The sequence below is a fragment of the Frankia sp. Cppng1_Ct_nod genome (assembly GCF_920656135.1).
Lineage (GTDB): Bacteria > Actinomycetota > Actinomycetes > Frankiales > Frankiaceae > Protofrankia > Protofrankia meridionalis.
The window spans coordinates 1-51,676 of record NZ_CAKKTK010000029.1 but is presented as its reverse complement, the minus strand read 5'-3'; the positions used below and the strand labels follow the sequence as shown (position 1 = coordinate 51,676).

Below are 51,676 nucleotides of genomic sequence, written 5' to 3'. Positions count from 1 at the left end.
GTCGCAGGCGTACAGCAGCCGTCCACCCTCCGGTGTGGTCACGTCGTAGAGCACCGCCGGCCCGATATGCGTGCCCCCGTGGTTGGCCTCCACCGGCCGGATCTCGAAGCCGCCCACCTCCAGGACGTCGCCGGCACGCGCCAGGTGGAACCGCAGCGGCCCGGCACCGGACCCGGCGCCGGACCCGGTGCCGACAGGGCCGCCGGACGGGTCGGCACCCTTGCCGTTCCAGGGGCCGACGAAGGCACGGCAGGCGTCCAGCGAGGCCGGTGGCCCGATGACGTCCAGCGGTTCCTGGGCGACGGTCGCCCACTCCCGCCACATCAGAGTGGCGGGTCCGGTGTGATCGGGGTGGGCGTGCCCGAACAACAGGTGGCGTACGCCCGCGAGCCGTACCCCGAACCGGGTGGCGGCTCGCGGCACGTCAGGCCCGCAGTCGATGAGCATGACCTCGTCGAGGAGAACCGCGGTCTGGGTGCGCACCTCGTGCTCGCGGGCCCACCCGCAGGACGCGCATTCGCACCACGGGTTGGGCCAGCCGTCGGCCGATCCCGTCCCGAGCAGTCTCAACCGCATGGTTGTCTCAGCCGCACGCGGCGGATGCTCTCACGCCGGAGGTTCCTGCAGGTGCGGGTGGCGCTTGCGGTCGAGCAACGTCATGAGTGTCAGTACGAGTCCGAGTAGCACGATCGCGCCGATCGTGACCAGTCCGACCGCCCACCACTCCATCGGTGCCTTGTGCGGTTCGGCAACCTCGGCGAGCAGTGTCGTGACGGGGTGTGAAGCTGTGGCCACGGTTTCCTTCCTCTGTTCGACTGGTCCGAAAGCTCAGGTGGCGCCGGCCCCGGATCCTGACCGGCGGTTCACGACTCTCGCATGCCGGCGGTGTCCCGCGAAACGGGTAGGCGCGTGCGTGACAGAGGTTCTCGGTGCCGCCGGGTTCCCGGTGTTGTAACGGCTGACCTGGCGTCCGTGTTGGATGGTGCTCGCGGGACGGCCCGGGACGCCGGGATCGGGCCAGGACTCCCAGCCCTGACGAGCCCTGGCAGGCGACAACCCTGACAGGTGACAAGGAGGTCGCACGGTGAGCTGGACATGGCGTTTCGAGGCCGAGGACGGCGGCGCCGTCGCCGTCGCAGGTTCGTCGTCGTCGGAGTCGTTCCCGACCCAGAGCGACGCCGAGACCTGGCTGGGGGAGACCTGGCGGGAGCTGCTCGATGCCGGCATCCAGCAGGTGGTGCTTCAGGACGCCGGCCGCAAGGTCTACGGCCCGATGAGCCTGCGTTCGGTCGATTAGCGTTCGGTCGATTAGCGTTCGGGCGTCCGCTACGCGGTGGCGGGGTCGGTGACGACGACGTCGCCGAGCGCGGTGTCGATCCGGGCCAGGATCTCGGCGTCCAGCTTCACCCCGGACGCCCTGACGTTCTCGCGGACCTGCTCCGGCCGGGACGCTCCGATGATCGCCGATGCCACGTTGTCGTTCTGCAGCACCCAGGCGACGGCGAGCTGAGCCGGGGACAGACCGACGTCGGCCGCGATCGGGAGCAGGTCCTGGACCCGGGTGAGGACCTCGTCCTGCAGAAACCGCCCGATGAAGCCCGCACCGCCGCCGCTGGCGGCACGGGTGTCCCCGGGAACCGGCTGACCTGGCAGGTACTTGCCGGTAAGCACACCCTGGGCGACCGGCGACCAGACGATCTGGGAGATCCCGGCCGCGCGGGATGTCGGGATCACCTCTGCCTCGATCTTCCGCCACAGCATCGAGTACTGCGGCTGGTTGGAGATGATCCGGTCGAGGCCCGCCTCGGCGGCGATCCGCACCGCGTCCGCGATCTGCGTGGCGTTCCATTCCGAGACGCCTATGTAGAGCACCTTGCCGGCCCGGACGAGATCGTCGAAGGCCCGCAGGGTCTCCTCCAACGGCACGGTCGGGTCGTAGCGGTGCGCCTGGTAGAGATCGAGATGGTCGGTGCGCAGCCGCCGCAGTGACGCGTGGCAGGACTCGATGATGTGCTTGCGGCCGAGTCCCTGGTCGTTCGGGCCGGGGCCGGTCGGCCAGAAAACCTTGGTGAACAGTTCGTAGGACTCGCGGCGTACACCGTCGAGTGCCTCGCCGAGCACGACCTCGGCCCGTGTCCCCGCGTAGACGTCGGCGGTGTCGAAAGTCGTGATTCCTTCGTCCAGCGCCGCTCGTACGCAGGAGAACGCCTGGTCCTGTTCGATCTGGTCACCATGGGTGATCCAGTTGCCGTATGAAATTTCGCTGACGTTCAGCCCGCTGCGTCCCAGTCGTCGATGTTCCACCGGGCAACCCTATGATTCCCGGCACACGGGGTCGGCGCCCGCCGGGTCGTTCCCGGACGTGGCCGACCCTGTGCGCCGGGTGGCGATCAGCGTGGTCCGGCGCCTGCCGGGACGGACGTGGCGACGGTCGCGGCCGGTTCCACCGTGGAGCTGTAGGGCAGGCTCACCGTGGAGCTGCCGGCGGTGGTGCCGGCCGGTGTCGCCCCGCCGAAGTCGTTGGGATGGTCGGTCGCGAGGACGACGGTCCCGTCCTGGGGACCGTACCCCGTGGTGATCACCGGTGTGCCGACCGCGCGGAAGACGTTTGCCTGCAACAGAACAGTGGCGCCCATCCGTGAGTTGACGGCGGTGTCGGCGTTCTGGAACACGTTGTCGTAGACGTGGCCGGTGCCGAAACGCAGGCTCGGTAGCCGTGAGTTCACGTCGCGAAAGTAGTTGTGGTGCACGGTCACGTGCAATCTGCCCTTGTCCGTCGTGTCGTCATCGGACGCGCCGATCAACATCACCTTGTAGTGGTCGTGGAACCTGTTCCACGACACGGTGACGAAGTCGGAGGCCTTTGTGATGTCGAGCAGGCCGTCGTAGTAGTCCTTGCCGTGTGCCAGGTCGCTGGAGAGATCGTTCTGGGTGATCCAGACATGCTGGGACCCGTAGACGCTGATCGCGTCGGTGCCGACGGCCTTGCTGATGGTCAGGTTACGCACGATCACGTTGCCGGCGCCCCGGATGTTTAGTCCTCCACCGGTGAGGCCGGCGTTCCCGGACGTCCCGATGATCGTCTTGTTCGAGGTGACCTTGATCTGACCGCTCAGACTGATCGTGGAGGCAATTCTGATCACATAGGGGTCGGTCGCGCCGGCGTACCTGGTCAGCTCTGCCGCTGTACTGACCGTGACGGTGGCTCCGGCTGCCCCACCGGTCGTGCCGGCGGCATAGCCGTCCGCGGTCTCGGCTGGGGCGGGAGCGACCTGACCGGATGATACGGCCCCCGGCGTGGCCGTATCGACGGACCGCGACCCGGTTGCCGGCGGTGGCGTGCTGCCCGCCGTCGGCAACGAACCGGACGTCCGGGACGGGCTCGGCGCCGCGGCCGGACCGGTAGCCGAGACGGATGGCTGGCACGCGGCCAGGACTCCCGCGGCGACCACCGCCAGCAGGTGGACGCTTCTGCGCTGCGGGTGTGTACGACGTTGCATGTATGGACGACCCCTTGACGAGGAGCGTCGCCCTCCCCCCGGAGCGGTGACCGGAGCCCGGCCACCGTCCACGCCGCCAGGACGATGTGGTTCGGGCCGATGACGGTCACCACCGACATCAACCTGAGCCGCAGAACGTCACAAACAGTACTACTCGGGAATTTTTCCAGCAATCAACCTGCTTGTCGGATTCGGCGGTGAACGGCGGAGTGGGCCGCCCGGTCCGATCCGGACGTGGTCGGGTCAGCGGCGCCCGCCCGTACGGCTCACCTGGGGCCGGGGCATCCGCCAGCGTCCAGGCAGGAGAGCGCGCTGCACCGAGTAGGCACGGACCTTGACGGGTGAACCCGGGTGTTTGTCCGCGACCCTGCGGCTGACCTGCCGGGACAGCACGATCGAGTCGACGACCACCGCGAGGATGCCCAGCAGCATCAGGTAGGTGGCGACGAGGCGCACATACCCGTTCGGGACGAGCCCGCCGACGAAGTACACCGCGGCGGTGGCGAGGAAGAACGGTCCCAGGTTCCTGCGGGTGTCGACGAAGTCCCGGGCCAGCACGCGCTCGGGCGCACGTTCACGTGGGGGGAGCCTGCTCACGTCCCCCGACAGCATCGCCGCCCGGTACTCCTGGGTCTGGCGGCGGCGCTCGTCACGGGAGCGTGTCCGGGTGTCCTTGCGCGACGTCGGGGTCGTGGGCCCGGCGCCGCCGCGGGCACGTGCCGCGCGTGCCTCACTGCGCTTCGGGGTGGGGCGCCCCTTGCCGGAACTGTTCCGGGCGGGTTCCGGTGCTACGCCTTCCCCCGCCGGGTTGCCCGGCGCGTCGGTGAGCGCGTCGGTGGCTGGTGCGCGGCGCTTCAACAGGGCCATCAGGGCAGAGCCAACATCTGGTCAAGGGCCTTCCGGGCATGTGCCGCGACCTCGGGGTCAACCGCGATGCGGTTGACCGTCTCACCGCGCACGAGGGACTCGAGTGCCCACACGAGGTGGGGCAGGTCAATACGGTTCATTGTCGAGCAGTAGCACACCGTACGGTCCAGGAACGCGACGGTTTTGTCAGGATGCCGGTTCGCGAGCCTGCGTACCAGGTTGAGCTCGGTGCCTACGGCGAACCTACTGCCGGGCGGGGCCTCGTCCACCACCTTGATGATGTACTCCGTCGAGCCGACCATGTCCGCGGCGGTCACGACCTCGTACTGGCACTCCGGATGGACCAGCACGGTGACGCCGGGTACGCGGGCACGGACGTCGTCCACGCAGGCCCTGCTGAACCGGCCGTGGACCGAGCAGTGACCTCGCCAGAGGATCATCCGCGCGTCGCGCAGTCGGGCGGTCTGCACGCCGCCGCCGGGCCGGTGCGGGTTGTAGACGACGCAGTCCTCCAGCGACATCCCCATCTCAAGCACGGCGGTGTTGCGCCCGAGGTGCTGGTCCGGCAGGAACAGCACCCGTTCGCCGCGGCGGTCGGGGCCGAACGCCCAGTCCAGCGCCTTGCGGGCGTTGGACGAGGTGCAGATTGTGCCGCCGTGGCGTCCGGTGAACGCCTTGATGGCAGCCGAGGAGTTCATGTAGCTGACCGGGACCGTACCGTCGGCGAGTCCTGCGTCGGCGAGTGTCTCCCATGCCTGTTCGACCTGTTCGGCACCGGCCATGTCGGCCATGGAACAGCCTGCGGCGAGATCGGGGAGGATCACCTGTTGGTGGTCGCCGGTGAGGATGTCGGCGCTTTCGGCCATGAAATGGACGCCACAGAAAATGATGTGGCCGGCGTCGGGCCGGGCGGCGGCCTGTCGGGCGAGTCTGAACGAGTCGCCGGTGACGTCGGCGAAGGCGATGACCTCGTCCCGCTGGTAGTGATGCCCGAGGACGAAGACGGAGCCGCCGAGCGCACGGCGCGCGAGCGTGGCGCGCTCGACGAGGGTCGGGTCGGACGCCGGTGGCAGCGTGCCGGGGCAGTCGACCCCACGCTCGCTGTCCGGATCGCTGCCGCGGCCGAGCAGCAGCAGCTCCAGCGGCCCGGCCGGAGCCTGCGCAGGTGGCGTGACCGGTGGCGTGACCGGTGGCGTGACCGGTGGCGTGACCGGCGGCGTGATGCCGCGTTCGAGCGCGGGATTGATGGTCATGCTCGCTCCTCCGGTCGACCGGCTGTCTGCGCGGCCTGGCCGCCTGCCTGTGGACGAATGGTCGATAAGACTCTAACTCGCCGCGCATGCACATGCTTCCGTGAGCGCGATGAGTTCGCGATCACAGCCCGGGGGTCTTTGCTTGGTCGTCGGGAGATGTCCTGCGTACGATGGGAAGGCGATCGTGGCCCGCGGTGTTGCAGGGTAGGTGTTGCGAGTGACGGCTACTGCCACGATGGCGTGATCGGTGACAGGCTATGAATAGCGGAATATGCAGACATCTCACACGGTTGCGTACAAGGCGCACACGCAATGTGGGTAGACGAATACCGGGCACACCTGCGCAGGTGCTTACTGGCCGAAGGCGGTGCGATCGTACTTTCGCCGCTGGAGGACCCAAGGACCCAAGGGCCTAGCTGGCCAAAGGAAGACTAGTTGGCCAAAGGGCGCGCGATCATGTTCCTTTTCGTGCGTCCGGAGGCCCCAAGTATCGCTAGGGAGCAGCCTCCATGACCGTCCAGGACGCGACGACCGACACCGTGACCGACACCGTGACCGACACGGACACAGCGACTCGGCCGAGCACCGTCATCCTGACCGACGTGGCCGCGGGCAAGGTGAAAAACCTGCTTGAGCAGGAGGGGCGCGACGACCTCCAGCTCCGGATCGCCGTGCAGCCCGGCGGCTGCTCCGGCATGCGCTACCAGCTCTTCTTCGACGAGCGTCAGCTCGACGGCGACACCGTCCTGGACTTCTCCGGTGTCAAGGTCGCGGTCGACCGGATGAGTAGTCCGTACCTCGGCGGCGCCACGATCGACTTCGTCGACACGATCGAGAAGCAGGGCTTCACGATCGACAACCCGAACGCGGCGGGTTCCTGCGCCTGCGGCGACTCCTTCCACTGATCGTGATGCTCCGGCCCGGGGTCTCTCCCCCGGGCCGGAGCCGCGGTTGCGCTGCGGACGGGTGCGTGCCGGGTAGGCTCGGTCATCGTGCGTATCGCCGTGACAGGTTCCATCGCCACCGACCACCTCATGCGTTTTCCAGGGCGGTTCGCCGAGCAGCTGCTCGCGGACCAGCTGGAACGGGTATCGCTGTCGTTCCTTGTGGATGATCTTGTCATCCGGCGCGGGGGAGCGGCCGCCAACATCTGCTACGGCCTCGGACGGCTGGGCCTTCGCCCCGTCCTCGTCGGCGCTGTCGGTGAGGACTTCGTCGACTACCGCTCCTGGCTCGACCGCAACGGGGTCGACACCGGTTCGGTACATGTGAGCGAACTCGCGCACACCGCTCGTTTCGTGTGCACGACAGACAACGACCTGTGTCAGATCGCCTCCTTCTACCCCGGGGCGATGAGCGATGCCCGGCTGATCGAACTGCGTCCGATCGTCGACCGTCTGGGCGGTCTCGACCTGGTGGTCATCAGCCCGAACGATCCGCAAGCAATGCTCCGCCACACCGAGGAGTGCCGAGAACGGTCCATTCCGTTCGCCGCGGACCCCTCCCAGCAGCTCGCCCGGATGGACGGTCCGGAGATCCGAAGGCTGGTCGACGGCGCGGCCTGGCTGCTGTGCAACGCCTACGAGAAGGGCCTGCTGGAGAGCAAGACCGGATGGTCGGACGCACAGGTGCTCGAGCGGGTCGGAGTAAGAATCACCACCCATGGCGCGGACGGGGTCGCCATCGAGGCCACCGGCGCGGAGCCGATCCTCGTGCCGGTGGTGCCCGCCAGGGTGACACCGGACCCGACCGGTGTCGGCGACGCCTTCCGCGCGGGTTTCTTCGCGGGTCGGGCATGGGGTCTGACCCTGCGACGGTCCGCCCAGATCGGCTGCCTGCTCGCCACGCTCGCGCTGGAGACGATCGGCACCCAGGAGTACGAGACCGCCCCGGACGAGCTGGCCAAGCGGCTGTCGGAGACCTATGGGGCGGACGCCGCCGCGGAGATCACCCCACACCTTCCGGTCGACTGACCCACGCCGATCGGCTGAGCCCACTGCCGACGATCAGGCGCCGATCAGGTGAGGCGGCGCACGAGGTAGGCCGTACCGCCATCGGTCAGCTCCCGGGTCGACACCAGTTCCTGCGCCCGCATCCGACACCAGGCCGGGACGTCGAAGGCCGCTGCCGGGTCGTCCGCCCACAGCACAAGGACGGCTCCGATGCCGAGCTCGGGCAGGCGGCGCGCCAGTTCGATGATCGGTAGCGGACAGCGTCGTCCCCGCGCGTCCACGGTGAACCACGCGTCGTGCCACACAGTGCTCTCACCTTTGGTCACAGGCCGACCACCCCGGCCCGCTCGCGGACGCGAGCGACCGCGTCCGGCAGAACTGCCAGCAGGGCGTCGACGTCCGCCGCATCGGACTCCCGTCCGACGGAGACCCGGATGTTGCCCTGGGTCAGCGCACCCATGGCCGCCAGCACATGACTCGGGGTGAGGGTGTCGGAGGTGCAGCTGGATCCGCTGCTCACCGCGATTCCCGCCCGGTCCAACTCGCCGAGCAGCGACTCCCCGTCGACGTACAGACAGGAAAAGGTAAGCAGATGCGGCAGTCGGCCGGCCGGGTCGGGGTCGCCGAGTATCTCGACGTCCGGGACGAGGTGAGGAAGCCGGGCTCGTAGCCGGTCGACGTAGCCAGCGAGGCGCGGTGCCTCATCGGCGATCTCGCCGGCTCGGGCGTGCAGGGCCGCGGCCGTCGCGACGATGCCCGCGACGTTGGGGAAGCCGGCGACCCGGCCGCCTTCGCGTTCGTCCGCGGGCAGCGGGTTGGCCCACCGTCGCCCGGTCCGCACCACCAGGATGCCGACGCCGGCCGGCCCGCCGAACTTGTGCGCGCTCGCGCTCAGCAGATCGGCACCGATTGCCTGGACATCCACCGGGATCCGGCCGACGGACATGGCCGCGTCCACATGCAGGGGGACGCCGACGGCGTGCAGGACGTCGGCAACCGCGGCCACCGGTTGGATGGTCGCGACCTCGTGGTTGGCATGTTGCAGGCTTGCCACCGCGGTGTCCGGCGGGGGAGCGAAGGCCGCCGGGTCGACCCGGCCGAAACCATCCACCCCCACGGTGGTGACCTGGCCGCCGGCCCTCTCGTGCCACTCTGCCGCATGCAGGACGCAGGAGTGTTCCACGGCGCTGAGAAGGATCCGGGTACCTGCGCGGCGCCGTGCCCGAGCGGTGCCGAGTAGCGCGAGTTGCGCCGCCTGGGTCCCGCTGGATGTGAAGCTGACCTCGTCCGGGCGGGCACCGAGCACCGCGGCGACCGTCTCCCGGGAGGCGTCGAGCAGCATGCGGGCCCGGCGGGCGTCACGGTAGAGACGTGCGGGGTCGGCCCAGCCTTCGTCCAGAGCTGCCAACAGGGCGTCGCGGGCCGTAGGGTGCAGAACGGCCGTGGAGGCGTGGTCAAGATAGGCCGGCACGCTTCCGACGGTATTCCGCCCGGACACCCGGAGGTCCGGAGGTCCGGACGCCCCAAGGGGTTCTGTGGGGCGCTGGCGAGATGCCGGACGGGTGGCTGGGATACGCTCCTGCCGCAGCATCTACAGCTTGTCGAAGAGCCCTGCGCCGGCCCGGTTGGTTCGGTCGGACCGGCGCATTCGTGGGAGGCAGGACCTGGTGACCCGATCCTTCGGCCGAACTCGGCCGTTGCCCGCCGATGTCGAGGAAGCGACTGCCTCCGACGCTCCTCGGGTGGGAAGTACGAACCGCGTGAGCCGTGTTGCGAGCGATCTTGACCGACCGGCCGCTCGTTTCCGTCCGCGGCGCGGGCTGCGCCTCGCCATGAGCCTGGCGCTGCTCATGGTGGCGGCGACGGCATGTGACGTTCCCAACTTCGGGTTCCCCGATGGTGTGACGGATCAGTCCCTGCGCATTCTGAACCTGTGGCAGGGTTCCACGATCGCGGCGCTCGCTGTGGGTGTGTTCACCTGGGGTCTGATCTTCTACGCGATCATCGTGTTCCGGAAGAAGTCGGACGAGCTGCCCCGGCAGGTCCGGTACAACCTCCCGGTCGAGGTCCTTTACACGGTCGTGCCCCTGGTGATCGTCGCCGGCCTCTTCTACTACACCGCCCGCGACGAGGTCGACGTCGACAAGCTTCCCGCCAACCCGGACGTCACGGTCAACGTCATCGGCTTCCGCTGGAACTGGCAGTTCCGATATCTCGACACGGGCCGCAACGGCACGACTCCGGTCGAGGTCACCGGCCAGCCCGGCCAGCCTGCTGTCCTGGTACTTCCGCAGGGCCGGACCATCCGCTTCGTGGAGACCTCCCCGGATGTGATCCACTCCTTCTGGGTACCGGACTTCCTGTTCAAGCGGGACGTGATTCCCGGCCGGATCAACCAGTTCCAGGTCACGATCAACAAGACCGGCACGTTCGTCGGCCGCTGCGCGGAGCTGTGCGGCGTCGACCACGACCGCATGAACTTCTACGTCAAGGTGATCCCGGGTGACGAGTACGACCGGTACATCGCCGAACGGGAAAGACCGGCCACGGTGACCGCGGCCGGGGCGGCTGGGGCAACGGGGGCGACCGGCGCGACCACGCAGACATCCGCCGCAACGACCACTCGCGGGAGCGGACAGTGACACTGGTGCACGAGCCGCCGGCCGGCCACGTCGAGGAGCTGCACACCAAGCCGCGCACGAACCTGCTCGGCTACCTGCGGACGACCTCCCACAAGGACATCGCCGTGATGTACGGCGTCACGGCCTTCGCGTTCTTCCTGTTCGCCGGGATCATGGCCGAGCTGATGCGGGCCGAACTCGCTCGTCCCGGTCTGCAGTTCCTGTCGAACGAGCAGTTCAACCAGCTCTTCACCATGCACGGCACGTTGATGCTGCTGATGTTCGCCACGCCCATGGCATTCGCGTTCGCGAACTTCCTGGTGCCGTTGCAGATCGGCTCGCCCGACGTGGCGTTCCCGCGGCTCAACGCCCTGTCGTACTGGTTCTTCCTGTTCGGGAGCCTGACGGTCATCGGGGGTTTCCTGACCCCGAACGGCGCGGCGGACTTCGGGTGGTTCGCCTACGCGCCGCTCAACAACGCGGTCTACTCGCCGGGTGCTGGCTCGGACATGTGGATCCTGGGCCTGGTGGTGTCGGGTCTCGGTACGATCCTCGGCGCGGTCAACATGATTACGACAATTCTCTGCCTGCGTGCGCCGGGAATGACGATGTTCCGGCTGCCCATCTTCTGCTGGAACTTCCTCGTCACCTCGATCCTGGTGCTGGTGGCCTTCCCGGTCCTCACCGGAGCGCTGCTGGCTCTGGAAGCCGACCGGCGGTTCGGCGCTCATATCTTCGACGCGGGCAACGGCGGCGCGATCCTGTGGCAGCACCTGTTCTGGTTCTTCGGGCATCCCGAGGTCTACATCATCGCGTTGCCGTTCTTCGGCATCATCAGCGAGGTCCTGCCGGTCTTCTCCCGCAAGCCGCTGTTCGGCTACAAGGGTCTTGTCTTCGCCACGGTCGGTATCGGGGCGCTGTCGGTCGCGGTGTGGGCGCACCACATGTTCGTCACCGGGGCGGTTCTGCTGCCCTTTTTCGCATTCCTGTCCTTCCTGATCGCGGTACCGACCGGAATGAAGTACTTCAACTGGATCGGTACGATCTGGCGGGGCCAGATCACGTTCGAGACGCCCATGCTGTTCGCCCTGGGCTTCCTCGTGACGTTCCTGCTCGGCGGTCTGACCGGTGTGCTGCTGGCGAGCCCGCCGATCGACTTCCATGTCAGTGACAGCTACTTCGTGGTCGCACACTTCCACTACGTGGTGTTCGGCTCGGTCGTCTTCGCCGCCTATGCCGGAATCTACTTCTGGTTCCCGAAGGTCACCGGGCGCATGCTCGACGAGAAACTCGGCAAGATCCACTTCTGGACGCTGTTCTTCGGCTTCCACCTGACCTTCCTGATCCAGCACTGGCTGGGTATGCAGGGCATGCCGCGACGGGTCGCCGACTACTCGCCCACCGACGGATTCACCACCTTCAACACCGTCTCCACCGCCGGCGCCTTCCTGCTGGCCACCTCGACCCTGCCGTTCATGTACAACGTCTGGCACTCCTTCAAAAAGGGCGAGCTGGCCGTCGTGGACGACCCGTGGGGATATGGAAACTCCCTGGAGTGGGCGACGTCCTGCCCGCCGCCACGGCACAACTTCCGCTCGCTGCCGCGCATCCGGTCGGAGCGGCCTGCTTTCGACCTGCACTATCCGCAGGCGGCGGGGAGTATCGACTACCACGCCACACCTGAGATCAGATAGCCGGCCAGATGTGGCGTGCGCATCGGATGAACCGTCGGATCGCAAATCGATCCGACGGTTGCGCCCGCCGCGTCGCCGGAGACCCCAAGGAAGCTAGGGCGGAGCAGCAGCCATGAAGATCGAGGGCGTTGTCTTCCTCGTGTTCACGATTTTCTGCACGGTGGTCGACGTCATCTACTGGTTCACCTCGCAGGACCCCACGGGCACGGTCGCGCTCGCGCTGTGCGGCGGTCTCGGCCTGCTCGTCGGCGGGTACCTGCTGTTCACCGCCCGTCGTATCGGAGCACGTCCGCAGGACCTTCCCGACGCCGAGGTCGCCGATGGCGCGGGCGAGCTGGGTCACTTCACCCCGGGCAGCTACTACCCCTTCTTCATCGCGGCGAGCGCAAGCCTGGTCGTCCTCGGCATCATCTTCGGGGTATGGCTGGCTCTCATCGGCGGGATCATGACGTTCCTGTTCGTCGTCTGCCTGCTGTTCGAGAACATCTGGCACCCACCCGTCCCGGAGGACTGACGCGGGGCGCCACCTGCCAGGGGTTGTCGGCCGATCGAGAACCCGGCGAGGGGCTCCCGCCGACAGGTGCGCCCCGGGCCGGTACGGCCGTCAGACCGTGGTGGATGCCCCAGCCTGGCTGACCCGTACCCACCGGAGCAGCGCGGCCTGCGCCGCGCCGGAGTCCAGCGACCATGCGGCCCGGGCGAGCTGACGCCGTAGCTGTTCGGTGACGGGCGCGGCGGTCGGTCCGGTCGCGGCGACCAGCGCGGCCCCGGCGGCGAGCACGACGGCGTCACGCACCGGCCCCGCGCGTCCCGTCAGCAACGCACGGGTCACCTCGGCGTTGTAAACGGCGTCGGCGCCCTGCAGCTCCTTCGGATCACCGGGCGAGATACCGACATCGCGTGGGTCGAAGGTCTCCTGCCGGACCTTGCCGTCCGTGACGACCCACACGGTCGACGTCGCGTTGGGGGTGAGTTCGTCGAGGCCGTCGTCGCCGCGGAACACCAGGCCCCGGGTCCCGCGTGCGGCGAGCACTCCGGCGACGACCGGGGCGAGCCGCGGATCGGCGACGCCCACGGCCTGGGACGCCGGACGGCCCGGGTTGGTCAGCGGTCCGAGGATGTTGAAGACCGTGGGTACACCGAGTTCGCGCCGCGGTCCGGCGGCATGCCTCATCGCCGGGTGGAAGACCGGCGCGAAGCAGAACGTGGCACCGGCCTCCGCGAGGCAGGCGGCGACAGCGACGGGTGGAAGGTCGATGACGACGCCGAGTTCCTCCAGCAGGTCAGCTGTTCCACAGGTCGACGACGCGGCCCGGTTCCCATGTTTGACCACGGGAATTCCGCAGCCCGCGACGACAATCGCGGCCATGGTCGACACGTTGACCGAATGCGACTGGTCGCCACCGGTACCGCAGGTGTCCACGGCGCGTTCGCGAATATCTTCGGTGATTTCCAGTGGCGCGGCGTAGTCGATCATGACCCGGACGAGGCCACCGACCTCCTCGGGGGTCTCTCCCTTGGCTCGCAGGGCGATGGCGAAGCCGGCGATCTGGGCCGGGGACGCCTCGCCGGACATGACCTGGCTCATCGCCCACGCAGTGTCCCCGGCGCCGAGCGTCTCCCGTCGTAGGAGCGCCCCGAGCAGCTCGGGCCAGCCGCGTGCGGATCCCTCGGACCTGGCCACGGTCAGGTCCTGACGCTCGCGGGCTGCGGGGAGCGGCCTCGCGGGGCCAGCGCGTGGCGCCGGCGCAGCAACGCGACGACGACCTCGGCCAGTTCGGCGGGGTCCACGGGATGGGCGACCACCGCGTCGGCGAGCGACCAGGTGGCGAGCCACCGGTCGTCCCGGCGTGCCACCAGCAGGATGGTGGGCGGGCAGTCGGGGATCTCGTTCTTGAGCTGGCGGGACAGCCCCATCCCACCGGTCGGTGTCGCCTCGGCGTCCAGGATGCAGATGTCGGCTTCCCCGTGGTCGACCGCGTCGACGACGGACGCGCCGTCCCCGACGTCTAGGAACTCAAGGAGCCCGAGCTCGGGGTCGGGAAGCGGGCCGACTGCGAGCTTCACCCGCTCCCGGACGTCGGGCTTGTCCGCGTACACGAGGACCGTACTCATGTGACCGCAAGCCTTTCGATCAAAGTGATCGCTGGAATGATACCCAAGGGGGCATCGTTCGATCGCGTACCGCGACCGGGCGATGATGAACCCGCCGGCAGGGTATCCGATGGGCGCTCGTGGGAGTTGGTTCCGCGGCCGGCTGCTCCCTCCGGATGTGCTGGTGACCATGTCGATGGGCGTGCCGATGACCACACCGTCGTCGTATCACCGGGATGTCGCCGGTGTTCCGTTGCTGTTTCATTGTGCATCCAGTGGTTTGCCGTCCGAGCCTTCCTCGGGGATAGTGAGACTCGTTCTCATCGATACCGGCAACGAACGCGCTTCAAGCATCGGACGTGCGATGAACGATCAGCAGGATCTCCGCCTCACCCCCCAGCGCCGTGCGGTGCTGGAGGTGCTCCAGGCCGCCCACGACCATCCGACGGCGGCGGAGGTCTACGATCGTGTCCGAGTGGTTGCGCCAGGTATCGGCGCCGCGACCGTGTACCGATCCCTGGGGTTGCTCGTCAGGTCAGGGCATGCCCTCGAGCTCAGTCTCGGAACCGGTGCCGCCGCCCGGTACGACGCGAACACCACACGTCACGAGCACGTTGTCTGTGATCGCTGCGGACGAGCGGTGGATATCGATCTGCCCGTCCCCGTCGAGACGGTGGACGAGCTGTCGGAAAGCACCGGCTTCGCGATCACGGGTTACGCCCTGCAGTTCCGTGGCCTGTGCCCGTCCTGTCGGACAACCAGACCGACCCGGACAACCGGACCGACCCGGACAACCGGACCGGCATAGCCGACCCGTCCGGTGCCGGTAACCACCACCGGTGTCGATCACCCCGGCCAAGGGGTGGATCACGATCGAAGAAGGAGCTCCACATGCCGAAGCTTGACGGCACGAAGACCCACGAAAACCTCAAGGAGGCGTTCGCCGGCGAGAGCCAGGCCAACCGCCGCTACCTCTACTTCGCCCGCCGAGCCGACATCGAGGGCCTGACCGACGCCGCGTCCCTCTTCCGCGACACCGCCGAGGGTGAGACCGGCCACGCGTTCGGCCACCTGGACTTCCTCGCGGAGGTGGGCGACCCGGCGACCGGGGAGCCGCTGGGCGCCACCACGAAGAACCTCGCCAGCGCCGTGGCGGGGGAGACCTACGAGTTCACCGCCATGTACCCGGGCTTCGCCAAGACCGCCCGCGAGGAGGGTTTCGAGGAGATCGCGGACTGGTTCTCCACCCTTGCGCGGGCCGAGAAGACCCACGCCGGGCGCTTCAAGAAGGCCCTGGACGCGGTCGTCGCCGACGAGAAGGCCGAGCAGGAAGCGGTCTGACTCCTGCGACGAAGCGGGCGGGGTGGACGCCGGACGTGCGCCCACCCCGCCCGCTCGGCTCCTCCTCCGCCAACATCCACGAGACAGACCACCTGGGGGGCCCAACGATGGCGCTCACTGTCGCCGACATCATCACCGACCCTGAGGTCTACTCCGCGCGGCGGCCGGCTGCGCGTACCCGCATCCTCCCCGTCCGGGCGGAGCGCCGGGTCCGGGTCGGGGACATGATTGTTCTTGAGTTCGAGAACGAGCAGACCCTGCGCTACCAGGTGCAGGAGATGGTCTACGCCGAGCGGCTGCACAGCCCCTCGGAGGTCGCCCACGAGATCGAGATCTATTCCCGGCTCCTGCCCTCCAGCCACGCGCTCACCGCCACCGTCCTCATCGAACTGGATGTCGCGGAGGCTGTCCGGTCGGAGCTGGAACGCCTCGCCGGGGTCCAGCACAGCATCCGCCTGGAGATCGACGGAGTCCCGGCGCCGGCCGAGGAGATCCCCGGACCCGACGAGGACCCGGACGTTCCAGGCCCGACCGTGTCCGTGCACATGCTGCGGTTCCCGCTCGACGACTCCGCGCGGGATGCCTTCCGGGACCCGGCCGTGCCGGTCGAGCTCGTGGTCGACCATCCCGCCTACAACGAGGCGACACCGATCACCGGCGCCACCCGGATCAGTCTGATCGCGGACCTCGCGCTGCGCGGCTGACCGGACCGGCGGCAAGCCGGGCAAGCCAGGCGTTGTAGGCCGCCTCCCTGGCGAGCAGGTCGGCCTCCGGGTCCGCCGGATCCGTGGTTTCCGTCGCCTCGGCCGGGTCCGTCGCCTCGGCCGGAGACCGCCGCTTCGTCGGGAGCTGGGCCAGCCGGTCGAGGCGGTCCAGTCGCCGGTCCTCCCGGACGGCCTCCCGCCCGTCCGCCCGCGACCACTGGACGAACAGCGCCACGAACACCGCGGCGCCGACCAGTTCGCCCGAGGCCCACATCAGGCCGGCGCCGGTCTGCTGATCGCCCAGCAGGCTGGACCCCCAGGTCCGGCCGAGTGAGACGTACCAACTCCCGGCGAAGACGTCCTCGGTGGTGAACATCGCCAGCGCCCACAGTGCGTGCAGCGGGAAGGTCACGAACAGCAGGAGCAGCCGGCTCCAGTAGGGCAGCCGGCCCGGAATGGGGTCGAGCCCGATGATCGGCCAGTAGAACAGGCAGCCCACGGCCAGGAAGTGGACGTGCAGGAACAGGTGCAGCGTCGGATGCTCCAGCGACGCCTGGTACAGGCTCGTGAAGTAGAGCCCGTACAGGCTGACGATGAACAGGGCGAATCCGACTAGCGGAAACGTCAGCACCCTGGCCACCCGGCTGTGCAGCACCTTCACCAGGAGCCTGCGGGCGCGCCGCGGCAGGGTCCGCAACGCCAGGGTGACCGGGGCCCCGAGCGCGAGTGGGATGGGCGCGACCGTGCCCAGCAGCAGGTGCTGGACGGCGTGCGCGCTGAACAGCGAGGTGTCGTAGGCGGCGACCCCGCCGATGAGCGCGTACGCGACGACCAGCAGGCCGGTGAGCCAGGATGCCGTCCGCCACGGGTTCCAGGTGTCTGCGCGATCTGTGAGTCTGCGCACTCCGAGCAGGTAGAGCCCGGCCATGACCGCGACCAGCAGCACCGGCCCGGGTTCGGGTGTGACGTGCAGGAGAAGGCGCCCGACAGTCGGCGGTGGTGGGAGTTCTGCGTGCCGGAACGGCACGGGCACGGCTCCGGCGGCGAGGGTGCCAAGGCTGGTCACGGACTCCGTCACCTCCTGGACACTAGCGCTGGGCGGGACCATCGACAGCTCGTAGTCCTACCGAATGTCGAACCTACGGTGGCGCCTCGCGGATCGCGTGCCAGAATGACCGACGTGGCCTCCGCCCCCGTCCTTGAGAAGGCTCCGCCGCCGCACCCCACGGCCAACCGTCCCTCGATGGTTTCCGTGGGAACGATCGTGTGGCTGTCATCGGAGTTGATGTTCTTCGCGGCCCTGTTCGCGATGTATTACACGATCCGGTCGGTCAACAGTGGTAACTGGCCACCGGTCACCGGCGATCCCGCGGGATCCGAAATCGGCCCGGTGCACCTGCATGTCGGCTACGCGCTTGTCTTCACGACGATCCTGGTGCTCTCAAGCCTGACCTGCCAGCTGGGTGTGTTCGCGGCGGAACGTGGCGACGTCTACGGTCTGCGTCGCTGGTACGTCATCACGCTGATCATGGGTGCCGTGTTCGTCGGCGGCCAGGCATGGGAGTACTTCCACGAGAACGAGTTCACGCTCTCGTCCCATGCCTACGGATCCGTCTACTACCTCACGACCGGCTTTCACGGCCTGCACGTGATCGGCGGGCTCATCGCGTTCGTGATCGTACTTGCTCGGTCGAGCTACGGCAGGTTCACCCCCGAGAAGGCCACCTCCGCGATCGTGACGTCGTACTACTGGCACTTCGTCGACGTCGTCTGGATCGGCCTCTACGCGACCATCTACCTCCTCCAGTGAGCGACATGACTGCATCTGTGGGCGCTGCCCGTGCATCCGTACGTCGGCGTCGGCGTTCCTCCGCCGTTGTCCTTCTGGTGGCGCTCGCGGCCACCGGCGTCCTGTGGGCGGCGTTCGCCCCGCGTGGGACGGCCCAGGACACCGCGGACGCCAACGAGGCCGTCAGAGCGGGCCGCGCCCTCTACCTCCAGGGCTGCTCGAGCTGCCACGGCGTGAACGCCCAGGGCGGCAACCAGGCGCCGAGTCTCGTCGGGGTCGGGTCTGCCGCGGTGGACTTCCAGGTGGGCACCGGTCGGATGCCACTGGCCGCGCCCGGTGCGCAGGCCAAGCGCAAGGATCCGATCTACGACCAGACGCAGATCGACCAACTGGCCGCGTACGTCGGCAGCCTCGGCGGTGGCCCGAAGAAGCCGGTCATCACCTCCGCCGCGCTGGATGACGCAGACCTCGCCCATGGCGGTGAGCTGTACCGGGCCAACTGCGCCCAGTGCCATCAGGCCACCGGTGCGGGTGCGCCGCTGACCTACGGCAAGTACGCACCCGACCTGGGTAAGGCCACCCCGACCCAGATCGTCGAGGCCATGCGGACCGGCCCCGAGTCGATGCCCGTGTTCGGCCCCGGGCAGATCGACAACGCCGACGCCACGGCGATTGCGAAGTACGTGCGGCATCTGAGCGAGGCGCCCAGCGCCGGTGGCGACGCACTCGGCAAGTACGGGCCGGTTCCCGAGGGGCTGCTGGCCTGGCTGGTCGGCATCGGAGGCCTGCTCGCGGTGTGCCTGTGGATCGGAGCGAGGCAGAAGGTATGAGCAAGCAGGACGACGACACGCCCGGGACGGGGCATCCCGCCGACGACGGCGGGAGCATCTTCGACCGCGCGAAGCACCCGGTGAAGCCCTCCGGGGAACCGGCCGGGGGAGGAGCCGATGCCCGGACTCGCGGACCCGAGCTGAAGCAGGGACGCGACGACGGTTCCGAGCGTCTGGGGACGCCCCCGCACCAGACCGACTCGACCCGGGCTCCGGCCACGGTCCTGCTGGCCGAGGCCGGCGAGCGGGGCGTCGAGGTCCGTCCCCCGCACGCTGAAGAGATCGACCGCCGGGCCGAGCGCCGGGCCGAGCGGCTCGTGGCCTTCTGGTTCATCGTCTCGGTGGTCGGGACGGTCGGCTTCATCGTCACCAACTTCGTCGGTGACAAACAGGCCGAGTACTACACCCCGTGCATGGGCGGTGCCCTCGCCATGGCGATGGGCGGCATCGGGTTCGGGATCATCCTCTGGGCGAAGCGGCTCATGCCGCATGAGGAGGCGGTCCAGGAGCGGCACCCCTTCGCCTCCCCGGCCGAGGAGATCGCCGCCACCGAGGAGACGGTCGCGCTCGGATATGCCGACACCGGCCTCGCCCGCCGGCCACTGGTCCGCCGCACCCTGCTGGGCGCGGGGACCGTCCTCGGTGGCCTGCTGGTCGTACCGCTGCTGAACCTGACCAACAGCAAGCCGGGCAAGCAGCTCGACCACACCCGCTGGGTGTCCGGCGCCCGCCTGGTGACCGGGGAAGGCAACCTGGTCAAGCTCGGCGACATGGCCATCGGCGGCATCGAAACCGTGTTCCCGGCGGTACCCGTCACCGAGGCCAACGGCACCGTCCGCTACGAGCCCAAGGTGACCTTGCACGACAAGGCCGACAGCGCCACCGTGCTCATCCGGCTCGCTCCGGGGGAGAATCACCCGCGCCCCGGCCGGGAGGACTGGGCCTACGCCGGTCACGTCGCCTATTCGAAGATCTGTACCCACGCGGGTTGTCCGGTCAGCCTCTATGAGGCGCAGACCCACCACCTACTGTGCCCGTGCCACCAGTCCGTGTTCAACGTCCTGGACGGATGCCGCGCCATCTTCGGCCCGGCCAGCCGGTCCCTGCCGCAGCTGGCGATCGATGTGGACAAGGACGGGTACTTCATCGCACGACACGACTACACCGAGCCCGTCGGTCCCGCCTTCTGGGAGCGTTCATGACCACCGTCCCACCACCGCATCTGGTCAAAAGGCCGGGCCCGGTCCGAAAGCTCAACCGGACGGTCGACGAGCGTTTCGGTACGCAGGCGGGGCTGCGCCGGAACCTGAACAAGGTGTTCCCCGACCACTGGTCGTTCATGATCGGGGAGATCGCCCTCTACAGCTTCATCATCCTGGTGCTGACCGGCATCTATCTCACGCTGTTCTTCGACCCGAGCAACACCGAGGTCGTCTACAACGGCTCGTACGTCCCGCTCAAGGGCGTCGAGATGAGCCGGGCCTACGCCTCGACCCTGGACATCAGCTTCGACACCCGTGCGGGTTTGGTCTTCCGCCAGATCCACCACTGGGCCGCGTTGCTGTTCGTCGCATCCATCGTGGTGCACCTGATGCGGGTGTTCTTCACCGGCGCCTACCGCAAGCCCCGAGAGGTCAACTGGCTGATCGGCGTGGGACTGCTCGTGCTGGGGATCCTCGAGGGTTTCGCCGGCTACTCGCTTCCGGACGACCTGCTGTCCGGTACGGGGCTGCGGATCGCGGCGTCCATCGCCCAGTCGATCCCGGTCGTCGGGACGTGGGCGTCGTTCCTCGTCTTCGACGGCGAGTGGCCGGGTCAGAACTTCATCCCCCGGCTGTACGTCGTCCACATCCTGCTGGTGCCGGGCATCCTGCTGGCGCTGATCGGCGCCCACCTGGGCATCCTGTGGCACCAGAAGCACACCGACTTCCCAGGGCCGGGCAAGACCGAGCACAACGTCATCGGGCACCGGGTGTTCCCGGTGTTCGCGGCGAAGTCCAGCGGGTTCTTCATGCTGGTGTTCGCGATGCTCGCGCTACTCGGCGGTCTGGCGCAGATCAACCCGATCTGGAGTTTCGGCCCTTACGACCCGGGGAACGTCAGCTCCGCGTCCCAGCCGGACTGGTACATCGGCTTCCTCGACGGCTCGACGCGTCTGTTCCCGCCGTGGGAGTTCCGCGGTCTCGGGCACACCGTGCCGGCGGTGTTCTGGCCGACGCTGATCCTGCCCGGGATCCTGTTCACGCTGCTTGCGCTGTACCCGTTCCTGGAGGCCAGGTTCACCGGGGACACCGAGTCACACAACCTGCTCCAGCGTCCCCGGGACGCGGCGACCCGGACGGGTTTCGGTGCCATGGCCATCAGTTTCTACCTGGTGCTGTGGATCTCCGGTGGGAACGACGTCATCGCGAAGACGTTCGACATCTCGCTGAACGCGATGACATGGGCAGGACGGATCGGCTGCATCATCGTCCCGCCGATCGCCTACAGCATCACCAAGAAGATCTGCATCGGCCTGCAGGGCCGCGACCATGAGATCGCCGAGCACGGCATCGAGACCGGGATCATCCACCAGCTTCCCAGCGGGGAGTTCGTGGAGGCCCACCGGCCGAAGCTGCCGCCGGTGGCCGACCATCGCCGGGTCCCGACCGACCGGGTGGCCGTGGGGTCCGGCGACCAGACCGCAAACGCCAGGAGTGGTCTCGCCCGGCGTGCAGGCAAGGCGGTGACCGGCTTCTTCGTCGAGGAGGAGGAACAGGGCGGCCAGCCCAACGCTGACGACGCCCCGGACCAGCCGGCCGGCACGAAGCACTGAACGACCTGGAAGCACTGAACGACCTGAGGGCCCTGCCGTCCGTTACCGGACGGGAGGGCCCTTTTCGTTCGCGGGTGACGGGGCAAGGCGGAGGGTGGATAGTTAGTTGTAGGAAGAAAACGATATGGAGGTCGGATGTCTGTCGATCATTCCGTGTCTCTGGCCGCATCCACGGTGTCCGCGGACGGCCCGCCGGCCCTCGTCGTCCGGGGGCTGACCTACCGGTTCGGGGAGCACGCGGCGGTCGACTCGGTCGACCTCGATCTCGGAGCCGGTGAGATCGTCGGCCTGCTCGGGCCGAACGGTGCGGGCAAGACCACCGCCATCCGCGTCATCGTCACGTTGCTGCGGCCGGCCGCCGGTTCGGTGCTGGTGTTCGGGGTGGACGCGGCGCGAGCGCCGCTGCGGGCACGCCGCCTCATCGGCTACGTGCCGCAGATGCTGTCCGCCGACGCCGGGCTGACGGGCCGCGAGAACGTCGCCCTGTTCGCAGGCCTGTTCGACGTGCCACGACGCCAGCGGCGGGCGCGGGTCGACGACGCGCTCGCCGCGATGGGCCTCACCGACGTCGCAGACCGGATGGCCCGCACCTACTCGGGCGGGATGGTGCGTCGCCTTGAACTCGCCCAGGCACTGGTCAACCAGCCGCGGCTGCTGATCCTCGACGAGCCGACCGTGGGGCTCGACCCGATCGCGCGCGACAGCGTCTGGGAGCACGTCCAGCGGCTGCGGGTCGAGCACGGCATGGCGGTCCTGCTGACCACCCATTACATGGAGGAGGCGGACGTCCTGTGCGACCGGGTCGCGTTGATGCACGCCGGCCGGGTCCGGACCACCGGCGTGCCGGGCGAACTGAAAGCGACCCTGGGACCCCAGGCAAGCCTGGAGGACGTGTTCCGTCATCACACCGGTGGTGCGCTCGAGAGCGACAGGAAAGGTGATTTCCGTGACGTCCAACATACCCGTCGTGTCGCCGGCCGGGCTGGTTGAGCGGACCGGTCTGGCGCCCGCTCCTGCCGGGATCGGGTTCGATGACAGTCTTGACGCGCGCTTCGGCACGGCGCGCCTGTTGGGGCGTCGACTGGGAACCCTCTCCCTGGTGGAGCTGCAGAAGCTCCGCCACGACCGGGTCGAGCTGTACACCAGGGCCGTCCAGCCGGCCCTGTGGCTGCTGGTCTTCGGCGTGACGTTCAACCGCATCCATGCCATCCCGACCGGGTCCGTGCCCTACCTGGACTACCTGGCGCCCGGCATCCTCGCCCAGTCCGCACTGTTCATCTCGATCTTCTACGGCATTCAGATCATCTGGGACCGGGACGCGGGCGTCCTGGCGAAACTCATGGTGACACCGACGCCCCGCGCGGCTCTGGTCACCGGCAAGGCGTTCGCAGCCGGGGTGCGGGCGCTGATCCAGGTGGTCGTCGTCCTGGTGCTGGCCGCTGTGCTCGGTGTGGGTCTGACCGCGAACCCGCTGAAGATGATTGCCGCGGCTGTCGCGGTGGTGCTCGGCTCGGGGTTCTTCGCCTGCCTGTCGATCGTGATCGCGGGCCTGGTGCTCTCCCGCGACCGCCTGATGGGGATCGGCCAGGCGATCATGATGCCGATGTTCTTCGCCAGCAATGCCCTCTACCCGGTGGACATCATGCCGTCCTGGGTCCGGGTGGTCAGCTATCTCAACCCGTTGAGCTATCTGGTCGACGCGCTGCGCGGTCTGCTCATCGGTACGCCCGCGCACCTGCTGGTCGACTTCGCGGTACTCACGGGTTCCGCCGTGCTGAGCATTCTTGCCGCCAGCGCCCTGCTCGGCCGGCTCGCGCGGTAGTCATCGGGATGCCGGTCGTCGGACTCGGCCCGGGGTGACCGTTCCTGCTGATCCGCGGTGTTCGTCCTGCCCGCGAAGAAAGAAGACCTCCCGGGCCGCGCCGGTTGCCGGTGAGGCCCATTCGCCGTCGAGGCCGACCAGCCGGACACCCGGGGAGGACAGCCAGCGGTCGATGCGCTCGGTCTCCTCCGCGGACGCGCACGGGGTGTGCCCCGGCCCCGGTCGCACCGTCTCGGCGCTGGCCCGCGCCGCCCAAACCCACGGACGCGGATCGGTGCGCGCCGGGGCGGTGGTCGCGGCGACGAGCCGACCGTGGCGGATCACCGCGATATCCCAACCGCCCTCCACGGTGGGCACGGCCGCCGTCATCTCGACGACGCGGGTCAGGGCTGACAGGCGTTGGAGTCGGTGGGCGCCGTGCAGGAACGCGAGCATCCGGTCCCGATGGACGGCCGCGTCCTCGTACCGTTGTCCGGCGGCGAGCCCGGCGATGCGTTCGCGTGCGGCGGTGACGACCAGCGCCGGGTAGGTGGTGATGGCCTCACGGGCCGCTGTCACATGGCGTGCGTAGTCCTCGGGGCTTTCCCGCCCGTCGCACGGGGCACCGCAGCGGCCCAGGTCCGCGAGTGCGCACGCGGCACTCGGCCGCTGTGGTGACAGTCGTGCGGTGCACTGCCGTAGGGGGATCGCCTCGTGGATCGCGGCCGCGGCAAGATCTGCCCCGGCCGTGCTCGAGAACGGGCCGAGGTAGGTTCCCCCGTCGCGGACCGCCCGGACCCGGGCCAGCCGCGGGAACGGCTCATCGGTGATCCGCAGGTAGACCGCCCGTTCCGGGTACCTGGACCGGCGGTTGTAGGGGGGTTTGTGCTCGGCGATCAGCCGTAGCTCCCGGACCTCGGCCTCCAACGCGTGCGCGCACGCGATCGCGTCCACCCGTTGTGCCAGCGAGACCATCTCGGCCATCCGCGTCCGCGGTTCACTCGCGGTGAAGTACGACCGGACACGCGACCGCACCGACCGCGACGTTCCGACGTACAGTGCCCGGCCGGTCGCGTCGCGGAACACGTAGACGCCCGGCCCGGTCGGTAGCCCCTCCGCCAGATGGCGCTTGCGTCGCTGAGCGGGGGAGACCTTCCGCGTGAAGCCGTGGACGTCCTCCAACGTGGTCACTCCGAGGTTGCCGAGCCGTTCGAACAGCCCGTGCAGCACCGTGACCGTGGCCCGCGCGTCCGCGAGCGCCCGGTGGGTGGGCTCGGTGTCGGCGCGGAAGAGCCGGGCCAGCGAGGACAGCTTGCAGTCCGGACTTTCGTCCCTGGTAACGACCTGCCGGGCGATCCGGACCGTGTCGAGGTGTTCCCACGCCGGCACCGGATACCCGCCGCGCACGCATGCGTCCCGCAGGAAGCCGAGGTCGAACGGGGCGTTGTGGGCGACCAGCACGCTGTCGCGGGCGAACTCCAGGAATGTCGGCAGCACCGCGTCGATGGTCGGGGCGGTGGCGACCATCGCGTCGGTGATCCCGGTCAGGACCGAGATGAACGGGGGTATCGGCCCGGCCGGGCGCACCAGGGTCGCCATTTCGGCAAGGATCCGCCCGCCGCGGACCTTGACCGCACCCAACTCGGTGATCTCATTTTCGGACGAACGGGTGCCGGTGGTTTCCAGGTCCACCACGACAAAGGTGACCTCCCCCAGCGGACGGCCGAGTTCGGCGAAGCTGGCCTGCCGGGGCTGGGGCTCACGCCGGGGTCGGGGAGCCGGGGCCGGCAGTGGTTCTGGCAGTGGTTCTGGCAGTGGCCGGGGCGGCATGCCCGGGTGGCCGTCGCCTGGCGGGGGCGAGAACGGGCTCATGTCCGCGAACCGTAGCGGCTGCCTCCGACAGCCCCGCGCAGAGCGGTGGTCGCCGGCCGCCATCCGGATAGTGTCCGGACATGGCCAGCGTCTTCACTCGGATCATGAAACGTGAACTGCCTGGGAGGATCGTCTACGAGGACGACCACTGCGCGGCGTTTCTGACCATCGCCCCCATCCGGCCCGGGCACACCCTGGTGGTCCCGCGCCTCGAGATCGATCACTGGATCGACCTTCCGCCGGATGTGCTGCGGGAACTGTGGAGCGCGTCAGCGCGGGTCGGCCGGGCCGTGGACACGGCGTTTCGCCCTCGCAGGGTGGCCGCGCTGCTGGCTGGTCTGGAGGTGCCGCACGTGCATGTGCACCTCGTCCCGATCAACTCCGAGGACGAGGTCTCGTTCTCGAAGGCTGATCACGATCCCGACCCGGCCGCACTCGACGACGCGGCCGAACGCATCCGGGCCGCGCTGGGCTGACGCGCTGGGCTGCCGTACCGGGCTGACACGCTGGGCTCTGACGCGCCGGGGAGCTCCGGCCGGCGTGCTTGGCCGTGGCACTGGTCGAACCGGGCCGACACGTGCGATCCGGAGAGGTCGGGCTGGTGCCTATACGCTGGTGCGTCATCGTTGTCCCCATCGCGCCCCGGAGTCCGTCCCGTGCCCGTCGACATCCCCGGACCGCATACCCGCTGGCGGTGCGGGATCTGCGGCAATCTGACCCGTTTCGACGTTGCCAGGACGGTGCAGTCACGGGACTACGTCCATGTCGACCTCGCTGGTGTCTCACGCGTTGAGGAACGCGACGTCGTGAGCGAGAAGATCGAACGCGTGTGGTGTCGCTGGTGTGGCGGGGTGGACAGCGTGGTGTGTGAGCCCCGGCCGGCGTCCGGGTGAGCGAGCCACTCCCGCCCAACGTCCGGGCGCAGGTCGTCGCGTTCGCCGCCGACACCCTGGCCGACCTGCCTGAGCAGGACGTGCCGTCGGCGCTCATCGCCGTCCGGCGTTTCATCCCGTCCCGGCGTTCCCGGCTCGGCGCGACGCCGCTGGCGGCGGCGATCGCCAACGACGTGGTCTTCCGCGGGCGGGTCGCCGAACGGGTCCGCCTGGCCCTGCCCGACCTGGTGGCATCGCTGGAGTCCGCGCAGGGGCCACCCGAGGCCGCGCCACCCGAGGAGATCGCGGCGGTCGCCTACGTCCTGCGCCTACCCGGCTGGGAGCAGATGGTCGATGCCGCCGCGCAGGAACTGGCCGCCTCGGCGGCGTCAGCCCGCGCGGCCGAGGCGGCCGGGACGGTCGCGCGCCTGCAGGACCAGCTCGAGGCGGTGCGGCGAAGCGCCAAGGCCGAGAACGACCAACTGCGTGAACGCCTGGCACTCACCCGCAGTGACGTCGAGGACGCCCGCCGCCGGCTGAGGTCCTCCTCCGACCGGGTCCGCCGGGCCGAGATCGCCGCCGGCGAGTCGGTGGATGCCGCCGAGAGGACCCGCGACGAGGCGGTGACGGCCGCCCGGGATGCCGAGGCGGAGACCCGCCGGTTGCGGCAACGGGTCGCCGAGCTCGAAGCTGCCCTGGCCGCCTCACGCCGGGGCAGCCGGGAGGCCCGCTCGGTGGAGGAAGTGCGCCTGCGTGTCCTGCTGGATACCCTGATGGCCGCGGCCAACGGCTTCCGTAAGGAACTCGCCCTGCCCACCGCGGTCCGCCGTCCGGCGGACATCGTCGGCCGTGAGGAGAATGCCGCCGCGTCCTTCGACCCGTTCTGTGGGATCGGCGCGCGTGGCCTCGCCGAGGACGATCCCGGCGTTGTCGACGAGGTCCTCGCGGTTCCCGGGGTTCACCTCATCGTGGACGGCTACAACGTGACCAAGCGCGGGTACGGTTCGCTGACTCTGCAGGCACAGCGCGCCCGGCTGTTGTCGGGGCTCGGCGCGCTGGTGGGGCGCGCGCCCGAGAGCGAGATCACGGTTGTGTTCGACGCGACGGCGGTGACTGCCAGGCCGGTGGGGGTGACCGCACCGCGTGGCGTCCGGGTGGTGTTCAGCCGGTCCGGTCAGCTTGCCGACGAGGAGATCATCCGGCTCGTGCGGGCTGAGCCCGCGGGCCGTCCGATGGTGGTTGTGACGTCCGACCGCGAGGTGGCGGACACGAGCCGGTTGTCGGGTGCGCGCCCGATTCCGTCCGCTGCGCTGATCGCTCGTCTCGAGCGTGCCTGAGCGCTCGGCCGGGAGTTCGGCCGGGAGCTCGGCCGACGTGTGGCCGGGAGACGCGACACGTGACCGCCGAGCACAGGACCGGGAAAGCACCGGGTCGTAAAACGCAGGGTCGTAAAAGTTGTCGGACCCCCGGCTTACGTTGCGTCTTACCGACGGTCCCGGCCGGAGAGGCGGCGACGATGCTGATCGACTGTGACACCTGTGTGGTTCGGGGAGACGCCTGTGGAGACTGCGTGATGCCCGTCCTGCTTGGGCCCGTACGCCGCGATGCCGAACGGGACGATCCCGTACGCCGCGATGCCGAACGGGACGATCCCGTACGCCGCGATGCCGAACGGTATGAGATCGAATGGGACGAGACTGAATACCAGGCCCTGCAGGCACTCGCGGACGGTGGCCTGATCTCGCAACTCGTTCCACGACTGGCCCCGTACCTGAAGTCGAGCTCTGACCCCCGACCTGTGGTGATCACGCATCCTTTGGCTGGTTAACCTCGTTGTGGCCCGGAGGCGCGTGTATGGGCAGGTGAACCGGGTGGGGCGGTGGTGGCGAGAACACCCACTGGTGATGTCGCTGGTTGCCGTTGTCGTCGCAGGCCTTGTCGCGGGCGTGCCGCTGGTCATCGCCGGTGGACACGATCATCCGGATGTGGCTGGCCCGGCTCGACCGCGGCTCGACGAGGGGCTCTCCGAGCGGTTGACGGTCACGGGGTCTGGTGTGCCACCCGCGTTGTCGGACCAGGTTCGCCGTGATGCCGATGATGCCCTGGGTTACGTACGCGGGGTCTGGGACGGGCCATGGTCCGATCATGTCGTGGTGGAGATTCCCGTGGATGACGCCGGGTTCCGTGCGCGGGCGGGGCGGATGGGCGCCGGCGGCGAGGCGGCGATCGCCGTGACCCCGGTACCGGCGGAAACCGGGCCGGACGGGCCGGGCGCCGGGCGCGTGATCCTCCGCAGGGAAGTCTATGAACGCCTCAGCGCGCAGGGGCGTCAGGTGGTACTGCGCCACGAACTGACCCATTTCGCGAGTGCCGCTGTGACCGGCTCGGGCACCCCGCTGTGGCTGGTGGAGGGGCTTGCCGAGACGGTGGGCCACGCCGGGGTCCCCTTGGCGACGACTCGGGCGGCGGCCGAACTCGCCGCCGACGTGCGATCCGGTTGGCTGCCTGACGCGCTGCCATCGGACGCGCAGTTCTCCGCCGCGGACGGAACGATCCTGCGTAGCTATCAGGAGGCGTGGCTGGCCTGCCGGTTGATCGCGGACAGGTTAGGGCTTGGCGGGCTGATCAGCTTCTACCGGCAGGTGGGATCCGGCAGGGGTGATCCGCAGTCGCGGCTGGACGGTGCGTTCCGGGCGTTCCTGGGGACCACCGAGGCTGGTTTCGTCGCTCAGTGGAGGTCGTATCTGAGGGCCGGCCTGTCGCCGTCGTAGATAGTGTGGTCCGATGTCGAACGGGCCCGCACCCCGATGGTGAGTCGGCTGTTGCGGCGCATCCGGCCTGCGGGAGTATCGCCCGATGCGGGTGCTGGTGATAACCAATGACTTCCCACCTCGTCCGGGTGGGATCCAGGCATATGTACATAATTTCGCCTGCCGGTTACCGGAAGGCGAGGTGGTCGTCTACGCGCCCGAGTGGAAGGGCTCGTCGGTCTTTGACGCGACCGCGCCGTTTCCGGTGGTGCGGCATCCGACGTCGTTGATGTTGCCCACGCCGGATGTACTTCGCAGGGCTCGGGCGGTTGCCCGATCCGAGGACTGTGATGTCGTGTGGTTCGGAGCGGCCGCGCCGCTGGGCCTGCTCGGTGCCGGGCTTCGCCGTGATCCGGGGATACGCAGGATCGTCGCCAGTACCCACGGTCACGAGGTGGGCTGGGCCGCGCTTCCTGGAGCGCGTCAGGCGCTGCGTCGGGTCGGGCGGTCGGCCGATGTCGTGACCTATCTCACCGACTACACGCGGGCACGACTCGCTCCGGCGTTGGGCCGCCATCCCACCCTGGCCCGGCTGCCCAGCGGTGTGGACACCGAGTTCTTCCGGCCGGGTGCCGGGCGCGACGACATCCGTAAACGTTATGGCCTGGCTGATCGCCCGGTTGTCGTGTGCGTGAGCAGGCTAGTCGGACGCAAGGGCCAGCACATGCTCGTCAGAGCCCTGCCGGCCTGGCGCCGCCGGGTGCCCGGCACAGCTCTGCTGCTGGTCGGCGGGGGGCCGGACCGACCGTCGCTGGCGCGCCTCGCGCGCGAGGTCGACGTGGCCGAGCATGTGATCATGACAGGTTCCGTGCCGTGGGGTGAGTTACCCGCGCACTACGCTGCCGGCGACGTGTTCGCGATGCCGTGCCGGACGCGCAGGGCGGGCCTTGAGGTCGAGGGACTCGGCATCGTCTATCTGGAGGCGTCCGCCACGGGTCTGCCGGTGGTCGCCGGGCGCAGTGGCGGAGCGCCGGACGCGGTGCTGGACCGCCGGACCGGTGTGGTGGTCGACGGTGGCGACCTGGCGCAGATAACCGATGCCGTCGGCCGGTTGCTGGCCGATCCCGACCGGGCTCGGGCGATGGGTGTGGCCGGCCGTGCGTGGGTCGAGGTGGCCTGGCGGTGGGACGTCCTCGCGGCGAGCCTGCGTGACCTGATGGCACCGGCACCCGGACCGGCCTGACATGATCGCTGGGATGGGTCCCGAGCCCGTGCAGATCGATCTGATCGACGAGGTCTTTGTGGCGGCCGGCCTCGCCGAGGTCTCGAAGGCCGTGCACGACCCCGCGCTGTGGCGCGCGCTGTGGCCGGACCTCGAGCTGAGCATCTTTCAGGACAGGGACACCGCGGGGCTGCGGTTCACCGTGACCGGCGCGCTGGTCGGGACCAGCGAGATCTGGCTGGAACCGTGGGGTGACGGGGTTGTCGCGCACGTGTACCTGCGGGTCGACGCCACCCGTCGCCATCAGCCCACAGCGGCCCGCCGGTTACGGCGGTCCGCGGCGAAAAGCCTGGCCACCCGTCGTTCTCTGCATACGAAACGTCAGCTCAACACGCTCAAGGACACTCTTGAGGCGGCTCGTGAGCCGGGGGAACCGGCTGCTGGGTATGGCCTGCCGGTCGGTTCCCCTGCGGCTTCTCGACCGCCGCAACCGTAGGCTTACCCGGCATGAGGGTACACGTGGTGAGCGACGTCCATGGCCGCGCCGATGCGCTCGCCGCCGCCGGGAAAGGCGCGGATGCCTTTGTCTGTCTGGGCGACCTGATTCTCTACGTGGACTACCGTGACCACAGTCGCGGTATTATGGGTGACCTTTTCGGCGCGGCCGCGGTTGGAAGAATGATTCGGTTAAGGACCGAGCAGCGTTTCGACGAGGCCCGTGAATGGTCCCGCAGCCTGTGGGCGACCCTGGGGGACGGCCGGCAGGAGATCGTCGAAGCGGCGATCCGCAAGCAGTACGAACAGATGTTCGCCGCCTTTCCGACCCCGACCTTCCTCACCTACGGAAATGTTGATCTTCCTTACCTCTACCCGGACTACCTGCGCGACGGCATCACGTTGCTGGACGGCGAGGTGGTCGAGATCGGGGGGCTGCGTTTCGGTTTCGTGGGTGGTGGTCTGCGCACTCCGATGCATACTCCCTACGAGATCGATGATGACGTCTACGCGGCGAAGGTGGCCGCGGTCGGGTCGGTGGATATCCTGTGCTGCCACATCCCGCCGCACCTACCCGAGCTCGTGTACGACACGGTGGCCGGGCGTTACGAACGGGGCAGCGCCGCGGTGTTGGAGGCCATTCACGAAATCCAGCCCAGGTACGTGCTCTTCGGGCATGTCCACCAGCCGTACCGGGACGTACTTGAGATCGGTCGAACGCGGTGCGTGAACGTTGGACATTTCAACGCGCGGGGGACGCCGTTCGTGCTGGAGTGGTAGGACTCGGACGGGCCGGGCCGGCGGTCCGGTACCCTTGATGATCGGTAAGGATGATTATCCTGGCGTCCAGGGAGAACCCGGGCGTCAGGAGATCCGGGATGTCAGCGGCGCCGGGTTCGCCCGGGTGAGTTGTGGAGGCACTGTCACCAATGGCGGATCACGCCCGAGCCACCGTTACGATCAACGCCAAACCGGCGGCGGTGATGGACGCGATTGCCGACGTCGCCGCGTATCCGTCCTGGTCAGGCCCGGTGGAACAGTCCGCGGTCGTCGAGGCCGGACCGGACGGTCGTCCCCGCCGAGGCCGTTTCGTGGTCAACGCGATGGTGACAAAAGAAGAATTTGTCATCGAGTACACCTGGTCGGGTGACGAGTCGGTGAGCTGGACGCTCGTCTCGGCAAACAACATGACAGCCCAGGACGGCAGCTACGTCCTGCGTGATATTGGTGAAGGCAGGACCGAGGTCACCTATGATCTGACGGTCGAACTGAAGATCAAAATCCCGGGTCTGCTTCGACGCAAGGTTCAAAGTGGCGTTGTCGACGCCGCGCTCAAGGATCTCAAGAAGCACATCGAGAGCTGATTTCGCGTGCGGTGCGTGCTCTTCACGGGTAAGGGGGGCGCCGGGACGACCACGGTCGCCGCGGCGACCGCCACGCTTGCGGCCCAACGCGGCTACCGGACGCTGGTGATGTCCGTGGATCCCGCGCAGGGCCTCGCCGCGGTACTCGATCACCCGTTGAGTGGTGCTCCGGTTGAGATCGAATCCGGTCTGTACGCGCAGCAGGCGGACACCCAGCAGGCATTCGAGGACCACTGGCAGGTCATCCGCGGCTATTTCAGCCGGTTCTGGAAGGTGACGGGAACCGACCCGGTGGAGGTCGACGAACTGATGGTGCTTCCCGGCACCGGTGAGGTTCTCACGCTGCTGCACCTGCTTGACCAGGTCACCTCCGGTGACTACGACGTCGTCCTGGTCGACACCGGTCCGATTCCCCAACTGCTGCGCCTGCTGACGCTTCCGGAAACGCTTGCCTGGTACCTGCGCCGAGTTGTCCCGCTCGATGGTCGGTTCGCGCGCAGACTGCGTCCCGGCCGGGCGCTGCTCGGCCGTCCCGACCGCCTTGGCGCCGTCCCGGAATCGTTGGTGGGGGCCGCGGCCCGACTTCAATCGATCATGCGTGAGGTTCGCGAGGTTCTCTCCGACCCGTTACGTTCCAGCGTGCGACTGGTGCTCACCCCCGAGTCCGTGGTGGTCGAACAGACACGGGGAGCGCTGACGGCGCTGGCATTGCACGGGTTCGCCGTCGACGCGGTCGTCGCCAACCGGGTGCACACCCAGTCCGGTGGCGACGCCTGGCGGGCCGGGTGGGCGGCCGTCCATCGTGACCAGCTGTTGGACGCGGAGCTGTCCTTCGCGCCGATCCCGGTTCTGCGCGCGGCCTACCGTGCCGGTGAGCCGGTCGGGCTTGAGGAGCTGGCGGCCTTCGCGGCCGCCGCCTACACCGGTCTGGACCCGGTGGGTGTTCTCGGCGCGGGCCGACAGGCCGACGGCGGTCCGCTGCACGTCGAACGCACCGACGACGGCTTTTCCATCTCACTGGGCCTGCCGTTCGTGGAACGCTCGGAGATCGGACTTACCCGGATCGGCGAGGACGAGCTGATGGTGTCCGTCGGGTCGCAGCGGCGGCTGCTCATCCTGCCGTCCGCCCTGCGGCGGTGTGACGTGCGGGGCGCGGTGCTGCGCGACGACCGGTTGGTGGTGTCCTTTGTGCTCGATCCGGATCTGTGGGTGCGCACGTGAGCAGTGCCGCGCCGCGTCCGCTCGCTGAGGAGGCCGCGCTGCTCGGCGCGGCCCTGCGTGACCTGCTCACGGACCCGGCGGCCCACGCCAGCCAGGGCCACGCCGACACCCGACCAGCCGGCGCTCCGGTCATCTCACCCATGACGACGTGCCAGGTGTGTCCGGTCTGCCGGCTTGTCGCCACGCTGGCTGCCGGCCGGCCGGAGGTGGCCGCGCACCTGTTCACGGCCGCGACCTCGCTCGCCGCGGCGCTGCGGGCCGCGCTTGCGGGGCCGGCGGGCGCCGACGAGGATGACGCGGCGACCGACGGGACCGGCGGAACCTGCCGACCGGAGAACACCACCGAGCGACCGCGATCCCGGTCGCGCGTTCAGAGGATCGATGTCGAGTGACCATTGCAGCGACGTCGGGGGAGAACCGTACGGAGTCCGGTCTGGTGGTCGGAGTGGATGTCGGTGGAACGAAGGTTGCCGCCGGCGTCGTGGACGTGACCGGAGCGATCGTCGCCTCGGTCCGCAGGCCGACTCCCACCCATGAGCCCGCTGAGGTCGCGGACACGATCGATGCAGCCGTGGCCGAGCTGCGGGCGGCTGTCGGGCCGGAGTCGGTGCGGGCCGTCGGGATCGGCGCAGCAGGCTGGATCGACCGTGAAAGGTCACACGTCCTGTTCGCGCCGAACCTCGCCTGGCGTAACGAACCATTGCGGGACGAGGTGAGCGCACGGACCGGCCTGCCGGTCGTCGTCGAGAACGACGCGAACGCGATGGCGTGGGGGGAGTACAGGTTCGGCGCCGGACGCGGCCACGACGATCTGGTGTGCGTCACGGTGGGAACCGGGATCGGCGGTGGAATCGTGCTGGGCGGCCGGCTGTACCGGGGGCGTTTCGGGATCGGCGGGGAGATCGGGCACATGCAGCTCGTGGCCGGCGGCCACCTGTGCGGGTGCGGGAACAGGGGATGTTTCGAGCAGTACGGCAGCGGTAGGGCGCTCGTCCGGACGGCCCGCGAGCTGGTCTCGACCTCCCCGGCGGCGGGTCGGCGCCTGCTGGAGAGCGCGGACGGTGACGTTACCCGTCTCACCGGTCCAGCGATCACCGCCGCCGCCCAGGAGGGCGACCCGCTGGCGGTGAAGTGTTTCGAGGAGATCGGCAGCTGGCTCGGGCGGGGTCTCGCCAGCCTCGCCGCAATTCTTGATCCTGGTCGCTTCGTCGTCGGTGGTGGTGTGGCAGAGGCCGACGATCTTCTCCTCGGCCCGGCCAGGGCCGAGTTCCGCAACAGCCTGTCAGGCCGGGCGTACCGTCCTGAAGCGGACATCGTCGTGGCGGAACTCGGGCCACCGGCCGGGATCATCGGCGCGGCCGACCTCGCGCGGCACTGACCCCGGACCTGCCCCGGGGCTCACCGGGGTGGGCGGGTCAGCGGGCCGCCGCCGCGGGACGGTAGTCGGTGACCAGTTCCTGGGCCAGTTGTTCCAGGAACAGCCCGGTGTCGGTGACGACGCCGACGGCCTGGGCAAAGCCGCGGTCGACGATCGTGGTGACGTTGCCGGGATCGATGTCCACACAGGCCAGTGGGATGGACGCCGGCAGGATGTTGCCGGTCGCCACCGAGTGCAACATCGAGGCAACCATCATCGCGAAACCCACGCCGTGCAGGGCGTCCCGCATGGCCCGTTGGCCGGCCAGCACATCGGTGTGGACGTCTGGCAGCGGGCCGTCGTCACGAACCGAGCCGACCAGGACGAACCTCTTGCCGGCCTTGACGAGAGCATGCATGATCCCGCTGGTGAGGATGCCGTCCTCGACCGCCATGATGATCGAACCAGCGCGCCGGATCGTGTTGATCGCCCGGATGTGCTGCTCGTGGCCGCGTTCGGCCGGCCTGCCGTGGGTCAGGTCGTCACCGGTCGTCGGTCCGTACAGGGCCGCCTCGATGTCGAGGGTGGCGAAGGCGTTGCCGGAGAAGAGCACGTCGACGTAGCCCGCTTCGACCAGAGCGACCATGGCGGAGGTGGCACCGGTCTGCACGACCGCGGGACCGGCGACCCACAGCACGTCGAAACCCTCGGCTTTGATCTCGCGGATCTGCCGCGCGACGGTGCGGACCAGCAGGGCCTGGCGCTGCGGCGACACCGGGGCCGTGGACGACGACATGGACTGGAAGGTCCCGTACACCCGGGTCGAGTGGTCGGTGACGGGCAGGACGGCCTTTACCCCGGACACGCCACACACGATCATGTCGCCGACCCGGACCTCGGACACCGGGATGGTACGTACCCGCCCTCCGACCACGACAAGGCCGCAGTCCATCTCGGGATGTTCCACCGGGACCCACTGGCCGCCGAGGCTGACCACGGTTTCCAGGTTGGTGGTCGAGTAGAAGTCCACGGGGAAGACCCCGTCACGGTCGGCGGGTTGCAGCACCACTTCGCCCTGGGCCACGCTGTTGACGCCGTGGACCTGGATACGCATGAGGATGCGGGTCAGTTGGCTCGGGGAAGTCGCCCCAATAATGATCTTTGCGTGTGACTCGTCGTCGTGGCTCTTACCGAGATCGATGCTTTCGACCTCGTAGTCACCACCGTAATTGAGGACATCGTCGAGCACCCGGGCGAGAACACCGGTGTCCATCAGGTGACCGTGGATCTCGACCGTTTCGTGAAACCGCACGCAGCCGCCCCTTCCATGACGTGACCAGTCCCCCGGTAGCCTCCGGCCGCGCGAGAAGAGCCGTGATCGCGCGGTCTTCGGCTACCGGGATCCGTCCGACCGATCTTCGATCGGGCAGGTCCTGGCGCCGAGGTCCGCCCACCGGGAGTCCAGGGTCAGACGACCGCACCGTCGTCGTCGTCGGAATCGGTGGGCAGCCGATCCCCCATTCGTGCTACCAGTGTGGCGACTCCGCCGAGCACAAGCATGACTCCTGCCACGTCACGGGACGAACCGTGCTCAATCCCGGCCACCGAGGGCGCCAGCAGGATCGCGACACCCAGCGCGATCGAACACAGTGCCCACCGGGTGACGGGCTGCATTCTTGGTATCGAAGGCGGTGGCGGCGGATCATAATGATCAGATGGTTCGTCGTCGCTGTCGTCCGGTTCGCTGTCGTCGGGTTCGTCCCGGGTGCCGGTCTCCTCGTCGGGATACGGGACGTGATCACAGCGATGGACCGGATGTTCCGGCGGGCGCCGGATCGGGTGGACGGGCATGAGCGTGGGCCGCGGCGGGCTGGGGACGTCCTCGGCGGTCGGCCAGGTGCTCGGCCCGGGCTCGTCATCGAAACGGGCGACCAACGCGGCGAAGGCCGCATCCTGCTCCTGCTCCGGATCCTGTCCGGCGTCCGGCGGACCGTAGCCCGGTGGCATGTCAGTCACGGTTCATCCTGAGACCGCCGTTCATCCCGAGGTCACTGTTCATCCTGAGACCACCGTTCATCCTGAGACCACCGCATGTGTCCGGACGAACTCCAGGCTTCCCTCGAATATCGTCTTCTGGTCGTTGTCCAGCGTCGCGACGTGGTAGCTGTCCTCCAGGATGCGCTCGGAGACAGTGCACGATGTCGCACCAGCCAGCAGGATCCGTCCGGACGACGGTTCGACGACGTGGTCGACGCGGCTGCGGAAGGTCAGTACCGGGCTGACGATGCGGCCCAGATCCGGGGCGGTCACCGCCCACAGTTCGCGCAGTGAGGCGAAGGCCCGCAGCGGGACGCGTCCGTAGGCGACCTCGTCGACGCCTGGTGCCTTGATGTCGCTGGAAATCCCGGGTAGGCAGGGCACGATCCGGGACAGCAGCGGTGCGAGTACCGCCACCTTCCGGTCGGTGCCCAGACTCGGGTTGACGGTGACGACGCCGGCCACGTCCGAGCCGTACACCTCGGCCAGTCGCAGGGTCAGCGTCCCGCCCATGGACAACCCCATGACGAAGACGGTCTCGCAACGCTCCCGGAGCCGGTTGAAGGCGCCATCCGCCGCCGCGAACCAGTCCTGCCAGGTTGTGGCGTTCATGTCCTGCCAGCGGGTGCCGTGGCCAGGCAACAGCGGACAGGAGACCGTCAGGCCGGCCTCCGCGAGGAACTCGCCCCATGGGCGCATGCTCTGAGGTGTGCCCGTGAATCCGTGGACCAGCAGCACCCCGGTGCTGTCACCGTCGCGTTCCAACGGTTCCGCGCCCGGTCTGACCGAAGACTGCGGTGCGCTCGTCATGATGTCCGCCCTCTCGTCACATGCGCGGGACCGTTCACGCACCGTTGGTGTGCGGGGCTTCTCCGTCATCATCGCGCAAACCGGCTTGGCAGCATGCTCGCATGCCGGGAGGACGGAGGCCATGGCGGTTTCCGCGCCGGCCGGCAGCCGGCATACGCAGCCTCGGGCCATCGGCGACGGTGACACGCCCGCCGGGTTCGGCGTGCGCCGGTGGACGACGCCGTCCTGGGTCCATACGGTTATTCCAGCCACCGCATGTTGTGCCACCGGGTGCGACCGGCGGATATTGGTTGACGACCACACCGGGAGCTGACGTGTTTTACTGGGTCGTCAAGGCGTTTCTCACCCCCTTCCTGCGGATCTTCTGGCGTCCGTGGGTCGAGGGCCTGGAAAGCGTGCCCGAGCAGGGTCCCGCCATCCTCGCCAGCAATCACCTGTCCTTCTCCGACCACCTCTTCCTCCCGTTGGTCGTGCCGCGCCGGGTCACCTTCCTGGCTAAGAGCGACTACTTCACCTCGCCCGGGATCAAGGGCTGGCTGCAACGGCTGTTCTTCAGCGGCTCGGGGCAGCTGCCAATCGACCGCAGTGGCGGGGCCGCGAGCGACGCGGCGCTGCGAACCGGCGTGCGGGTCCTGCAGCACGGCAGGCTGTTGGGGATCTACCCGGAGGGCACGCGTTCACCGGACGGACGGCTGTACCGCGGCAAGATCGGTGTCGCCCGGATGGCGCTGGAGTCGAAGGTGCCGGTCATCCCGGTCGCGATGATCGGAACCTTCGAGGTGCAGCCCCCGGGCAAGGCGATACCGAAGGTCCGGCGGGTCGGTATCCGGATCGGCCGGCCTCTCGACTTCAGCCGGTACGAGGGGATGGCCGATGATCGGTTCGTGCTCCGGTCCATGACGGACGAGATCATGTATGAACTTATGGCGCTGTCAGGCCAGGAGTACGTCGACATGTACGCGCAACGGGCCAAAACCGAGATCGCCGCGGCACACGAGGCCGCGATCGAAGCGGCCGGCGGCGCAGGCTCGGGGTCACTGGTCGTACGGGCGCCCGGCCACGCCTCCACCCCGGCGTCTCGAACCTCGGGTACGCGCCACGGCAGCGGACCCGAGGACGCATCCGACACCGCCGACCGGAGGGGTACCCGCCAGGCAGGCTGACCCGCGGTCACCGTGGCACGGCAGGATGGTCGGTGTGTACTCATCGGGGGGTCCCGTCGCGCCGGTCCGGCGTACGTCCGAATGGCGTGTGTCACGGTGGCGGCCCTGGGCGTTGATCGGTTCGGCAGGCGTACCTGTCACGGCGACCATGATCGCGGCAGTGGTGCTCGCGGTGGTGATCGGTACCGTCCCGGCGGCACGGGCCCAGCCGACACCCGACGCGGTGCGGACCACATCCGCGTCGTCCGCGTCGGCGAGCCCACCGGCGGGCACAGTGGTGCGGGCCGACCGGTTCGCCGTCGATCTTGATGGTCGGGTGCTGTTCCTGCACGGCCCGGCGGTGCCGCCCGGTGTCGCCGTCGACATCGCCACCGTCGCGCAGTGGGTGGCCTCGGGGTTCACCGCGGTGAGCCTCGGCGTGTCGATGGGCCCGGACGGGACGTTCACTGCGACCGCCGGCCGCGCCGGTGTGCAGGCCCGGCGGAGCGCCGATGCCACCGCCACCGCCACCGCCACCGCCACCGCCACCGATTCCGACGGGCTCGACCAGCTTGCCGCCTCCGTCCAGCTCGTCACCGGCCAGGGCCTTCGTGTGATGATCCAGATAGTGCCGACTGTTCCCGCCACCAGAGTCGGGGACGAGGCGTACGCCGCGGCCCTGCGCCGGGTGTCGAGCAGGTTCCATGACGTCGCGGGCCTGGTCGGTTTCGAGCTCGTGGCCCCGCCGTCCGCGAGTTCTTCCACGCTCAACGGGGCTGTGCGGGCGCAGGACGCCCACCATCTTCTCTGGCGGCAGAGCACCGCCCCGTTCGACCCGACCGCAACCGTGGTGATCAACGATGAGGCTGCTCTGCTCGTCGGATGGCCGGACGGCGACCCGGCGGCCGTGGCGCGGTTGGCGGCTGCTGCCGACACCACACAGATCGGCTGGTTCTTCGACCGGCCGTTGACCGACACCGCCGCGGCAGTTGTGGCCAGGCCCTATCCATCCGTGATCGCAGGTGTCCCGGTGGGCTTCACCTATACCCCGTCAGGACGGCTGCTGGCCCTGTCCTACCTACCGGTGTCCGCGACCGGGGGCACCTTCGGCCGTGGGGTCACGACACAGATACGGGTTCCCGCGCGGGCCTACCCGGACGGCTACCTGGTGCGGGCATCGGGCGCGACGGTGCTCTCCGCCCCCGGCGCGGGTGTGGTCTGCCTGGTGACCGACGTCGGAGCGTCCCGGGTGGACGTCCGGGTGGAGCCGGCAGCCACCGGGCAGGCGCCGCCGGTGGCGCCGCCGGTGGCCGGTGACCCCTGCCCGCCGGCACGAGGCACAGCGGGCGCCACCGCAACCGGTGCCCGGACGCCGGTCCCGGCGTCCCCGGATGGCAAGGTCAACGGTGTGCTGCTGTGGACGCTGCCGCTCGCCGGCGCCGCGGGTATGGCGGCGCTGCTGGGCTGTCTGTTCTGGAGGGCGCGCCGTGGCCAGGCAAACTGGACCGGTGGGTAGCCGATATCTCTATGACACCGAGTTCATCGAACGTTGCGAGGCAGGCCATCTCTGGCTGGATCTGGTGAGCATCGGGATCGTCAGTGAGGACGGCACCCGGGAGTACTACGCCGTGTCCACCGAGTTCGATCCCGGGTTCGCGGTCCCCTGGGTGCGGCGCAACGTCCTGGACAAGCTTCCGCCGCCGTCCGATCCGCACTGGCGTTCGCGGGCGCGTATCCGGTCGGACGTCGCCGAGTTCCTCGGCGTGGACGGACCACCGGAACTGTGGGCCTGGTATGCCGCTTATGACCATGTGGTGCTCTGCCAGCTTTTCGGCACGATGACGGATCTTCCACGCCCTTTTCCCCGGTTCACCCGTGACCTGCGTCAGCTCTGGGAAGAGGTCGGCTGCCCGCAGCTTCCGCGTCCACCCCGCGACGCCCACGACGCGCTTGCCGACGCTCGGCACAACCTTGCCCGCTGGCGCGTACTGGCTCCGCTACGAGCGGGTCTGTCGTCGGCAACCGCCGAGTGAATTCCGGAGGTTCAATGGTCGCTGAGCGTCCGGTCTGCGACTACGCTTCCGCCCTGACGGACTCGGGTCGTGCGGTGTCGGTGGCGAAGGGGTGCTGTTGTGAAGATCGGCGTGTTGACGGGCGGTGGGGACTGCCCGGGGCTGAATGCTGTCATCCGGGCGATTGTCCGGAAAGGTATGGATGTCTACGGGCATTCTTTTGTCGGTTTCCGGGACGGCTGGCGCGGTCCCATGGAGAATGCCACCGTCCCGCTCGGTATTGACGCGGTGCGTGGAATCCTGCCGCGCGGTGGAACGATTCTCGGTTCGAGTCGCACAAACCCGTACAAGTCGGATGACGGAGTGGCGCGGATTCGGGACACCCTTGCCGGGCTGGGCGTCGACGCGTTGATCGCGATCGGTGGTGAGGACACGCTCGGGGTTGCAGCCAGGCTGCACGCCGAAGGCATCCCGGTGGTCGGGGTTCCCAAGACCATTGACAACGATCTGTCCGCGACCGACTACACCTTCGGGTTCGACACGGCCGTCAACATCGCGATGGAGGCCATCGACCGGCTGCACACGACCGCGGAGAGTCATCACCGTGTCCTCATCGTCGAGGTGATGGGACGGCATGCGGGGTGGATCGCGCTGCACAGCGGAATGGCGGCCGGCGCCAACGTGATCCTCATCCCGGAACGGCCGTTCGACATCGACAAGGTCTGCGCCTTCGTCGAGCACCGTTTCGCGTCCCACTATGCGCCGATCATCGTGGTGGCCGAGGGGGCGGCGCCGGTGGCCGGCAGCCTGGTCGTCAAGGAGGGGGAGCTGGACGCCTTCGGTCATGTCCGGTTGCAGGGGATCGCGTCGGTCCTGGAGACCGAGATCCGTGGGCGTACCGGGCGGGAGTCCCGGGCGACCGTGCTGGGTCACGTCCAGCGAGGTGGCACGCCGACTGCGTTCGACCGGTGGCTTGCGACCCGATTCGGCCTGCACGCCGTTGACGCCGTGCACGAGGGCGCTTCCGGCACGATGATGGCGCTGCACGGCACCCGGATCGAACAGGTGCCGTTGGCGGAGGCCACCCGCGAGCTCAAACTGGTGCCGGAGGAACTGTATGCGGAAGCCGAGGTCTTTTTCGGTTGACCGCCGTACCCTGTAGCCCCGTGGACGAACTGGATGTGTGGCGGACCCTGCCGGCCAAGCAGCAACCGAACTGGCCCGATCCGGTGGAGCTGGCCGCGGCCCGTGAGCGGCTGGCCATACTGCCACCGCTGGTCACCGCGCCCGAGGTCCGGATTCTGACCGACCGGTTGGCGTCGGTTGCCCGCGGCGAGGCATTTCTGCTGCAGGGCGGCGACTGCGCCGAGACCTTCGCCGCGAACACCGCGAACAAGATTCGCGACAAGGTGAAGACTCTGCTGCAGATGGCGGTGGTGCTCACCTATGGCGCGAGTATGCCGGTGGTGAAGGTCGCTCGGATCGCCGGCCAGTACGCCAAACCACGGTCAGCCGATATCGAGGTGAGCACCGGGCTTCCGTCCTATCGCGGTGACGCCGTCAACGACATTGCCGCGACGGCCCAGGCCCGCCGGCCGGACGCCGGTCGTTTGGTGGACGCCTACCATGCCAGCGCGGTGGCCCTGAACCTTGTTCGGTCGTTCGCCACCGGCGGGTTCGCCGATCTTTCCAAGGTGCACGAGTGGAACAAGACATTCGTGCGGAAGTCGGCGGCCGGACGCCGCTATGAGGTGATGGCCACCGACATCGACCGGGCGTTGTCGTTCATGGCCGCCTGCGGCATCAACCCTGACCGCACGGCGGCTCTGCACGGCGTCGAGCTGTTCACCAGTCATGAGGCACTGCTGTTGGACTACGAGCGAGCGCTCACCCGGACGGAGGAGGCGTCCGGTTCGGCCTACGACCTGTCCGCGCACATGCTGTGGATCGGTGAGCGTACCCGCGACCTCGACGGCGCCCATGTGGATCTGATCTCTAAGATCAACAACCCTGTTGGCTGCAAGGTGGGCCCGAACGCCACACCTGACGAGGTACTGGCGCTGACCGACCGGCTCAACCCCGACCACATCCCCGGCCGTCTCACGCTCATCACCCGGATGGGTGCCGGGCGCATCCGCGATGTGCTGCCCACGGTCGTGGAGAAGGTCAACTCGGCCGGGCATCCGGTGGTGTGGTCGTGCGATCCGATGCACGGCAACACCCGGGACGTGAACGGGGTGAAGACCCGGCACTTCGACGACGTCCTCGACGAGGTGCTCGGTTTCTTCGAGGTTCACAAGTCGCTCGGAACCCATCCGGGTGGCGTGCACATCGAGTTGACCGGCGACAACGTCACCGAGTGTCTCGGCGGCGGCGATCGGATCGGCGAGGCCGATCTGGCCGGTCGGTACGAGACCGCCTGCGACCCACGGCTCAATACCGGTCAGGCGCTGGAGCTGGCCTTCCTGGTTGCCGAGATGCTCCAGCAGGTGACTGCGGGCCGTTCTCGCGGACGGTGACCCGCAGGGGTGACGCACCGGACGTCAGCCGGGGTCGGCGGAGTCCAGGATCTGTGCGACGACGGTTTCGGGTGCGATGTCGGTGGCCGGGGCGTCCGTCGTTGCTGACATGGCGGATGCTGACATGGCGGATGCTGATGGGCTCGGCGGCGCAGCGGTCGGCGCCTGTGCGTTTCCCGGTGAACGGCCGGTCCTCGCATCCGGGCCGGCGGCGACCGAAACGGCGGGGTTCGACGTGGCGGGGTTCGACGTGGCGGGGTTCGACGTGGCGGGGTTCGACGGAATGTCCGGGCCCGGCACCGGCGACGCGAACGAGCTCACCGGCGGCGTTCCACCGGAGTTCCCGGCCGGTTGCCGCACGTGCGAGGTGCCGACCCGGGTGGGCGTGCCGGACGGGCTGCCCGGTTTCGACGCGGCTGCGATACCCACGTCGCTGAGGGTGTCGCGCACTCCGTGCACGTAGTCGAGGGCGTCGGCCGTCATGGCATGGAGTGGACCGTCAGGCAGGCTGTCCAGCAGGACGCCTAGGTTCCGGGACTCGGCGGTGGTGAAGGCCTGGACGGCCTGGAACGCATCCTGGCTGCCGCCCCGCGCCTCGGCGACCAGTACCTCCCCGCCGGTGGACGCCTCGGTCTGCCACGCGACCAGGAGGTCACGCACATCGATGGTCTTCTTCGGTAGTCGTCCGTCGTCCATGATTGTGCGGATCTCGTCGAGCCTGGTCCGGGCGAGGTCGAGATGGACCTTGGCCTTCTCGACCCGGCTGCTCGTGAGATCCAGCTGGATGTGTTCGACCCGGAGCTTGAGCCCGTAGAAGGGCTCGCCGGGAACCGCCCGATGGGTACCGACCGCGATGCCCGTCACCACCACGGATGTGGCAAGGGCGCCGATCAGGGCCGGGCGTACTTTGAGGATGTTCCAGGCGTCGTGGGCGGGGGCCGCCGGGGACCGTGCGGGTTCAGCAGGGGTGACGGTCTCGGCCGTCGGGTTCTCGGCCGTCGGGTTCTCGGCGAGCAGCCGAACCCGCAGGGAGGCGCGAAACTCCGCGCGCGGCGACACCGGTTGGCAGGCGCGTAGTGCCATGACAATGTCCAGCCGCTCGCGCTCGCCCGTTCGGGTGGCCGGCAGCCGGCCGTCGACCAGCCGGTCGAAATGCTCGGCCCGCCGCCCCGTGAGTAGCACTCCCACCGGCGTCCCCCTGTTTTCCCCTGCGCGGTGCGCCGCCCGGGCGCCTGCTGCCACCCGCATACACCGTCAGCCCTCATGGTGAAGGGGGACACCCTGCACAGGCAGGTATCTCACCCTCGCCGTCCAGGGTGGTTCATCCAGACTATCCGCCGAATGCCGGGAAAGGCGTGCGCCCAGGACCCCCGCCCACCGGCTTCTGCTCAGCCCAGTCCGAGAGTGAGGGTCACCTTGGTGCCCCGTTCGACCTTGCTGCCCGCGGGCGGGTTGCTGCTCTGGACCGTGTCGCCGATGATGCCGTCGTGGTCGGCCCGCAGCCCGACGTGTTGCAGCTCGCGGACGGCGGTCTGGTATTTCTTCCCGACAAGGTCCGTCGGTACTACGACCATCTGGCCGCTGCCATCCCCGCCGCTGTCATTCCCCCACCAGCTCGCGGGGCCCTTGGACACGAACAGGGTGACGGTCGCACCGCGGTTGACCTGCTGCCCGGGGTCGGGGGAGGTGCGCACGACGCTGCCGGCCGGGACCGTGTCGTCGTTGATGTCCTGCCGGCCCGCCTTGAGACCGGCTGCCAGGAGGATGGCCTGGGCCTGTTCGAACGGCTGCCCGACGAGGTTGGACGGAACCGTGAGGGTGGTCGGACCGGAGCTCACGATCAGAGCCACCTGGCTGCCCGCGACGAGTTCGACGCCCGCGGCCGGATCCGTCCTGACCACGTAGTTGGCCGGGATGGTGTCGTTGGCCTCGGCGCGCTGGGACGCGACGTTGAGCTGCTGGCGGGTGAGCGCGGTGCGGGCCTCGGCCACCGACAGGGTGGCGACGTCGGGCACCCGGACCTTCGCCTGGCCCAGGCTGAGGCGCACCCGTACGGTGCTGCCCCGCGCCACCTTGGCGGTGCCGTCCGGGTTCTGCGCCAGGACCTTCCCCGCGGCGACGGTGTCGCTGGTGGCGGCATCGTCGTAAGCCACGACCAGCCTGGCGTCGGTCAGTGTCTTCTCCGCCGTCGCCTTGTCGAGGCCCAGCAGCGGGGGGACCCGCACGGTACCTGGACCGGACATCGTTTTGACCAGGGCAATCCCGCCGACGAGAACGATGATCACCATCATGGCAATGGCGACGAGCACGCCGCGTGACCTTCGCGGACGTCGGTAGCGGGACAACCCACGGCCCGGTTCGCCCGCGCCCAGGTCATAGCCGGCGGTCGCTCGGGAGCCGCCGCCCGCCGTCGGACCGTACCCACCGCCGGAGTACCCACCGGTGTGGACGGGGTTCTCGACGGCCTCCGGTAGATACGCCGCTATGCGCTGTAGTTCGGCCAGCATGGCGGCCCCGTCGGCGGGCCGCCAGTTCGGGTCGCGCGCGGTGGCGCGCAGCACGAGCGCGTCCAGTTCGGCCGGAATGCCCGGTACGAGCGCGGAGGGTGCCGGAACGTCGCCGTGCACCGACTGGTAGGCCACGGACATCGGGGTGCTGCCGGTGTGAGGTGGTTGCCCGGTCAGCATCTCGTACAGCACGACCCCGGCGGCATAGATGTCGCTGCGGGTGTCGGCGGAGCCGTCACTGACCTGTTCGGGAGCAAGGTAGCCAACGGTGCCCATAACAACACCCTGTGTCAGGGCGTACGTTGCCTGGTTGACGGGCCGGGCAAGCCCGAAGTCGGCGACCTTCACCTGGCCGTCGTGCCCCAGCAGGATGTTCTCCGGCTTGATGTCGCGGTGGATGATACCCGCGTTGTGAGCGGCCGTCAGGGCCTCAAGGACCGACTCGATGATCTCAACGGCTTCGGTGGGGGTCAACCTGCCGCGGCTGCCGATCAGCTGACGCAGGGTCTGGCCGCGGACGAGTTCCATCACCAGGTAGATCGTCGGGCCGCTGGACCCGTGGTCGCTGCCCTGATCGAGGATGGAGACGGCGTGTGGGGTGTTCAGCCGTGCCGCGGCCGTGGCCTCCCGGTGGAAACGCCGGACGAAATCCTGGTCGTGCGCGAACGCGGGATGCATGACCTTGAGGGCGACCAGCCGGTCCAGCCGGTTGTCATGGGCGACGTAGACGGTCGCCATACCGCCCACGGCAAGGCGTTCCTGCACGGTGTAGCGCCCGTCCAGTAACCGTCCGATGACGGGGTCCGCGACGGTCGTGTCCACATCGCACAGCTTACGATCGCCCTCTCCCGCCGTGGGCATGTGGTCGGTGGTTGCCGCATTTCTGCCGGGGTCGGTGGTTCGGAGGCCACCCGGCGTTCACCATGAGGTGGACGTGACCACAACCGGACCTGACCGTAATTCGGACATGACCACAACCGGAATGGAACCAACCGTCATGACTCCTGACGCGGTGATCCCTGACGCGGTGATCCCTGACGCGGTGGCCTTGACCTCTGACGCGCCGTCGCCCGCCGCGCCGGACCACCCGCGTCCGGTGTTTCTCTGGGACGGCGACTGCGGATTCTGCGCGGACAGTACCGCGCTCCTGTCCCGTCATCTCAGCGCAGTCCCCGATGTCCAGCCCTGGCAGGCGGTCGACCTGCGGCGGCTCGGCCTGACCGAGACGCAGGTGAGCGCCGCGGTCCAGTGGGTGGGCACGGATGGCGCGGTCCGCTCGGGGGCGGACGCGGTGGCGGCGTGGATGACGGTTTCGCGCCAACCATGGCGAGGGCTGGGGCGATTCATTTCCCGGCCACTGCCCGGCTTGTGCGCAGCCGCCGTCTATGACCGGATACGTCGCAACCGAAACCGGTTACCCTCCCCGACATGGAGCGGATTGTTGTCGTGGGCGCGGGGCTTGCGGGGGGGCGGGTCTGCCAGGAGCTGCGGGCTGCCGGCTACACCGAGGCGCTGACGCTCGTCGGTTCGGAGAACCATCTCCCCTACGATCGGCCGCCGTTGTCGAAGGCGGTGCTGGCCGGCCGGACGGACGACACGACGCTTCCACTTGACCTAGGCGGCGTCGAACTGCTCCTTGGCCGTCGGGCGAGCGGGCTGCGGCCGGGCGTCGTCGAGACCGACGGCGGTCCGCTCGACTTCGACGGGCTTGTCATCGCGACCGGCGCGGACCCGGTGCGGCTGCCCGGCGACGGGCCGCAGCGGGTGCTGCGCACCATCGACGACGCCCGCGCGCTGCGCGACGTGCTGCGCCCGGGTCTTCGTCTCGCCGTGGTCGGCGCCGGCTGGATCGGTGCCGAGGTGGCCACGTCCGCCGCGGCAGCCGGCGCGCAGGTGACGGTCGTCGAGGCCGCGGCCACACCGTTGGCGCAGGCGCTGGGGGAGGACGTCGGCTCCCACCTGATCGACTGGTATGCGCGGGCAGGGGTGACGCTGCGGCTCGGTACCTCGGTGGACGCCGTCCGGCCGGATGGCCTGGACCTCGCCGGCGGTGATCATGTTGTCGCCGACGAGGTCGTCGTCGGTGTCGGTGTCCGGCCGTCGACTGGTTGGCTGGCCGGCTCCGGGCTGGAGATCGACCGTGGGGTTGTCGTGGACGAACATCTCGCCGCGACCTGGCCGGTCCCGGTCGTCTGCGTCGGCGACAGCGCCGCGTGGTGGTCGAGGCGGTATGCCACTCGTCTGAGGGTCGAGCACTGGGACTGCGCCCAGCAGTCACCTGCCGTCGCCGCGGCGGCACTTCTTGGCGCCGATGCCGTGTACGACCCGGTGCCCTATTTCTGGTCCGAGCAGTTCGGCCGCATGGTCCAGTTCGCCGGACTTCGCCCGGCCGGCGCGACGCCGGTGTGGCGGGGCGATCCGACGCAGCCCAAGGGCTGGTCGGCCGGCTGGTTCGACGGTGACGACCGGCTGGCCGCGGTGCTGGCGGTCGGTCGTCCGGCGGATGTCGTACGTGGCCGGCGGCTGATGGCGGCCGGTGGCACGGTCGACCCGGACAGGTTCGCCGACCTGGCGACGCCCCTCGCGTGACGCGCCGGACGCTCACATCCCACGGGTCGTCCGGTGTCCGCCGATCCGGTTGCGAGTCGCCGGTGTTCCACGGCGAGACCCCCTGTGGGATGACGGGGGAGCTGTTACTAAAGTGCCAGCGTGCCCCGCATCCACCTGGTCTCGAACCTTTCCGGCGCGAGCGTACTCGGCGACCACCTGCGGGGTGCCGGGCTCGGGCCGACGTCCGCGAGGTCCGCGGACGCTCTCCTCGTTCTCATCGACCGGCCGCTCGACAGCGTCGAACAGGACGTGCTCGACCGGGCGCGCCAGTCCGTCCCGGTACTGCTCGCCGGCCCCACCCTGCGATCGCTGCCACCGGACAGCCCCCTGGTCGAGGCGTCCGGGCTGCTGCCGGGCCGGGTGACCCCCGTCCACGAACTTCGGTTGATCCCTGGTCCGGCCGGGGTGGAGTTCACGGCGCGTATCGGTGACTTCCGCCCGATCGACCAGTGGGTGATACCCGACAAGATCGCCGATGACGTGGAGCAGCTGCTGATGGTCCGCCACGAGCTGGCGGACCATCCCGTGTGCACCTGGCGCCCGTCGACGGGCCTCGGCATGTTCACCCTGGGTACCAGTGAGCAGACGCTTGCTGATCCCGCCTACCATCGGCTGATCGGACGTTGGCTACGCCACGCCCTCGGGGTGCTCGACGGGCCGCCGGTTCGGGTGGGACTGCTCGGCACGGCCGATTCCGCGGCCTTCCATCACATGGCCGTCGAGGCGACGGAAGGCCTGGAGATGGCCGCGATCTGTGACGGAGGGTCCCGTTCGCCCGGCCGTGGTGGGGACCGCGGGGCCCGTCGGATCGCCAACCCGGCCGAGCTGGTGAGCGATCCCGACGTCGGTCTGGTCATCGTCGCCACTCCGACGCACATCCACACCGAGTGGGCCATGCGGGCGCTGGATGCCGGCAAGCACGTCGTGGTCGAGCAGCCGTTCTGCCTGTCGACACAGGAGGCCGACGATCTTGCGTCCGCCGCGGCCGAGCGCGGACTTGTGCTGGCGGTCCACTGCGACCAGCGGGACGATCCCGGCTACCGGGCGCTGCGGATGGCGGTCGGAGGTGGCGCGGTCGGTGACGTGCTGTGGCTGGAGACCTTCCAGGGTGGTTTCGTGCGTCCCACCGGCACCTGGCATGACGACGCCAGAGTGAGTGGGGGTGCCGTCTACGACCGTGGATTCGCCCCGCTGGACTGGGTCCTCGACCTGCTCACCGGACCCGTCGAGTGGGTGTCGGCGTCCGCGCACAAGAGGGTCTGGCACCACGTAAGCAACGCCGACCACACCCGGATTCTGCTGCACTTCGCGGACGGCACCGAAGCCCAGGTCACCATTTCCGACGTGGCAGCCGCGCCGCTGCCGAAATTCCACCTGCTCGGCACCGCCGGCTCGATCGTCAGCGAGATCTCCACCGAGCCGGCGGGTGGCGGCCCACGCTCCGGGCGACACGCCGAACGCGCGCTTGGTGCCGTGTCCAGTCCGCTGAACCTGGTCGCCGAGAACGGGAGCCGAACCCGCCTGGCGTTCCCGCGGTCGGTTCCCGCCGCCTTCCACAGCGATCTCGCGGACTGCCTGTTGTCGGGCTGGCCCCTGTCGTACCCGGTGGATGAGGCCCGCCGGGTGGTAGCCGTGATGGAGGCCGCCACCCGGTCGGTGGCCGCCGGCGGGACTCCGGTGGCTCCGGCCTTGACTCCGCCCTTGACTCCGGCCTTGACTCCGTCCCGATCCGATGTCGCCCCGATCTGACCACAAGGTTGTTTCCCGGTGTTTACTTTGAGCGTGGACTGGCTGACCCTGCCCGATGTTGCTGACAGGCTCGGAGTGCCCATTACCCGGGTACGCCAGATGGTGCGGGACCGCAAGCTGCTCGCCGTGCGATCCGACGGTGTCCTGCGGGTACCCGTGGAGTTCGTCCAGGACGGCGAGATCGTCAAAGGGCTCCCCGGCCTGCTGACCGTTCTTGCCGACGCCGGCTTCACAGACGAGGAGTCGATGGAGTGGCTTTTCCGGGAGGACCCGACCCTGCCCGGCACCCCGGCGCGGGCGCTGGCGGAGAACCGTGGTCGGGAGGTCAAGCGCCGGGCCCAGGCCCTGGCTTTCTGACCCGCGCATAGGGTCGGGCCATGGGGCAGCAGCGTTGCGGTGAATCCACGTCGAGTGTGCCGTCGTCGGCGGCGCAGGCCCGTCTCGTCCGCCTGGCGGACGCCCGGCTGTATCTGTGCACCGGGCTCCAACCGGCCTTTCCCGCGTTTCTCGACGACGTCCTCGCCGGTGGGGTGGATGTCGTCCAGCTTCGCGAGAAGGGGATGGAGTGGCAACCCGAAGCCGACGAGCTGGCCGCGATGGGGGAGGCCGCGCGGCGGCACGGAGCGCTGGTGAGCGCCAACGACCGTGCGGACCTTGCCGCGTTCACCGGCGTTGACCTGCTACATGTCGGCCAGGACGACATCCCGCCACGGCTTGCCCGCCGGCTGCTCGGCCCGGATGTGCTGATCGGGCAGTCCACGCACGACCCCGACCAGCTGACCGCCGCGATGGAGGATCCCGACGTGGACTACTTCTGCGTCGGCCCGGTGTGGGCTACGCCGACCAAGCAGGGACGCCCGCCGGTCGGGCTGGACCTGCCACGACTCGCCGCCAGACTTGCCCCGCCGTTCACGTCCGGCGCCAAGCCCTGGTTCGTCACCGGGGGTGTGGACGGGACGACCCTGGATGAGGTCCTCGACACCGGGGCCCGGCGGGTCGTGGTCGTCCGGGGCATCACCCGGGCGAGCGGGCCGGGTACCGCCGCGGCGGCGCTGGCCGGCCGGCTGCGCGCGGCCTGACCGATCGCGGTCCTGGTGGGGCATCTGAGCTACCTGGCCGTACTGGCGGGTTGCCTGGCGGGCACCGCGCCGCTGGAGCTGTTCCTGCGCACCCGGGTGTATGCGCGTCCGGTACGGCTGTTGCTGACGATCATCCCGGTGGCCGTCGTCTTCGTCGCCTGGGATGTCTACGCGATCTCCCGCCGGCACTGGGGTTACGACCGTGGGCGGATGACCGGGGTGCTGCTGCCCGGTCGGCTGCCACTGGAGGAGCTGCTGTTTTTCGCGGTGGTGCCGGTCTGCGCGGTGCTCACGCTGGAGGCCGTCCGGGCTGTGAAGGGCTGGCCGGTGGGTGATGAACCCCCGCCCGGGGACGAGGGTTGACCTACACCGCGCTGGCCGTGGTCGGCGTCGCCGTCACCGTGGTGCTCGATATGGCGCTGCTGCGGACCCGGGTGCTCACCCGCCGGGCCTTCTGGGTCGCCTACGCCATCATCGCCGGCTTTCAGCTGGTCACGAACGGTCTTCTCACCGGCCTGCGGATCGTCACGTACAACCCGGGCATGATCGTCGGCCTTCGGATCGTGCATGCTCCGGTCGAGGACCTGCTGTTCGGGTTCGCGCTGGTCACCCAGACCCTGGCCTGGTGGGTCTGGTGGGGCCGCCGCCTCGTCCGACGAACCTGACGGGCACGTTCCGGCCTGACGGGCACGGTTGCGTAACGGCCGGGCCGACCCTCGGTGAGGCGCCTGGTAGCTCCGTGAATCCGGCTGCTCTTCCAGAAGACAAACCGCAGATGCGCTCGCTAAGGTGCCTGA

Annotated in this window: 56 protein-coding genes; 39 read left to right on the top strand and 17 right to left on the bottom strand. The window is 69.0% G+C overall.

Going from position 1 to position 51,676, the window contains the following annotated elements:
• On the bottom strand, positions 1 to 576 hold a 576-nt coding region (locus NBW77_RS10980), incomplete at its 3' end, for an MBL fold metallo-hydrolase (RefSeq protein WP_250279650.1).
• A 30-nt stretch (positions 577 to 606) separates the two neighbouring features.
• Positions 607 to 795 carry a hypothetical protein gene (locus tag NBW77_RS10975; protein WP_131747489.1) on the bottom strand — a complete coding sequence of 63 codons (189 nt, stop codon included), beginning with the start codon at positions 793 to 795 and terminating at the stop codon, positions 607 to 609.
• Between the two features lie 289 nt (positions 796 to 1,084).
• On the opposite strand from NBW77_RS10975, the gene NBW77_RS10970 reads away from it, so the two are divergent.
• On the top strand, positions 1,085 to 1,297 hold the full coding sequence (locus NBW77_RS10970; RefSeq protein ID WP_131747488.1) for a hypothetical protein: 213 nt from the start codon (positions 1,085 to 1,087) through the stop codon (positions 1,295 to 1,297).
• A 29-nt stretch (positions 1,298 to 1,326) separates the two neighbouring features.
• Here NBW77_RS10970 and NBW77_RS10965 read toward each other — a convergent pair whose 3' ends face one another.
• From NBW77_RS10965 to nadA, 4 genes are all read right to left on the bottom strand, one after another.
• A complete protein-coding gene (locus NBW77_RS10965; RefSeq protein WP_250279649.1) occupies positions 1,327 to 2,304 on the bottom strand; it encodes an aldo/keto reductase family protein in 978 nt (325 codons plus the stop codon).
• 86 nt (positions 2,305 to 2,390) lie between these two features.
• Positions 2,391 to 3,500 (bottom strand): pectate lyase family protein, encoded by a 1,110-nt coding sequence (locus NBW77_RS10960; RefSeq protein ID WP_131747487.1) that lies wholly within the window; start codon positions 3,498 to 3,500, stop codon positions 2,391 to 2,393.
• Positions 3,501 to 3,743: 243 nt separating this feature from the next.
• The gene (locus tag NBW77_RS10955; RefSeq protein ID WP_131747486.1) at positions 3,744 to 4,367 is read right to left on the bottom strand and encodes a DUF3043 domain-containing protein; all 624 of its coding nucleotides are present in this window, start codon (positions 4,365 to 4,367) and stop codon (positions 3,744 to 3,746) included.
• Positions 4,367 to 5,620 carry a quinolinate synthase NadA gene (nadA, locus tag NBW77_RS10950; protein ID WP_131747485.1) on the bottom strand — a complete coding sequence of 418 codons (1,254 nt, stop codon included), beginning with the start codon at positions 5,618 to 5,620 and terminating at the stop codon, positions 4,367 to 4,369. The genes NBW77_RS10955 and nadA overlap by 1 nt, the downstream gene beginning before the upstream one ends.
• Positions 5,621 to 6,129: 509 nt before the next feature.
• Here nadA and NBW77_RS10945 point away from each other — a divergent pair.
• Together NBW77_RS10945 and NBW77_RS10940 are read left to right on the top strand one after the other, a co-directional pair.
• Positions 6,130 to 6,525: a HesB/IscA family protein gene (locus NBW77_RS10945; protein WP_242605947.1), complete on the top strand. Its 396-nt coding sequence runs from the start codon at positions 6,130 to 6,132 to the stop codon at positions 6,523 to 6,525.
• 87 nt (positions 6,526 to 6,612) lie between these two features.
• On the top strand, positions 6,613 to 7,593 hold the full coding sequence (locus NBW77_RS10940) for a carbohydrate kinase family protein (protein ID WP_131747484.1): 981 nt from the start codon (positions 6,613 to 6,615) through the stop codon (positions 7,591 to 7,593).
• A 44-nt stretch (positions 7,594 to 7,637) separates the two neighbouring features.
• On the opposite strand, the gene NBW77_RS10935 is transcribed toward NBW77_RS10940, so the two are convergent.
• Entirely contained in the window at positions 7,638 to 7,898 is a 261-nt protein-coding gene (locus NBW77_RS10935; RefSeq protein WP_242605946.1) for a sulfurtransferase TusA family protein, read from the bottom strand.
• Positions 7,895 to 9,043, bottom strand: a complete 1,149-nt coding sequence (locus NBW77_RS10930) for a cysteine desulfurase family protein (RefSeq protein ID WP_131747506.1) — start codon at positions 9,041 to 9,043, stop codon at positions 7,895 to 7,897. Before NBW77_RS10930 ends, NBW77_RS10935 begins: the two co-directional genes overlap by 4 nt.
• A gap of 196 nt (positions 9,044 to 9,239) precedes the next feature.
• On the opposite strand from NBW77_RS10930, the gene ctaC reads away from it, so the two are divergent.
• The 3 genes from ctaC (at position 9,240) to NBW77_RS10915 (ending at position 12,401) form a co-directional block, all read left to right on the top strand.
• Positions 9,240 to 10,214 (top strand): aa3-type cytochrome oxidase subunit II, encoded by a 975-nt coding sequence (gene ctaC, locus NBW77_RS10925; protein WP_131747483.1) that lies wholly within the window; start codon positions 9,240 to 9,242, stop codon positions 10,212 to 10,214.
• Positions 10,211 to 11,887 carry an aa3-type cytochrome oxidase subunit I gene (ctaD, locus tag NBW77_RS10920; RefSeq protein WP_131747482.1) on the top strand — a complete coding sequence of 559 codons (1,677 nt, stop codon included), beginning with the start codon at positions 10,211 to 10,213 and terminating at the stop codon, positions 11,885 to 11,887. The genes ctaC and ctaD overlap by 4 nt, the downstream gene beginning before the upstream one ends.
• A gap of 112 nt (positions 11,888 to 11,999) precedes the next feature.
• Complete coding sequence (locus tag NBW77_RS10915; protein ID WP_131747481.1) at positions 12,000 to 12,401, top strand: cytochrome c oxidase subunit 4; 402 nt, start codon at positions 12,000 to 12,002, stop codon at positions 12,399 to 12,401.
• A gap of 90 nt (positions 12,402 to 12,491) precedes the next feature.
• On the opposite strand, the gene trpD is transcribed toward NBW77_RS10915, so the two are convergent.
• The gene (gene trpD, locus NBW77_RS10910; RefSeq protein ID WP_131747505.1) at positions 12,492 to 13,577 is read right to left on the bottom strand and encodes an anthranilate phosphoribosyltransferase; all 1,086 of its coding nucleotides are present in this window, start codon (positions 13,575 to 13,577) and stop codon (positions 12,492 to 12,494) included.
• Entirely contained in the window at positions 13,574 to 14,002 is a 429-nt protein-coding gene (locus NBW77_RS10905; protein WP_131747480.1) for a hypothetical protein, read from the bottom strand. Before NBW77_RS10905 ends, trpD begins: the two co-directional genes overlap by 4 nt.
• A 343-nt stretch (positions 14,003 to 14,345) precedes the next feature.
• Between NBW77_RS10905 and NBW77_RS10900 the strand changes: the two genes are divergently transcribed.
• The 3 genes from NBW77_RS10900 to NBW77_RS10890 all read left to right on the top strand — a co-directional run bounded on the left by NBW77_RS10900 (position 14,346) and on the right by NBW77_RS10890 (position 16,026).
• Positions 14,346 to 14,789, top strand: coding sequence for a Fur family transcriptional regulator (locus tag NBW77_RS10900; protein ID WP_131747479.1), 444 nt, complete (start codon positions 14,346 to 14,348; stop codon positions 14,787 to 14,789).
• Between the two features lie 83 nt (positions 14,790 to 14,872).
• A complete protein-coding gene (locus tag NBW77_RS10895) occupies positions 14,873 to 15,322 on the top strand; it encodes a rubrerythrin family protein (RefSeq protein ID WP_131747478.1) in 450 nt (149 codons plus the stop codon).
• Positions 15,323 to 15,429: 107 nt separating this feature from the next.
• Positions 15,430 to 16,026, top strand: coding sequence for a DUF3501 family protein (locus NBW77_RS10890; protein WP_131747504.1), 597 nt, complete (start codon positions 15,430 to 15,432; stop codon positions 16,024 to 16,026).
• On the opposite strand, the gene NBW77_RS10885 is transcribed toward NBW77_RS10890, so the two are convergent.
• Complete coding sequence (locus NBW77_RS10885; protein WP_131747477.1) at positions 15,992 to 17,092, bottom strand: cytochrome c oxidase assembly protein; 1,101 nt, start codon at positions 17,090 to 17,092, stop codon at positions 15,992 to 15,994. The genes NBW77_RS10890 and NBW77_RS10885 overlap by 35 nt on opposite strands.
• Before the next feature lie 105 nt (positions 17,093 to 17,197).
• Between NBW77_RS10885 and ctaE the strand changes: the two genes are divergently transcribed.
• The 6 genes from ctaE (at position 17,198) to NBW77_RS10855 (ending at position 23,282) form a co-directional block, all read left to right on the top strand.
• The gene (ctaE, locus tag NBW77_RS10880) at positions 17,198 to 17,836 is read left to right on the top strand and encodes an aa3-type cytochrome oxidase subunit III (protein ID WP_131747476.1); all 639 of its coding nucleotides are present in this window, start codon (positions 17,198 to 17,200) and stop codon (positions 17,834 to 17,836) included.
• A gap of 5 nt (positions 17,837 to 17,841) precedes the next feature.
• The gene (gene qcrC, locus NBW77_RS10875) at positions 17,842 to 18,645 is read left to right on the top strand and encodes a cytochrome bc1 complex diheme cytochrome c subunit (protein ID WP_131747475.1); all 804 of its coding nucleotides are present in this window, start codon (positions 17,842 to 17,844) and stop codon (positions 18,643 to 18,645) included.
• Positions 18,642 to 19,847 (top strand): cytochrome bc1 complex Rieske iron-sulfur subunit, encoded by a 1,206-nt coding sequence (gene qcrA, locus NBW77_RS10870; protein ID WP_131747474.1) that lies wholly within the window; start codon positions 18,642 to 18,644, stop codon positions 19,845 to 19,847. Before qcrC ends, qcrA begins: the two co-directional genes overlap by 4 nt.
• Positions 19,844 to 21,460, top strand: coding sequence for a cytochrome bc1 complex cytochrome b subunit (qcrB, locus tag NBW77_RS10865; RefSeq protein ID WP_131747473.1), 1,617 nt, complete (start codon positions 19,844 to 19,846; stop codon positions 21,458 to 21,460). Before qcrA ends, qcrB begins: the two co-directional genes overlap by 4 nt.
• Before the next feature lie 135 nt (positions 21,461 to 21,595).
• Positions 21,596 to 22,450, top strand: a complete 855-nt coding sequence (locus NBW77_RS10860) for an ABC transporter ATP-binding protein (RefSeq protein WP_250279648.1) — start codon at positions 21,596 to 21,598, stop codon at positions 22,448 to 22,450.
• A complete protein-coding gene (locus NBW77_RS10855) occupies positions 22,407 to 23,282 on the top strand; it encodes an ABC transporter permease (protein ID WP_242605945.1) in 876 nt (291 codons plus the stop codon). The genes NBW77_RS10860 and NBW77_RS10855 overlap by 44 nt, the downstream gene beginning before the upstream one ends.
• On the opposite strand, the gene NBW77_RS10850 is transcribed toward NBW77_RS10855, so the two are convergent.
• Positions 23,283 to 25,091 carry a DEDD exonuclease domain-containing protein gene (locus NBW77_RS10850; RefSeq protein ID WP_502799465.1) on the bottom strand — a complete coding sequence of 603 codons (1,809 nt, stop codon included), beginning with the start codon at positions 25,089 to 25,091 and terminating at the stop codon, positions 23,283 to 23,285.
• Between the two features lie 122 nt (positions 25,092 to 25,213).
• Between NBW77_RS10850 and NBW77_RS10845 the strand changes: the two genes are divergently transcribed.
• The 12 genes from NBW77_RS10845 (at position 25,214) to NBW77_RS10790 (ending at position 34,435) form a co-directional block, all read left to right on the top strand.
• Positions 25,214 to 25,609 (top strand): HIT family protein, encoded by a 396-nt coding sequence (locus tag NBW77_RS10845; protein WP_131747472.1) that lies wholly within the window; start codon positions 25,214 to 25,216, stop codon positions 25,607 to 25,609.
• A 180-nt stretch (positions 25,610 to 25,789) separates the two neighbouring features.
• Positions 25,790 to 26,026 carry a hypothetical protein gene (locus tag NBW77_RS10840; RefSeq protein WP_131747471.1) on the top strand — a complete coding sequence of 79 codons (237 nt, stop codon included), beginning with the start codon at positions 25,790 to 25,792 and terminating at the stop codon, positions 26,024 to 26,026.
• The gene (locus tag NBW77_RS10835; RefSeq protein WP_250279646.1) at positions 26,023 to 27,342 is read left to right on the top strand and encodes an NYN domain-containing protein; all 1,320 of its coding nucleotides are present in this window, start codon (positions 26,023 to 26,025) and stop codon (positions 27,340 to 27,342) included. Before NBW77_RS10840 ends, NBW77_RS10835 begins: the two co-directional genes overlap by 4 nt.
• Positions 27,343 to 27,578: 236 nt before the next feature.
• The gene (locus tag NBW77_RS10830; RefSeq protein ID WP_242605943.1) at positions 27,579 to 27,833 is read left to right on the top strand and encodes a hypothetical protein; all 255 of its coding nucleotides are present in this window, start codon (positions 27,579 to 27,581) and stop codon (positions 27,831 to 27,833) included.
• A gap of 22 nt (positions 27,834 to 27,855) precedes the next feature.
• Positions 27,856 to 28,776, top strand: a complete 921-nt coding sequence (locus NBW77_RS10825; protein WP_131747469.1) for a hypothetical protein — start codon at positions 27,856 to 27,858, stop codon at positions 28,774 to 28,776.
• 85 nt (positions 28,777 to 28,861) lie between these two features.
• Positions 28,862 to 29,998, top strand: coding sequence for a glycosyltransferase family 4 protein (locus tag NBW77_RS10820; protein WP_131747468.1), 1,137 nt, complete (start codon positions 28,862 to 28,864; stop codon positions 29,996 to 29,998).
• A gap of 13 nt (positions 29,999 to 30,011) precedes the next feature.
• Positions 30,012 to 30,473 (top strand): polyketide cyclase / dehydrase and lipid transport, encoded by a 462-nt coding sequence (locus NBW77_RS10815; RefSeq protein ID WP_207387116.1) that lies wholly within the window; start codon positions 30,012 to 30,014, stop codon positions 30,471 to 30,473.
• Positions 30,474 to 30,484: 11 nt separating this feature from the next.
• A complete protein-coding gene (locus NBW77_RS10810; RefSeq protein WP_131747467.1) occupies positions 30,485 to 31,252 on the top strand; it encodes a metallophosphoesterase family protein in 768 nt (255 codons plus the stop codon).
• A gap of 149 nt (positions 31,253 to 31,401) precedes the next feature.
• Positions 31,402 to 31,836, top strand: a complete 435-nt coding sequence (locus NBW77_RS10805; protein WP_131747466.1) for an SRPBCC family protein — start codon at positions 31,402 to 31,404, stop codon at positions 31,834 to 31,836.
• Between the two features lie 15 nt (positions 31,837 to 31,851).
• Entirely contained in the window at positions 31,852 to 33,057 is a 1,206-nt protein-coding gene (locus NBW77_RS10800; RefSeq protein ID WP_131747465.1) for an ArsA family ATPase, read from the top strand.
• Positions 33,054 to 33,449 (top strand): hypothetical protein, encoded by a 396-nt coding sequence (locus tag NBW77_RS10795; protein ID WP_131747464.1) that lies wholly within the window; start codon positions 33,054 to 33,056, stop codon positions 33,447 to 33,449. Before NBW77_RS10800 ends, NBW77_RS10795 begins: the two co-directional genes overlap by 4 nt.
• Positions 33,446 to 34,435, top strand: coding sequence for an ROK family glucokinase (locus NBW77_RS10790; protein ID WP_242605941.1), 990 nt, complete (start codon positions 33,446 to 33,448; stop codon positions 34,433 to 34,435). Before NBW77_RS10795 ends, NBW77_RS10790 begins: the two co-directional genes overlap by 4 nt.
• A gap of 37 nt (positions 34,436 to 34,472) precedes the next feature.
• On the opposite strand, the gene NBW77_RS10785 is transcribed toward NBW77_RS10790, so the two are convergent.
• From NBW77_RS10785 to NBW77_RS10775, 3 genes are all read right to left on the bottom strand, one after another.
• Positions 34,473 to 35,726, bottom strand: coding sequence for an ornithine cyclodeaminase, nickel-pincer nucleotide-dependent (locus tag NBW77_RS10785; protein WP_131747463.1), 1,254 nt, complete (start codon positions 35,724 to 35,726; stop codon positions 34,473 to 34,475).
• 155 nt (positions 35,727 to 35,881) lie between these two features.
• On the bottom strand, positions 35,882 to 36,430 hold the full coding sequence (locus NBW77_RS10780) for a hypothetical protein (protein ID WP_131747462.1): 549 nt from the start codon (positions 36,428 to 36,430) through the stop codon (positions 35,882 to 35,884).
• A gap of 57 nt (positions 36,431 to 36,487) precedes the next feature.
• Entirely contained in the window at positions 36,488 to 37,261 is a 774-nt protein-coding gene (locus NBW77_RS10775) for an alpha/beta hydrolase (RefSeq protein WP_131747498.1), read from the bottom strand.
• Positions 37,262 to 37,575: 314 nt separating this feature from the next.
• Here NBW77_RS10775 and NBW77_RS10770 point away from each other — a divergent pair, with 314 nt between their 5' ends.
• The 5 genes from NBW77_RS10770 (at position 37,576) to NBW77_RS10750 (ending at position 42,934) form a co-directional block, all read left to right on the top strand.
• Positions 37,576 to 38,424: a lysophospholipid acyltransferase family protein gene (locus tag NBW77_RS10770; RefSeq protein WP_131747461.1), complete on the top strand. Its 849-nt coding sequence runs from the start codon at positions 37,576 to 37,578 to the stop codon at positions 38,422 to 38,424.
• Between the two features lie 34 nt (positions 38,425 to 38,458).
• Positions 38,459 to 39,919: a hypothetical protein gene (locus tag NBW77_RS10765; RefSeq protein ID WP_207387115.1), complete on the top strand. Its 1,461-nt coding sequence runs from the start codon at positions 38,459 to 38,461 to the stop codon at positions 39,917 to 39,919.
• Complete coding sequence (locus tag NBW77_RS10760) at positions 39,912 to 40,436, top strand: polyadenylate-specific 3'-exoribonuclease AS (protein ID WP_175324748.1); 525 nt, start codon at positions 39,912 to 39,914, stop codon at positions 40,434 to 40,436. The genes NBW77_RS10765 and NBW77_RS10760 overlap by 8 nt, the downstream gene beginning before the upstream one ends.
• A 99-nt stretch (positions 40,437 to 40,535) precedes the next feature.
• Positions 40,536 to 41,561, top strand: a complete 1,026-nt coding sequence (locus NBW77_RS10755; RefSeq protein ID WP_131747459.1) for a 6-phosphofructokinase — start codon at positions 40,536 to 40,538, stop codon at positions 41,559 to 41,561.
• 20 nt (positions 41,562 to 41,581) lie between these two features.
• A complete protein-coding gene (locus NBW77_RS10750) occupies positions 41,582 to 42,934 on the top strand; it encodes a class II 3-deoxy-7-phosphoheptulonate synthase (protein ID WP_131747497.1) in 1,353 nt (450 codons plus the stop codon).
• A 24-nt stretch (positions 42,935 to 42,958) separates the two neighbouring features.
• Here NBW77_RS10750 and NBW77_RS10745 read toward each other — a convergent pair whose 3' ends face one another.
• Together NBW77_RS10745 and pknB are read right to left on the bottom strand one after the other, a co-directional pair.
• Positions 42,959 to 44,122: a DUF5667 domain-containing protein gene (locus NBW77_RS10745; RefSeq protein WP_250279645.1), complete on the bottom strand. Its 1,164-nt coding sequence runs from the start codon at positions 44,120 to 44,122 to the stop codon at positions 42,959 to 42,961.
• 200 nt (positions 44,123 to 44,322) lie between these two features.
• Entirely contained in the window at positions 44,323 to 46,263 is a 1,941-nt protein-coding gene (gene pknB / locus NBW77_RS10740) for a Stk1 family PASTA domain-containing Ser/Thr kinase (protein WP_131747457.1), read from the bottom strand.
• Here pknB and NBW77_RS22400 point away from each other — a divergent pair.
• The 7 genes from NBW77_RS22400 to NBW77_RS10710 all read left to right on the top strand — a co-directional run bounded on the left by NBW77_RS22400 (position 46,235) and on the right by NBW77_RS10710 (position 51,544).
• Entirely contained in the window at positions 46,235 to 46,957 is a 723-nt protein-coding gene (locus NBW77_RS22400; protein WP_131747456.1) for a thiol-disulfide oxidoreductase DCC family protein, read from the top strand. The genes pknB and NBW77_RS22400 overlap by 29 nt on opposite strands.
• Positions 46,870 to 48,030, top strand: a complete 1,161-nt coding sequence (locus tag NBW77_RS10735) for an NAD(P)/FAD-dependent oxidoreductase (RefSeq protein WP_250279644.1) — start codon at positions 46,870 to 46,872, stop codon at positions 48,028 to 48,030. The genes NBW77_RS22400 and NBW77_RS10735 overlap by 88 nt, the downstream gene beginning before the upstream one ends.
• Before the next feature lie 120 nt (positions 48,031 to 48,150).
• Entirely contained in the window at positions 48,151 to 49,800 is a 1,650-nt protein-coding gene (locus tag NBW77_RS10730) for a Gfo/Idh/MocA family protein (protein WP_131747455.1), read from the top strand.
• An 18-nt stretch (positions 49,801 to 49,818) separates the two neighbouring features.
• A complete protein-coding gene (locus NBW77_RS10725; protein WP_242605937.1) occupies positions 49,819 to 50,157 on the top strand; it encodes an Rv2175c family DNA-binding protein in 339 nt (112 codons plus the stop codon).
• 20 nt (positions 50,158 to 50,177) lie between these two features.
• Positions 50,178 to 50,879 (top strand): thiamine phosphate synthase, encoded by a 702-nt coding sequence (locus NBW77_RS10720; RefSeq protein ID WP_131747454.1) that lies wholly within the window; start codon positions 50,178 to 50,180, stop codon positions 50,877 to 50,879.
• Positions 50,880 to 50,894: 15 nt separating this feature from the next.
• Positions 50,895 to 51,242 (top strand): lycopene cyclase domain-containing protein, encoded by a 348-nt coding sequence (locus NBW77_RS10715; RefSeq protein WP_131747453.1) that lies wholly within the window; start codon positions 50,895 to 50,897, stop codon positions 51,240 to 51,242.
• Positions 51,239 to 51,544, top strand: a complete 306-nt coding sequence (locus NBW77_RS10710) for a lycopene cyclase domain-containing protein (protein WP_131747452.1) — start codon at positions 51,239 to 51,241, stop codon at positions 51,542 to 51,544. Before NBW77_RS10715 ends, NBW77_RS10710 begins: the two co-directional genes overlap by 4 nt.
• Positions 51,545 to 51,676 lie beyond the last annotated feature (132 nt).

Coding starts and splice junctions, on each gene's coding strand:
- NBW77_RS10960 (WP_131747487.1), bottom strand. CDS start 3,500: ATGCAACGTCGTACACACCCGCAGCGCAGAAGCGTCCACCTGCTGGCG.
- NBW77_RS10955 (WP_131747486.1), bottom strand. CDS start 4,367: ATGGCCCTGTTGAAGCGCCGCGCACCAGCCACCGACGCGCTCACCGAC.
- nadA (WP_131747485.1), bottom strand. CDS start 5,620: ATGACCATCAATCCCGCGCTCGAACGCGGCATCACGCCGCCGGTCACG.
- NBW77_RS10945 (WP_242605947.1), top strand. CDS start 6,130: ATGACCGTCCAGGACGCGACGACCGACACCGTGACCGACACCGTGACC.
- NBW77_RS10915 (WP_131747481.1), top strand. CDS start 12,000: ATGAAGATCGAGGGCGTTGTCTTCCTCGTGTTCACGATTTTCTGCACG.
- NBW77_RS10905 (WP_131747480.1), bottom strand. CDS start 14,002: ATGAGTACGGTCCTCGTGTACGCGGACAAGCCCGACGTCCGGGAGCGG.
- NBW77_RS10900 (WP_131747479.1), top strand. CDS start 14,346: ATGAACGATCAGCAGGATCTCCGCCTCACCCCCCAGCGCCGTGCGGTG.
- NBW77_RS10895 (WP_131747478.1), top strand. CDS start 14,873: ATGCCGAAGCTTGACGGCACGAAGACCCACGAAAACCTCAAGGAGGCG.
- NBW77_RS10890 (WP_131747504.1), top strand. CDS start 15,430: ATGGCGCTCACTGTCGCCGACATCATCACCGACCCTGAGGTCTACTCC.
- ctaE (WP_131747476.1), top strand. CDS start 17,198: ATGACCGACGTGGCCTCCGCCCCCGTCCTTGAGAAGGCTCCGCCGCCG.
- qcrC (WP_131747475.1), top strand. CDS start 17,842: ATGACTGCATCTGTGGGCGCTGCCCGTGCATCCGTACGTCGGCGTCGG.
- qcrA (WP_131747474.1), top strand. CDS start 18,642: ATGAGCAAGCAGGACGACGACACGCCCGGGACGGGGCATCCCGCCGAC.
- qcrB (WP_131747473.1), top strand. CDS start 19,844: ATGACCACCGTCCCACCACCGCATCTGGTCAAAAGGCCGGGCCCGGTC.
- NBW77_RS10860 (WP_250279648.1), top strand. CDS start 21,596: ATGTCTGTCGATCATTCCGTGTCTCTGGCCGCATCCACGGTGTCCGCG.
- NBW77_RS10850 (WP_502799465.1), bottom strand. CDS start 25,091: ATGCCGCCCCGGCCACTGCCAGAACCACTGCCAGAACCACTGCCGGCC.
- NBW77_RS10845 (WP_131747472.1), top strand. CDS start 25,214: ATGGCCAGCGTCTTCACTCGGATCATGAAACGTGAACTGCCTGGGAGG.
- NBW77_RS10830 (WP_242605943.1), top strand. CDS start 27,579: ATGCCCGTCCTGCTTGGGCCCGTACGCCGCGATGCCGAACGGGACGAT.
- NBW77_RS10820 (WP_131747468.1), top strand. CDS start 28,862: ATGCGGGTGCTGGTGATAACCAATGACTTCCCACCTCGTCCGGGTGGG.
- NBW77_RS10815 (WP_207387116.1), top strand. CDS start 30,012: ATGGGTCCCGAGCCCGTGCAGATCGATCTGATCGACGAGGTCTTTGTG.
- NBW77_RS10810 (WP_131747467.1), top strand. CDS start 30,485: ATGAGGGTACACGTGGTGAGCGACGTCCATGGCCGCGCCGATGCGCTC.
- NBW77_RS10805 (WP_131747466.1), top strand. CDS start 31,402: ATGGCGGATCACGCCCGAGCCACCGTTACGATCAACGCCAAACCGGCG.
- NBW77_RS10775 (WP_131747498.1), bottom strand. CDS start 37,261: ATGACGAGCGCACCGCAGTCTTCGGTCAGACCGGGCGCGGAACCGTTG.
- NBW77_RS22400 (WP_131747456.1), top strand. CDS start 46,235: ATGACGGGGTCCGCGACGGTCGTGTCCACATCGCACAGCTTACGATCG.
- NBW77_RS10735 (WP_250279644.1), top strand. CDS start 46,870: ATGGAGCGGATTGTTGTCGTGGGCGCGGGGCTTGCGGGGGGGCGGGTC.
- NBW77_RS10720 (WP_131747454.1), top strand. CDS start 50,178: ATGGGGCAGCAGCGTTGCGGTGAATCCACGTCGAGTGTGCCGTCGTCG.